This is a genomic window from Cupriavidus sp. 05T41, from assembly GCF_056396525.1.
Window position 1 is genome coordinate 113,594 of the sequence record NZ_JBFTLQ010000012.1, and the last position, 55,496, is coordinate 169,089.

Consider the following 55,496-nt stretch of genomic DNA (forward strand, 5'->3'; position numbering starts at 1 on the left):
GCACGCCGACGTACGCCTGGCGCCCGAAGATCCGGCCGCTCTGCTGGGAAGCGCCGGTGTCGAGGCCGAAGCCACTCTCGAGCACGAACACCGACTTGAGGCCGCCGCCGAGGTCCTCGGTGCCGCGCATGCCCCAGCGCGAGCCGGACAGGCCACCCGAGTTCAGGCGGTAGACGTCGTTGGCCGGGCCGCGGTTGAAGCCGTTGGTGGCAACGGGCACTGCGCCGGCGTGGTTCACATACTCCACGTTTGCGTCCACCACGCCATAGAGCGTGACGGACTGCGCAAAGGTCGTTCCTGAACAGGCAAGCAGTGAGAAGAGGGCGGTCGTCTTGATGTTCATGTCGTGGCTCTTTTGATTTTCCCTGGGGTCTTGTTTGTTACTTCTTGCTTGCCGTCATGCTGCATTCGCGTATTGCATCGCGTATTTCCAGCCAAGTTCGGCCAGCGGGATCGCTTTGCGACTTGTTTCCACGGCGTCGGCGCTGGTCGCATTGCCACTCCTCGCGCGCCGGGCGATGCCGTTCATGATCGCGGAGAGGCGGAACAGGTTGTAGGCGAGATAAAAGTCCCAGTGCTCGATCGACTGCGTGCCGTTGGTGCTCCCGTACCAACGGAGATAGCTTGCCTCGTCGGGGATGCCGAGCGCCTGCAGGTCGAGGCCGCCGATGCCACGCCACAGGTCGGCCGGGATATGCCAGCTCATGCAGTGGTAGGCGAGGTCGGCCAGCGGGTCGCCCAAGGTCGCCAGCTCCCAGTCGAGCACGCCGATCACGCGCGCTTCGGTGGGGTGGAACACGAGGTTGTCCATGCGGTAGTCGCCGTGGACAAGGCAGGTACGGTCGCTGTCCGGCAGGTGCTGCGGCAGCCAGTCCGCAAGCGCGGCGAGAGCGGGGTTGTCGTCCATGCCGGCCTCCCGGCACTGGCTCGCCCAGCGCCGGACCTGCCGGGCGATATAGCCGCCGTGCTTGCCAAAGTCGGTCAGGCCTGCGGCGTCGAGGTCCACGCGGTGCAACGCGGCGATGACGCGGCCCATCTCGCGATACATTGCCGAGCGCTGCTGCCGCGAGAGTCCCGGCAGCGACTGGTCGAACAGGATCCTGCCCTGCAGGAACTCCATGACGTAGAACGGGCTGCCAACAATGGCGGTGTCCTCGCTGTAGAGGAATGTGCGCGGCACGGGGACCTCGCTGTCCCGAAGCGCCTGCATTACCCGGTACTCGCGGTCGATTGCGTGGGCCGACGATAGCAACTGGCCCGGCGGCTTGGTGCGCAGGACGTACTGCCGCGGGCCGCAGGCGATCCTGTAGCTAGGGTTGGATTGTCCGCCCGTCAGACGCTCGACGGACAGCACGGGATAGTCGATCAGCCCGTGGGCGAGCAGGAGCCGGGCCAGGGCACGACTGTCGAACGGGGACGGGCCGGCTGCCTTCGCCGGCGGGGTGGCGGTGACTTCCATAGGCATTCTCCTGTGGCGCGGTGGCGGTCAGAGCGAACTGACGGCGTGGCCGCCGTCGACGGGCAGGACCGTGCCGGTCATGTAGTCCGAAGCGCTGGAGGCGAGCAGCAGCAGGGCGCCGTCCAGCTGGGTGGCGCGGCCGAGCCGGCGCTGCGGAATGCGCCGGATGAGCGCCTGGCCGTTCTCCGTCTCGAAGAAGTCCCGGTTGATATCCGTCTCGAAGTAGCCGGGGGCGAGTGCGTTGACCCGGATCCCGTGGCGTGCCCATTCCAGGGCCAGCGAGCGCGTCAGGTGGATCAGCCCCGCCTTGGCGGCGGTGTAGGCCGGCACCTGTTGCGCCACGCGCAGGCCGAGGATCGAGGCGATGTTGACGATGCTGCCGCCGTTGCCCGCGTCGCGCATCGTCCGGGCGGCGCACTGTGCCACGCGCCACGCGCCGTTCAGGTTGGTGTCGATCACGCTCTGCCAGGCGTCCTCCGTCACGTCCATGGCAGGGGAAGTCGTGGCGATGCCAGCGCTGTTGACCACGATCTGGGCCGGACCGAGCTCGCGCTTCACCGCATCGAATGCCGACTCGACGGAAGCGGGGTCCCGCACGTCGAGTGGCACCACGCATCCGGTGGCGCCTTGCTTGCGCAGCGCCGCCAGTATGGTCTCGCCTTCGCCGACGCGCCGGCCCGCCAGCGCGACGCGGCAGCCCGCGCGGGCGAGCGTCTCGGCGAAGTGCCGGCCGAGGCCGCCGAACGCGCCCGTGACGAGCGCGACCTTGCCGTGCAGGTCGCCAAACGGGTTCGGCGGTGGTTCCGGCTGCCATTGAGGTTGAGTCATCAGCTTGTCTCCGTTGTTTTGTAGTGGGCTCAGGCTCTTCAGACCGACTTGCCCATGTCCTCGACCACCTTCTTGGCGTCGCCGAACACCATCATGGTCTTGTCCATGTAGAACAACTCGTTGTCGAGACCGGCATAGCCGGCCGCCATCGAGCGCTTGTTCACGATGATGGTCTTGGCCTTGTAGGCTTCCAGGATCGGCATGCCGGCGATCGGCGAGTTGGGATCGGTCTTGGCCGCCGGATTGACCACGTCGTTGGCGCCCAGCACGAGCACCACGTCGGCCTGGCCGAACTCGCTGTTGATGTCTTCCATCTCGAAGACCTGGTCGTAGGGCACTTCGGCCTCGGCCAGCAGCACGTTCATGTGGCCCGGCATGCGGCCCGCCACCGGGTGGATGGCGTACTTCACCGTCACACCCTTCTCGACCAGCTTCTCGGTCAGTTCCTTGAGCGCGTGCTGCGCGCGCGCCACCGCCAGGCCGTAGCCCGGCACGATGATCACGGTCTCGGCGTTGCCCATCAGGAAGGCCGCGTCATCGGCCGAGCCGGACTTGACCGGGCGCTGCTGCTGCTCGCCGGCGGCCGCCCCCGCGGCCGTGCCGCCGAAGCCGCCCAGCAGCACGTTGAAGAACGAGCGGTTCATGGCGCGGCACATGATGTACGAGAGGATCGCACCGCTCGATCCCACCAGCGAGCCGGCGATGATCAGCATCGGGTTGTTGAGCGAGAAGCCGATGCCGGCCGCCGCCCAGCCCGAGTACGAGTTCAGCATCGACACCACCACCGGCATGTCGGCGCCGCCGATCGGGATGATGATCAGCACGCCCAGCACGAAGGCGATCGCCAGCATCACCACGAAGGGCAGCCAGCTCTGCGACAGGAAGAAGATCACCCCGAAGCCGATCATCGCCACCGCCAGCAGCAGGTTGAGCATGTGCTGGCCGGGGAAGGACACCGGCGCGCCCTGGAACAGGCGGAACTTGTAGCGCCCGGCCAGCTTGCCGAAGGCGATCACCGAGCCCGAGAAGGTGATGGCACCGACGAAGCAGCCGATGAACAGCTCGATGCGGTTGCCCAGCGGGATGTCGTGCGAGCCCGCCGGCGTGATGCCGAAGGCGGCCGGTTCGGCCACCGCGGCCACCGCGATGAACACCGCCGCCAGGCCGATCAGCGAGTGCATCGCCGCGACCAGCTCGGGCATCTTGGTCATCTCGACTTTCTTCGCCACGTAGGCGCCGATGCCGCCGCCCACCACCAGCGCGCCGAAGATCAGGTAGAGCAGGGTGACGAGATTCATGCTCATTTGCCGTGCTCCTTGGCCGAGCCGTCAGCCTTTGCCTTGGGTTCCTTCTTCTTGAACATCTCCAGCATGCGCTGGGTCACCAGGAAGCCGCCGAACACATTGACGGCGGCCAGCGCCACCGCCAGCGTGCCCATGGTGCGTCCTACCATGCCCTCGGTCAGGCCGGCCGCCAGCATGGCGCCGACGATGATGATGGCCGAGATCGCATTGGTCACGGCCATCAGCGGGGTGTGCAGGGCCGGCGTTACCGTCCAGACCACGTGGTACCCCACGTAGATCGCCAGCACGAAGATGATCAGGTTGATCACCGTGTGGTTCACCATTTCCATCGCCTACTCCTCCGTTGCTTGAATGCCTTCGCTGCGCGGTTGTCCCGTGTTCTTCTGCCTGGCCCGGCGCACCTGGCCGTGCTGCCCGATGCCGGTCTGCTTCTCGCGTGCGCGCCGCCGCAGGCGGCGGCGCGCGAAGTCCGTACGTATGGACGGCTGGACGGCTGGACCGGCTGGCTCGCCGGATCCGCCGCATGCCGCCTACACCTTCTTGATTTCCTTGATGCCGTTGTTGTCGTTCACCAGGATGACCTTCGGCTTGTAGGTGGCGATCTCTTCGTCGCTCATCGGCGCGTAGGTGCAGATGATGAGATGGTCGCCCAGGTGCGCGCGCCGCGCGGCCGCGCCGTTGAGCGAGATCTCGCCGGTGCCGCGCGCGCCCTTGATGATGTAGGTCGAAAAACGCTCGCCGTTGTTGACGTTGTACAACTCGATCTTCTCGAACTCCTTCATGTCGGCCGCGTCGAGCAGGTCCTCGTCGATGCCGCATGAGCCCTCGTAGTGGAGGTCCGCCTGTGTCACGGTGACACGATGGAGCTTGGCGCGGAGCATGATGCGTTGCATTGGTGATGCGTCCTTGGTTGTGGCTGTGTGAGCCCGTGGGCAAGCCCCGCGGGCCGCTGCAAAGCTCCCGGTGCCCGGACGTGCCGGCCGCGCCGGCGAACGCCCGCGCGCCATGCCGGGACCGCGTGGCGCCAATCTAAAGCGAGCGGGCCGCGGCGGGCCCGCCTGCGCGCTTCAGTTGGCGCCGCGGACGACTTGTCCGTCCTTGCACATCAGGCAGGCCGCCACGATGTCGTCTTCCAGGTTCAGTATGAACTGGCCGTCCTTGTCGATGACGAGCTTGAGGAAGTCGAGCACGTTGCGCGCGTAGAGTGCCGAGGCGTCGGCCGCCACCATGCTGGCAAGGTTGGTATGGCCGATCAGCGTGACGCCGTGGCGCTCCACCACTTCGTCGGCCACGGTGAGCGGGCAGTTGCCGCCCTGCGCCGCGGCCAGGTCGACCACCACCGAGCCCGGCTTCATGGCCTGGACGGTTTCTTCCTTGAGCAGCACCGGTGCCTGGCGGCCCGGGATCAGCGCGGTGGTGATGACGATGTCGGCGGCCTTGGCGCGCTCGTGCACCAGTTCGGCCTGGCGGCGCATCCAGTCCGGCGGCATCGGGCGCGCATAGCCTCCCACGCCCTGGGCGATCTCGCGCTCTTCATCGGTGACGAACGGCACGTCGACGAACTTGGCCCCCAGCGACTCGATCTGTTCCTTGACCGCGGGGCGCACGTCGGAGGCTTCGATCACCGCGCCCAGGCGCTTGGCCGTGGCGATGGCCTGCAGGCCGGCCACGCCGGCGCCGAGGATCAGCACGCGCGCCGCCTTCACGGTGCCGGCGGCGGTCATCAGCATCGGCATGAAGCGCTGGTAATGGTGAGCGGCGACCAGCACGGCCTTGTAGCCGGCGATATTGGCCTGCGAGGACAGCACGTCCATGCTCTGCGCGCGCGTGGTGCGCGGCGCGGCTTCGAGCGCGAAGGCGGTCAGCGTGGCGCGCGCCATGCGTGCGTTGTTGTCGGCATCGAAGGGGTTGAGCATGCCGACCAGCGCGGAGCCGGGCTTCATCAGCGCGAGCTCGGCGTCGTCCGGTGCGCGCACCTTCAGGACGAGCTGCGCGCCCAGCGCCTGGGCCGCGGTGCCGATGGTGGCGCCGACCGCCTCGTAGGCTGAGTCGGGCTGGCTGGCGCGCACGCCAGCTCCCGATTGCACGATAACCTGATGGCCCTGCGCGACGTATTTCTTGACCGTCTCGGGGGTTGCGGCGACACGAGTCTCACCTGCCCGCGTCTCCTGCGGGATGCCGATGTGCATCGTCAATTTCTCCTTTTGCTGGCGTCTTCGAGGCGCTGTCAAAATGATTCTGGCGATGGGGCGCGCGTGCCTTGCGTACGTACGACATGTACGGGATGTACGACATGTACATCCAGTCGGAGCGCCCGACCAGAACCGCTTCGTTTCATTCTGACAATGCCGCTGCTCTGCATTTACGGGCGGACGTCCTGAGCCCTTTGTGTTTTCCCGCGCGCACAGCCGAAGCTGGGCGCAGCGCACAATTTTTTCGCAGCTTACAGGAATCTGACGATCCGTGGTGACCGGCCGTTCGGCTTTTGCGCAACAAGTCCGCATGGCGCATGGCGGCTATCCGGGTGGTGCATGACTGGCCCCCGTCTTTATGTGATCGCTTGGCGTGCCCCCGTTTTCTTGACACCGATTTGAGATGCGCTCCCGTACTGTTCGGGTCGCTGCGCGGCCCGTGCCGCGCCACCGCGCCGATGGCGCTATTCCGATCGACCTCCCTGTTTCCTGCCAAGCAATCCATGACTGTCTTCCGCCTTGCTGCTCCGCGCGCCTGCGCCGTCTTCCTGTCCGGCGCCGCCCTTTTCTGCGGCGTGTCCGGTGCCCATGCCCAGAGCACACCCGACGCCGAAGCCTCGCCGCACACGTTCACGGCCAACGTGACCGTCGCCAGCGAATACCGCTACCGCGGCCTGATGCAGACCAACCGTCGCCCGGCCATCCAGGGCGGCTTCGACTACGCGCATTCGAGCGGCTTCTACCTCGGCAACTGGAACTCGAGCATCAGCTGGCTCAGCGACAGCAACCCGCAGGTCTCGGCACCGATCGAGATGGATTTCTACGGCGGCTTCAAGAACACCGTGACGCTGGCAGGGCTGGAGTGGAACTACGACCTGGGCGTGCTGCAGTACTACTATCCGGGCGACTACCCGAACGGCTTCACGCGCCCCTACACCACGGAGCTATATATCGGCGCTGGTTACGGCCCCGTGTTCCTGAAGTACTCGCAGGCGCTGACCAACCTGTTCGGCTTCGCCAACAGCAAGTACAGCTCCTATATCGACCTCAGCGCCAACGTGCCGCTCAATGTGTGGGACCTGACGCTGAACGCGCACGTGGGCTACCAGGACGTGCGCAATGTCACCGATGCCTCGTACACCGACTGGAGGCTCGGGCTGACCAAGGACCTGGGCAAGGGCTTCGCGCTGGCGCTCGCCTATATCGACACCAACGCCCACCACTCGGTCTACACCAACACGTCCGGGCGCTATATCGGGCGGGCCGCCGCGTTCGCTTCGCTCACCAAGACATTCTGAGCGCGGCCTTTTGATGACTTCTTGATGACGCCGGCGGCAATCATTGCATCAACTTGAGGCCCGCCTGCCTAGCATGGTTCCATCTACAACAGACGACCCGTTTCACACGGGTCCAGCCCATATGCGACAGTCGAGCCTTGCCGTGGCCTTCGTTTCCGTGCCGCGCCGTCCTTCCCGCACGCAGTCCGCCCGCGCCGCATCGGCGCGCACCGAAGCCACGCGCACCGGGCGCGGCGCCGCGCGTCCCGCGCAACCCGTATCCGGCATCGACAACGCCGCGGCGAACGCCGCCGACACCGCATGCGCATGGATCCGCCTGCGCCTGGCAGTGGCCTCGGGCCAGGTCTTCGCGCTGCGCCAGTCGCTGCACGCGGCGATCGGCAAGCTGGCGCGCATCTATGTGGTCGAGGTGGACCACCGCCACGGCGAGACCACCGTGCATGTGGAGGTCGAGCGCGGTGGCCGCGATGCCGCCATGCACGCCATCATGATGGCGCTGCCTGCCGCCGAGTTCGGCGTGACCACTGTGCTGGGGCAAGACCATGCCGCGCACTGAGCAGGAAGCGGGCCGCCTGCGCAAGCCGGGCGGCACCGGGCTGTGGCTGCCGATGGTGACGCCGCTGCAAGGCGGCGAGCTGGACCTGCCCTGCGCGCAGCGCCTGGCCGCGCACTATGTGGCCAGCGGGGTGGACGGTCTCGTCATCCTCGGCACCACGGGGGAGGGCGCACTGCTCTCGCCAGCGGAGCGGCTGATGTTCACCGCCGCGGTGCTCGAAGCAGTCAATGGCGCGCTGCCGGTGATGGCCGGCGTGGGCGGCGTGGATACCCGCGGCGTGTGCGAGCAGGTGCGCCAGCTCGACGCCTTCGACCTGGCCGGCTACCTGGTGCCGCCGCCGTACTACCTGCGCCCGGGCGACGATGGCATTGCCTGGCATTTCGAGCGCGTGGCCGACGCTACCTGGCGGCCGCTGATGCTCTACAACGTACCGCGCCGCACCGGCTGCAGCCTGTCGCCCGCGCTGGTGCGGCGCCTGGCCGCGCATCCGCGCATCGTGGCGGTCAAGGAGTGCGATGCGGCGGGGCTGCGCGCGCTTGCCGGCTGCGAAGCGCTCTCGGTGTTCTGCGGCGAGGACGAGGCCATCCTCGGCCATCTGCTGGGTGGCGGCGACGGCGTGGTGCCGGCCAGCGCGCATATCCGCACCGACCTGTTCGTGCGCCTGGTGCAACTGGCCGCGGACGGCCGGCACGAGGCGGCGCGCGCCCTGTTCGCGCGCCTGGCGCCGCTGATCGCGCTGTTGTTTTCCGAGCCCAATCCCGCGCCGGTCAAGGCCGCGCTCGCCTTGTGCGGACTGGCCGGCGCGGAGGTCAGGCGGCCGCTGATGCCGGCCAGCGCGGCGCTGCGCGAACGGCTCGAGCATGCGATCGACCTGCTGCCTTCCGCGCGAGAAGTGGAGTGCACTTTGCAGCCTGCGTGACGGGCCGGGCGCCGCGGCGAGGCGGACGGCCTGGATGCGCGAAAGTGCGGCAACCGGTAGAATGCCGGATTGCCTAAATTTTGTGCATCATGTCACACGACTGGAAAGCCAGCGTCACCGTCGCCGCGGTCATCGAACGCGGCGGCCGTTTCCTGCTGGTGGAAGAAGAAACCCCCGACGGCCTGCGGCTGAACCAGCCTGCCGGCCACCTCGATCCCGGCGAGAGCCTGGTGCATGCGGTCATCCGCGAGACGCTGGAGGAAACCGCGCACACCTTCGAGCCGCGCGCGCTGCTGGGCTGCTATATGGCGCATTCCGGGTCGGCGGGCAGCACGGCGCGGCCGGGCGGCGACATCACTTATGTGCGCTTTGCCTTCACCGGCGAGCTGGGCGCGCTCGATGCCGGGCGCCAGCTCGACGTCGGCATCGTGCGCACGGTGTGGATGAGCGCGGATGAGATCCGCGCCTGCCCCGAGCGCCATCGCACGCCCTTGGTGCTGGCCTGCATGGAAGACTACCTGGCCGGCAAGCGCTTCGCGCTCGACGCGCTTTTCACCCACCCCTCGGTGACCGCGGCGACGCACGCACCGGCCGGCGGAGCCGCGTCATGAGCGGCAAGCGCGTGGTGGTGGGCATGTCGGGTGGCGTCGACTCCTCGGTGACCGCGTGGCTGCTCAAGCAGCAGGGCTACGAGGTGATCGGCCTGTTCATGAAGAACTGGGAGGACGACGACGACAGCGAATATTGCTCGACCCGGCAGGACTGGCTCGATGTCGTCTCGGTGGCCGACCTGATCGGCGTGGACGTGGAAGCCGTCAACTTCGCCGCCGAGTACAAGGACCGCGTGTTCGCCGATTTCCTGCGCGAATACTCGGCCGGCCGCACGCCCAATCCCGACGTGCTGTGCAACGCTGAGATCAAGTTCAAGGCCTTCCTCGACCACGCCATGTCGCTGGGCGCGGACACCATCGCCACGGGCCACTATGCGCGCGTGCGCCAGGCCGCGAACGGCCGCTTCGAACTGCTCAAGGCCTTCGATCACACCAAGGACCAGAGCTATTTCCTGCACCGCCTGAACCAGGCGCAGCTCTCGCGCACGTTGTTCCCGCTGGGCGAGATGCCCAAGACGCGCGTGCGCGAGATTGCCGCCGAGATCGGCCTGCCCAACGCGAAGAAGAAGGATTCGACCGGCATCTGCTTTATCGGCGAGCGGCCTTTCCGCGATTTCCTCAACCGCTACCTGCCCACCAGCCCCGGCCCGATGAAGACGCCGGACGGCAAGGAAGTCGGCCAGCACATCGGCCTGGCCTTCTATACGCTGGGCCAGCGCAAGGGCATCGGCCTGGGCGGCAGCCGCGAAGGCAGCGGCGACGCCTGGTACGTGGCGCGCAAGGATATGGCGAGCAATACGCTGTATGTGGTGCAGGGCCACGATCATCCGTGGCTGCTGACGCCGGCGCTCGATGCCGCGGACCTGTCGTGGGTGGCCGGCGAGGGCCCGCAGGTGGGCACCGCGCTATCGGCCAAGACACGCTACCGGCAGAGCGATGCGCCGTGCTCGGTGTCGGCGCTGGAGGGAGACGCGCTGCGGCTGGGGTTTGCCGAGGCGCAGTGGGCGGTGACGCCGGGCCAGTCGGCAGTGCTGTACCAGGGCGATGTCTGCCTCGGTGGCGGCATCATCCGGTAGCTGGGCGCGCCGGTCGCCCGGCGCGCTGATGCGCCCGCGTGCCTACGCGCGCGGCGGCTCGGTATCGATGAACGACTGGCGCTTGCCCAGCTTGTCCTGATACACGGCCAGGCGCGGATGACGCTCGCGCCAGGCGATGTCCGGGAAGCGGAAGTCCAGGTACGAGAGCGCGCAGCCAACCGCCACGTCGGCCAGCGAGTAGTGGTTGTCGCAGCACCACGGGCGGTCGGCCAGGCCGTCGGCGATGGCCGCCACCGCCGAGTCGATCTTGCCGAGCTGGCGCTTGACCCAGCGCTCGCTGCGCTGCTCGGGTTCGCGCTGGGTATGCTCCAGGCGCGCCAGCAGGGCGGCGTCGAGCAGGCCGTCGGCCAGCGCTTCCCAGCAGCGTACTTCCACGCGTTCGCGGGCGCCTTGCGGGATCATCCGGCTGACCGGCGTCAGCGTATCGACGTATTCGACGATCACGCGCGAATCGAAGATCGCGCCGCCGTCTTCCATCACCAGGCAAGGCACCTTGCCGAGCGGGTTGAACTGGCCGATGGTGGTGTCGGGCGACCACACGTCCACCTCGACCATCTGGTAATCGATCTTCTTCTCTGCCATCACCACGCGCACCTTGCGCGCGTAGGGACTGGTTTGCGATGCGTACAGCTTCATGGACTCCCCTCGAGCTTGTTATGAAGTGCATCGGCGCCCTCTGGCACGACGGACCGCGCTGGAGGCGTCCGGCCGGCATGCCCGATGCACTTCATAACAGGCTAGCGGATCGGCGAGCGCGAGTATACCCGTGCCCGGTGCCATACATATGATGGCCGCGCACCATCTCCGTGCGGGTGTCGTGGTGCCGATACGCGCCACCGCGCCACCGCCATGCCGGCGGCCACAGAACGGCGGCCGCGATGGTAAAATGCCCGCTTTCCGCCGCGCCGCCGGTCGGCCGGCGCGCCTGATTGGTCTCTTTTGCGGCTTGTCGCGGGTCTTCGCGGCGCGTGCCGGCCATTTTTGCGCCGGTTTGCGCCAGACCACCGTCTTTTCCCTTCCTTCCGGTCTTCCAGCATGTCTTCCTCCTCGCTCTCCCCGCTCACCGCCCTGTCCCCCATCGACGGCCGCTATGCCTCCAAGGCCGATGCGCTGCGCGAGTGGCTTTCGGAAGCGGCCTTCATGCGCAACCGCGTCAAGGTGGAAGTGCACTGGCTGATCGCGCTGTCGCAGGCCGGCCTGCCCGACATGCCGAAGTTCTCGCCGGCATCCGAGGCCGCGCTGCTGGCCCTGGTGGACAACTTCTCCGAAGCGCACGCCGCGCGCATCAAGGAGATCGAGGCCGTCACCAACCACGACGTCAAGGCGGTCGAGTACTGGCTCAAGGAGCAGGTCAAGGGCAATGCCGAGCTGGAAGCCGCGAGCGAGTTCATCCATTTCGCCTGCACCTCGGAAGACATCAACAACACCTCGCACGGCATGATGCTCAAGGGCGCGCGCGATGGCGTGGTGGTGCCGGCGCTGCAGCGCGTGCACGCGCGCCTGGTCGAACTGGCACATGCCAACGCCCGCCAGCCGATGCTGTCGCGCACCCATGGCCAGCCGGCCAGCCCGACCACGCTGGGCAAGGAAATGGCCAATGTGGCCGCTCGCCTGGGCCGTGCCATCGAGCGCATCCAGCGCGTGGAGCTGCTGGGCAAGATGAACGGCGCGGTGGGCAACTACAACGCGCACCTGTCGGCCTATCCGTCGTTCGACTGGGAGGCGTTCTCGAAACAGGTGATCGAAGCGCGCCTGGGCCTGACCTTCAACCCGTACACCATCCAGATCGAGCCGCACGACTACATGGCCGAGCTGTTCGACGCCGTCGCCCGCGCCAACACCATCCTGATCGACCTGAACCGCGACGTCTGGGGCTATATCTCGCTGGGCTACTTCAAGCAGAGGACCAAGGCCGGCGAGATCGGCTCGTCGACCATGCCGCACAAGGTCAACCCGATCGATTTCGAGAACTCGGAAGGCAACCTGGGCCTGGGCAACGCGGTGCTGCGCCACCTGTCGGAAAAACTGCCGCTGTCGCGCTGGCAGCGCGACCTGACCGACTCCACCGTGCTGCGCAACATGGGCGTGGCCCTTGGCTACAGCCTGCTGGCCTACGAGGCCTGCCTGCGCGGCCTGGGCAAGCTGGAAACCAACCCGGAGCGCCTGAACGAAGACCTCGACAATTGCTGGGAAGTGCTGGCCGAGCCGGTGCAGACCGTGATGCGCCGCTTCGGCGTGCCCAATCCGTATGAGCAGCTCAAGGAGCTCACGCGCGGCAAGGGCATTTCGCGCGAGGCGCTGCAGACCTTCATCGGCGGCCTGGCGATTCCCGAGGACGCCAGGAAGCTGCTGCTGGAGATGACGCCGGCCAGCTACATCGGGCGCGCCGTGAGCCTTGCCGAAGGCATTTCGGCCGCCTGATCTCGCGCGCTGTCCGGCCCGCCGGCCGGCACCGGGACAACAAAAGAAGCCACCCTGCGGGGTGGTTTTTTCGTCTGGCGACCGCCGCGGCGAAATGTCACTTCAAATGGTTTGAATGATTCCATGAATTTCGGACCGCTCGGCCTCATGCGTACGGCACAATAATGCGAGAATCCAGAGGCTGATGGTCATCTGCATGCCGTCGCCTTTTTGCATGCGCCGATAAAACGCTCGACACAAACGCTCCACACAAACGCGCCATACGAACGCGCCATACGAACGCGCCATACGAACGCCCGTGACGGGCAGGGGTTTTACATGCATTCTCAAATCAAGACCGGCGCCCGCGCCGGGGCCTCACCACAGTTGTCCGCATCCGCCTACGGGGCAACCGCGATCGGTCTGCACTGGATCATCGCCTTGCTGATCTTCGCCGCCTTCGGGCTTGGCCTGTACATGACCAGCATTCCGGGGCTGTCGATGCTCAAGCTCAAGCTGTTCTCGTGGCACAAGTGGCTGGGCGTGACGGTGTTCGCCATCGCCGTGCTGCGCGTGCTGTGGCGCGCCACCCACCGGGCGCCGGCGCCCGCCGCGGGTACCCCCGCCTGGCAGGCCGCCGCGGCGCACGGCGCGCATATGCTGCTGTACGTGCTGATCGTGGTGGTGCCCATCACCGGCTACCTGTACAGCTGCGCGGCCGGCGTGCCGGTGGTCTACCTGGGTGTCCTGCCGCTGCCGTCGCTGATCGAGCCGAACGACGCACTCAAGGAAATCCTCAAGCAGGCCCATATCTGGCTGAACTACCTGATGGCAGCCATCGTCGTGATCCACGCGGCCGCGGCGATCAAGCACCAGTTCATCGAACGCGACGGCACGCTGGCGCGCATGCTGCCGTTCCTGAAGTAAAGCGGCGCGCAACGTAGCAACGCAGCAACCCGAAACACCATCTGAAAAACTGACCGAGGGCATTGCCCTCCTAGCGACAGGAGTCTTTGATGAAACGCATTCCCCGCCCGAGCGCGCTCCTGATGGCCGCCACCCTGGCTGTCGCCGGCATCGGCGCCAATCTCGCCTGGGCCCAGGTCGATGCCGCCAAGAGCACGGTGACCGCGACCGCCCGCCAGATCGGCGTGCCGATGGAAGGCAAGTTCAAGAAATTCGATGCGACGGTGACCTTCGATCCCGCGCAGCTGGCTGCCTCCTCGGCCAAGATCGAGATCGACGTGTCGAGCTTCGAGATCGGCGACGCCGAAACCACCAAGGAGGTCAAGGGCGCAGACTGGTTCAACGCGGCCAAATTCCCCAAGGCGGTGTTCCAGTCGACCAGCATCAAGACCGGCGCCGCCGGCAAGTACGAGGTGGCGGGCAAGCTCACCATCAAGGGCAAGACCCTGGACGTGGTGGTGCCGGCGAGCTATCGCCAGGACGGCGGCGGCCAGGTGTTCGACGGTGTGCTGCCGATCAAGCGTACCGTGTTCAATATCGGCGACGGCGAATGGAAGGATACTTCCGTTGTCGCCGACGATGTCCAGATCAAGTTCCATATCGTGACGGCGGCCAGGAAGTAAGCGCTTCGCGCTTGCCTTCGCTGCTATCGCTTTGCTGTTCATCCCCAACTTTTTGCCGGGAGCTCTCATGAAACTGCGTACCATCCTCGCCGCCGCCGCGGCCATTTCCGCCAGCGCCGCCTTCGGCGTGGCTTCGGCCAACACGGTGACCTACAACCTGGATCCCACCCACACCTACCCGAGCTTCGAAGCCGACCACCTGGGCGGCCTGTCCGTCTGGCGCGGCAAGTTCGAAAAGTCCAGCGGCACCGTGACGCTGGATCGCGCGGCCAAGACCGGCTCGCTCGACGTCAAGATCGATCCGGCTTCGGTCGACTTCGGCAACGCCAAGCTGAACCAGCACGTGAAGGGCCCGGACATGTTCAACGTCGAGGCCTTCCCGGAAGCCACCTACAAGGGCAAGTTCTCCAAGTTCAACGGCGACGTCCCGACCGAAGTCGACGGCGTGCTGACGCTGCACGGCGTGTCCAAGCCGGTCAAGCTGGAAATCCGTGAATTCAAGTGCATCCAGCACCCGATGCTCAAGCGCGAAGCCTGCGGCGCCGACGCCGTCGGCACCATCAACCGCGCCGACTTCGGCATCGACTATGGCGTGAAGATGGGCTTCAAGCCCGACGTCAAGCTGGCCATCCAGGTCGAAGGCGTGAAGGCGGAATAAGCGCGCGCTCACGCCCGGGACATGGTCCCGGCGCGCAGCACGAGAGAGGCCGGGGAGCGATCCCCGGCCTTTTTCGTTTGCCGGCCGGTGCGTGCCAGGTTATGTTGTCCGCACCTGATGCCCACAGTACAATGATTCGACAGGAATCAGTTACAGTCTCATCCAGTCAACAATCTCAGCCACTTCCTCGCTCACAGTTACCAGGGTGTAGTCGCGTGCGTGCCTGCCAGTCGAGGACGCCAATGCCCGCAACCGATTACCGACATGTATCCCAGCAGTACCCCTTGATGCCGGCCTAGCGTAGCGATCGTAGCGATCCCCTTGCCCTACGAGCTGTACCCGGCCAGTCGACAAGGACTGGACGGCCGGCAGCGTTTCTCGGATTTCTCTGGCGCAATACCGTGTACTCCCAAACGCAAATCGATCCGGTGGTCAGTTTCCGCAACTCGCAGGGCGAGCAGGTGCGGGGCACAATTATCAATCTCCAGAGAAAAGCTCTGGTGATGGAAATCTACAATCCATACTCGATCGTCCAGGTCAGCGAGGTGCTGAGCGAGCTGAGTGTGCGCATGGGAAGCAAGAACGCCTACCTGGGCAAGGCGGTGGTGATGAGCCTGGTGAATACCGGCCTCACCGCGGTGGTGTCGCTGACGCTCATCGACGAGTGGCGCGAGCTGAGCGACCTGCCCAACGAGCCCAAGTCGGTGGGGCGGGAAGCCGAACTGTTCATCAACGACTGGGACGCGCGCTTCAACATCCGGCGCGACTACCAGATCGTGGTCAACGAAATGCGCGCCTTCCTCTCCGAAGTCTCGCGCTGGGTCGAGCAGGTGGACCTGACCGAGAACCTGCCGAAGGTCGACGGGCGGCTGCGCGAGGACGTGTTCTACGAGCTGGCCACGCCGATCATGCTCAAGACCAAGACCTACCTGGACCGGCTCGAGGGCGAGGCCGAACAGGTCGACGCGGAGATCGCGCCGGTGCACCGCACTTACGCGCAGTCTGCGCTGCACCCGCTGCTGCTGCGCGCGCCGTTCGTCTACCGCACCTTCACCAAGCCGCTCGGCTATGCCGGCGACTACGAGATGGTGAACCAGATCCTGAGCGATCCGCAGCAGGGCCCGACCACCTACTTCCAGATCGTCAATACGGCCTTCCTCAAGGCCGCCGTGGCGACCGCCCACCGCAACCGCATCGACCTGCTGGTCGATTTCCTCTCGCGCCAGGCCGATGCCGCGCGCGCGGCCGGGCGGCCGTTCCGCGTGCTCAACGTGGGCTGCGGCCCGGCCTTCGAGATCCAGCGCTTCGCGCGCGAGTATGCGCAGCCCGAGATGCTGTCGTTCCAGCTGGTCGATTTCAGCGAAGAGACCCTGGCCTACACCAAGGCCTCGATCGAGCGCTCGGCCGGCGAGGCAGGGCACAAGGTGTCGGTGGAGATGGTGCACCAGTCGGTGCACGAACTGCTCAAGCGCAAGATTTCGCCGGACGACGCCAGCCTGCGCGAGTTCGATGCGGTGTACTGCGCGGGCCTGTTCGACTACCTGTCGGACAAGGTCTGCGCCCGCTTGCTCAGCTACTTCGCCGCGCGCACGCGCCCCGGCGGGCAGTTGCTGGTGACCAACGTCCACTCGGCCAATCCAGAGAAATTCGGCATGGAACACCTGCTTGAGTGGTACCTGATCTACCGCGACGAGGCGAGGATGAGTATGCTGCTGCCCGAGCAATCCCGTGCACACAAGCTCTACGTCGACCAGACCGGCGTCAACGTGTTCGCGGAAGCGAACATTCTCTGAAACACCGTTCTGAAAACCGAGCAGCCTGCCCAGACATGAGCACGAATCAACTTTATGCGGGTTACCAGACAGAGCTGGCGGACTTCCGCCTCGCCTTCAGCCGTGGCGGGGCCTATACCGCCATCGTGCTGGTGCTGCTCGGCGTGGGACTGGACTACGGCCAGTACCCGCAATTGCAGGCACCGTTCGCGGTGGCGCGGGTGCTGGTGTCGCTGCTGATCGCCGGCATCGTGATGATGCTGTACAGCTCGGCGGGCCGCCGCTTCGCGCCGTGGCTGACCTTGTCCTGGCTGCTGCTGCCGCAGATCATGATCTCGTGGATGATCTGGCACACCGACGGCGTGGAGTCGCCATACTACGTGGGCCTGAACCTGGCCATCTTCGCGTCCGGCATCGCGCTGCCGTTCGGCCTGTGGCAGAACCTGGTGTTCGGGCTGCTCTCCTACCTGTTCTACCTGCTGGCCTGCCTGTTCCATCCCGGCGGGGTCGAGCCGGCCGGCACCTTCATCGTCAATTCGCTGTTCCTGCTGTTCGCCGCCGCGGCCAGTGCGGTCTACACCTTCTTCAACGAGCGCGCGCGCTTCATGCTGTTCCGCCTCAAGGCCGAGGTTGCGGAAAAAAACGGCGAGCTCGAGGTGATCAACCGCAAGCTGGTCGACATCAAGGGCCAGATGCTGCAGCAGGAAAAGATGGCCGCCATCGGTACGCTGGCCGCAGGCCTGCTGCACGAGGTCAACAACCCGGTGAACTTCTGCCTGATGGCGATCGAGGTCGCGATGGAGGAGCCGGTGGCCAAGAACGAGCCGATGCTGCAGGAGTGCCTGGTCGACGCCAAGCAGGGCATGCAGCGTATCCAGCATATCGTGTCGGACCTGAAGACCTTCGCTTATCGCAAGCCGGGCGCCGAGGCCGAGGGCACGCCGTTCCTGTTCGAAAAGGCGCTCGATTCCTCGATCCGGCTCACCGCGCATGAACTGCGCGGCGTGGCCGTCACGCGCGAGCTGCCGGCCGACACGCTGGTGCTGGGCGACGAGGCCGCCGTGATCGGCGTGCTGATCAACCTGTTTTCAAACGCTGCGCTAGCGATGCGCAAGGCCGGCACGCAAAGCCCGGCGATCCACACCACGGTGAAGTGGGTCGAGCGCCGCCTGCACGTGACCGTGAAGGACAACGGACCGGGCATCGCCGCCGAACACCTGGCGCGCGTGTTCGAGCCGTTCTTCACCACGCGCGAAGTGGGTCAGGGCCTTGGCCTTGGCCTGTCCATCAGCTATGCGGTGGTCGAACGCCACGGCGGGGTCCTGTTCGCCGAGAGCGAACTGGGCAAGTGGGCCTCGTTCAGCTTCGACCTGCCGCGCGCCGACTGAGAATGCCATGAGCGACGCCAGGCAACCCCGGCTTACCGTGCTCTACGTCGATGACGAAGAGATGGCATGCAAGTATTTTGCCCGCGCGGTCGGTGCGGAGTACGAGGTGCTGGTCGCCAGCGGCGCGGACGAGGCGATCGGCATCCTGCGCCGCGAGGGCGCGCGCGTGGCGGTGCTGGTGACGGACTTCCGCATGCCCGGGCGCGACGGCGGCGACCTGCTGCGCCAGATCGCGCTCGAATATCCGCAGATCGTGCGCATGCTGGTGACGGCCTATGCCGACAAGGACATGCTGCTGCAGACGGTCAATACCGGCGAGGTCTTCCGAATCCTGGAGAAGCCGCTCGGGCTCAGCCAGGTGCGCGACGCGCTGCGCATGGCGGCGGAGCGCTATCGCGAACGCTCGATGCGCCACCAGCGCCTGATGGCCATCGACGAGACGCTGGCCTTCCTGGCGCACGAACTCAACACGCCGCTGGCGGCGATCGCAAATTTTGCGCGCGGTATCGAAAGCCGGATCGTGGCGGAATACAATCCGCAGCGCCAGACCGAGATCGGCCAGGCGGCCAGCGCGATGCACGACAACGCACAGTATTGCCTGGCGGTGATCTCGTCGTTCCTGCAGTCGGTGCGCAGCAGCGGCAGCCGGCCGAGCACGCAGGCCACCGCCAGCCGTGAAGTGACCGCCGGCGGGCTGATCGCCGCGTTGCTCGATACCTACCCGTTTGCGGGAGCGCAGCGGGAGTGGGTGCAGGTTGAACTGCAAGAAGATTTTGCCGTGCGCACGTTGCCCAACTGCGTGGCGCTGGTGCTGTCGTCGCTGCTGTCCAATGCGCTGCGTGCGCTCGACGGCATCGACGGGCCTTCGCTGCGTTTCGTGGTGACGGCCGAGCCCGAGGCCGCGATCCGTATTTGCGACAACGGCCCGGGCATCCCGCCGGAGGTGATGGGGCGCCTTCTGGTGGACCCGGTTACTACCCACGCGAGCACCGGTGGCAATGGCCTGGGCATGATTTTCTGCAACCGTGTGATGCAGTCTTTCGGTGGCGGTATCCGGATCGAATCGATGGCCGGGGCCGGTACCACCGTAACGCTGGATTTCCCCAATACAAAGAGTCGAATGCATAGGAGTGATCGATGAACGAACCGAATGCCACGCAGGCACCATCACCGGCGATTCTGTTCGTCGATGACGAAGCCACGGCGGTCAAGTATTTCCAGCGTGCCATCGGCGCCCTGGCGCCAGTCGTGACCGGCGGCTCGGTTGAAGAAGGCAAGGCGCTGCTGGATGCGCACGCCGACAGCCTGGCGGTGCTGGTTTCCGACCAGCGCATGCCGGGCGAATACGGCAACGAGCTGCTGCGCTACGCGCGCGAGCGCTACCCGCATATCGTGCGTATCCTGACCACTGCCTATTCGGAGATCGAGCATACCGTCGCGGCCGTCAACGAAGGCCAGATCCATCGCTACATCAAGAAGCCGTGGGACATCACCGCACTGCGCATGGAGCTCAAGCAGGCGCTCGAGATGGCGGGCCTGCGCAAGGAGCGCGACCAGCTCGTGCGCGAGAAGCTGAGCGTGCTGCAGAAGCAGACCGTCGCCACGCGCGTGGGGCTGGTGCGCGCACTGGTGGCCAGCCTGATCGGCACGGATCGCTTCCAGCCGGTCGAGACCTACCTGGCATCGGCCGCATTGGCCGGCGTGCAGAACCCCGAGCCGGACTGGCTGCTGATGGACTACGCTGATCTGGTGGCGGCGGAAAGCCGGCGCAGCGGTGGCTTCGGCTTCGCGGTGGCGGCGCAGCTCGCCGCGCTGCGCACGCGCTTTGCCGGGCGCGGCGCAGGCGACGCAGTCACGGTGCTGGCCGACGTGCTGGCTGAAGTACCGTCCACGGGCGAAGGCGCCGCGGCGGTGCGCCGCGATGGCGATGCGCTGGTCTGGACCCGGCCTGCTGCGCTGGCCGAATACCTCGGCGAGCCGGTCAAGAAGGAAGTCTCGGCGCAGCACGCCGTCTGGCTTGCCGGGCTGCTATGGCTGGAAGAGGCGGGCGGCGCGCTCAAGGCCGCGCGCGAGGGCGATGTCATCGTCTGCCGCGTTGCCGCGCGCACGACGGAATTCTCGACGGACCGCCTTGCGGTGTGGATCGAGCAGTTCTGATCCGGGCAGTGCCGCGCCGCGCAGGCGGCAGGGCAAGAAAATGGGCACCCGGAGGTGCCCATTTTTCATGGTCGCGAGCCAGGCCCGGGGCCGTCAGGCCTGCGCGCCGTAGTTCGGGTCGTCGCGGTCGATTTCGCCCGGCTTCTTCTCGCCCTTGACCAGGTCCTCGCGCTTGACGCCGAACCACATGGCCAGCGCCGCGGCGACGAACACCGAGGAGTAGATGCCGAACAGGATACCGACGGTCAGCGCCAGCGCGAAGTAGTGCAGGGTGGGACCGCCGAAGAAGAACATCGACAACACCATCATTTCGGTCGAGCCGTGGGTGATGATGGTCCGCGAGATGGTACTGGTGATCGCGTTGTCGATGATCTCGTGCGTGCTCATCTTGCGGTACTTGCGGAAGTTCTCGCGGATCCGGTCGAAGATCACCACCGACTCGTTGACCGAGTAGCCCAGCACCGCCAGGATCGCCGCCAGCACCGACAGCGAGAACTCCCACTGGAAGAAGGCGAAGAAGCCGAGGATGATCACCACGTCGTGCAGGTTGGCGATGATGCCCGCCACCGCGAACTTCCATTCGAAGCGGAACGACAGGTAGATCACGATGCCGGCCACCACGCACAGCAGCGCCAGCAGGCCGTCGGTGGCCAGTTCCTTGCCCACCTGCGGGCCGACGAATTCCACGCGCTGCAGCTTGACTTCAGGCGTGGCGGCCTGCAGCGCGCCCATGACCTGCTCGCTCTGCTGGGCCGAGGTGACGGGCTTGCCGTCCGGGCCCTTCTGCAGCGGCAGGCGGATCATCACGTCGCGCGAGGTGCCGAAGTTCTGCACCTGCACGTCGGTATAGCCGAGCTTGCCGACCTGGCCACGGATCTTCTCGAGATCGGCGGTCTGCTGGTAGTTGACCTCCATCACCGTGCCGCCGGTGAACTCGATCGACAGGTGCAGGCCCTTGTGCCAGAGGAAGAACACGGCCGCGGCAAACGTCAGGAAGGAAATCACGTTGAAGACCAACGCGTGCTTCATGAACGGAATGTCGCGCCGGATGCGGAAGAATTCCATGTTGAATCCTGTTCTGTACGGCAGCCCTTGCTGCCGTTCTTGTGCTGTTTGGCGGCCGCGCGCCTGGCGCGGCCGCCTTGATGCTGTCCCGATGCTTACTTGGTGACGGTGCCCTGGCTGTCCGAGCCCGGCTTCCAGATCTGGCCGATCGCCACGCTCTGCAGCTTCTTCTTGCGGCCGTACCAGAGGTTGACCAGGCCGCGGTTGAAGAACACCGCCGAGAACATCGAGGTCAGGATGCCCAGGCAGTGGACCACGGCAAAGCCGCGCACCGGGCCCGAACCGAAGGCCAGCAGCGCCAGGCCGGCGATCAGCGTGGTCACGTTCGAGTCAAGGATGGTGGCCCAGGCGCGGTCGAAGCCGGTGGCGATGGCGACCTGCGGCGAAGCGCCCGCGCGCAGCTCTTCGCGGATGCGCTCGTTGATCAGCACGTTGGCGTCGATGGCCATGCCCAGCACCAGCGCGATAGCGGCGATGCCCGGCAGGGTCAGCGTGGCCTGCAGCATCGACAGCACCGCCACCAGCAGCAGCAGGTTGATGGCCAGCGCGGCCACCGAGAACACGCCGAACAGCATGTAGTACAGCACCATGAAGATGGCGATGGCGCTGAAGCCGTAGGCCACCGAGTCAAAGCCCTTCTTGATGTTGTCCGCGCCCAGCGACGGGCCGATGGTGCGCTCTTCGATGATTTCCATCGGCGCGGCCAGCGAGCCGGCGCGCAGCAGCAGGGCCAGGTCGTTGGCGGCTTCGGTGGAGTACGAGCCGGTGATCTGGAAGCTCGAGCCCAGTTCGGACTGGATCGTCGCCACCGTCAGCACTTCGCCCTTGCCCTTCTCGAACAGCACGATGCCCATCGGCTTGCCGATGTTCTCGCGCGATACGTCGCGCAGCACGCGCCCGCCCTGGGCATCGAGCTTGATATTGACCGAGGGGCGCTGGTTGTGGTCGAAGCCCGCCGAGGCGCTCTCGATGCGGTCGCCGGTGAAGATGACCTGCTTCTTGAGCACCACCGGGGCGCCGTTGCCTTGCGTGAACAGCTCGCTGCCGAACGGGATCGGGTCGCCCGGGCGCGGCGCGCGCGGCGCGTCGGGATCGGCCAGGCGGGCTTCCAGCGTGGCGGTGCGGCCGATGATGTCCTTGGCCTTGGCGGTGTCCTGCACGCCAGGCAGCTGCACCACGATGCGGTCGGCGCCTTGCTGCTGGATCACCGGTTCGGCCACGCCGAGTTCGTTGACCCGGTTGTGCAGGGTGGTGATGTTCTGCTTGACCGCCGAGTCCTGCACGGCCTTGCGCGCGGCGTCGGTGAACACGCCGGAGATATTGTTGCCGTCCGGCGCGAAGGCCAGTTCGCGCAGGTTGTCGGCAAGGATGCCACGCGCCTTGGCAGCGTCGTCGGCATTGTTGAAGCGCACCGTCAGGCGCTCGCCGTCGCGGTCGATGCCGCCGTGGCGGATGCCCTTGTCGCGCAGCAGGGTGCGCGCGTCGCCGGCCAGGCTGTCGAGTTTCTTGTCGACCGCGCCCTTCATGTCCACCTGCAGCAGGAAGTGCACGCCGCCGCGCAGGTCCAGGCCCAGGTACATCGGCAGCGCGTGCATGGCGGTCAGCCAGCGCGGCGAGCCCGACAGCAGGTTCAGCGCCACCACATAGGTGGCGTCATTGGCATCCGGGTTGAGCGCGCGCGTCAGGACGTCCTTGGCCTTGAGCTGCTCGTCGGGCGTGCGAAAGCGTGCCTTGACCGAGCCGGACTGGCCGTTGACGTCGAAGAACATGCCGTCGGGCTGCAGGCTGTTCTGCGCCAGGATCTGCTCGATCTGCTTCTGCGTGGCCAGGTCGACCTTGACCGTGGCCTTGGCGGAGGAAACCTGCACGGCAGGCGCCTCGCCGAAGAAGTTCGGCAGCGTATAGGTGATGCCGATGGCCAGCGCCACCAGGATCACGAGGTATTTCCAAAGCGGATAACGATTCATCTTTGGCCAGTCGTTCTGCGGTTGGCGGGGCCGAGCGTACCGTTCGACGGTATCGTCAGCGGGAGATCGGCACCGCCGCACCGGTTGGCAAACAGCCGCCTGGCATCCACGGGCAACCCCGGGCTGGATCAGGCGGCTGCGGGGGCACGCGCGCTAAAGGCGTGCCGGGAAGGGCGAAATAAGCCGGCGAGAAGGCAGCGAAGCGGCAGCAGGGCGGCAGCGCAAAGGGCGCGCTGCCTGCGGCGCGATGCTCAGAGCGACTTCAGCGAGCCCTTGGGCAGCACGGTGGTCACGGCGCTCTTCTGCACGGTGATTTCGGTGCCGGCTGCGATCTCGACGGTCACGTACTGCTCGTTCACCTTGGTCACGCGGCCAAGGATGCCGCCGGCGGTGACGACTTCATCGTTCTTGGCCAGGGCTTCCAGCATTGCCTTCGATTCCTTCTGGCGCTTCATCTGCGGGCGGATCATGATGAACCACAGCACCGCGAACATCAGGATGATGGGCAGGAAACTCATCAGGCCACCCGCCGCGCCACCGGTTACACCGGCAGTCTGGGCAAATGCGTTAGAAATCAGCACGTCGCTTCTCCGTCACAAAGTCAATCAGTTAGTCGATCATTCTACCACCCGCTTGCAACCGCATTGCACGCCCGATCGGGGCATTTGCAGGGGTTTACGGGTTTGTTCGGGGCGCCTTGCGAGCCGCCTGGACACGCCGGACCCCGCTGTTCGACCGCCGCCCGGCGGAAAGTTCACGGGACCCGGGTGGCCTCTACTGCGCTCCGCGCGCGCGGTCCGCGGCAAAGCGCGCCCGGAAGGCTTCGAAGCGGTGCTGCTCGATGGCCTCGCGCATCTCTGCCATCAGCTGCAGGTAGTAGTGCAGGTTGTGGATGGTGTTCAGGCGCGCGCCCAGGATCTCGCCGACGCGGTGCAGGTGATGCAGGTAGGCGCGCGAGAAATTGCGGCAGGTATAGCAGCCGCAGCTTTCGTCCAGCGGGCGGGTGTCGCTGCGGTGGACCGCGTTCTTGATCTTGACGTCGCCGAAGCGCGTGAACAGCCAGCCGTTGCGGGCATTGCGGGTCGGCATCACGCAGTCGAACATGTCGACGCCGGCGGCCACGCCCGCCACCAGGTCCTCGGGCGTGCCCACGCCCATCAGGTAATGCGGCTTGTGCGCCGGCAGGCGCGGCGCCACGTGCTCCAGCACCCGCATCATGTCTTCCTTGGGCTCGCCCACCGACAGCCCGCCGATGGCGTAGCCGTGGAAGTCCAGCTCGGACAGGCCGGCGAGCGACTCGTCGCGCAGGTCCTCGAACATGCCGCCCTGGACGATGCCGAACAGCGCGTTGGGGTTGGCCAGGCGGTTGAATTCGTCGATCGAGCGCTTGGCCCAGCGCAGGCTCATGCGCATCGAGGTGGCCGCCTCGGCGTGCGTGGCCGGGCGGTTGTCGATCTCGTACGGCGTGCACTCGTCGAACTGCATGACGATGTCGGAATTCAGCGTGCGCTGGATCTGCATCGAGATCTCGGGCGAGAGGAACAGCTTGTCGCCGTTGACGGGCGAGGCGAAGGTCACGCCATCCTCGGTGATCTTGCGCAGCGCGCCCAGCGAGAACACTTGGAAGCCGCCCGAATCGGTCAGGATCGGCTTGTCCCAGCCCATGAAGCGGTGCAGGCCGCCGTGGCTCTCGACCACTTCCAGGCCGGGGCGCAGCCACAGGTGGAAGGTGTTGCCCAGGATGATCTGCGAGCCGATCTCGTTGAGCTCGAGCGGCGACATCGCCTTGACCGAGCCGTAGGTGCCGACCGGCATGAAGATCGGGGTCTCGACCACGCCGTGGTTGAGGGTGACGCGGCCGCGGCGGGCGTTGCCGTCGGTGGTGAGCAGTTCGAAGTCGAGCATGGCGGGTATCTTGGAAGCGGTTTCTGGCTGGCGCGGCGCGCTCAGGGCTGCGGCTGGCGCGTGAGCAGCATGGCGTCGCCGTAGCTGAAGAAGCGGTAGCGCTGTTCCACCGCATGGCGGTAGGCGGCGCGGATGGGCTCCACGCCGGCCAGCGCCGATACCAGCATCAGCAGGGTCGACTTGGGCAGGTGGAAGTTGGTGATGAGCGCGTCGACCACGCGGAAGCGGTAGCCGGGCGTGATGAAGATGTCGGTATCGCCGCGGCCGGCGGCCAGCGTGCCGTCGGCCGCGCCGGCCGATTCCAGCGCGCGCAGCGAGGTGGTGCCGACCGCGATCACCCGGCCGCCGGCGGCGCGCGTGTCGCGCACGGCCTGGGCCAGTTCCCCGGAGATCTCGTACCACTCGGCGTGCATCTTGTGCTCGGCCAGGTTCTCGGTGCGCACCGGCTGGAAGGTGCCGGCGCCCACGTGCAAGGTCAGGAAGCCGCGCCGCACGCCGAGCGCATCGAGCCGCGCGAACAGGGCGTCGTCGAAATGCAGGCCGGCGGTGGGCGCGGCCACGGCGCCGGGATTGCGCGCGTAGACGGTCTGGTAGCGGGTTTCGTCGTAGGCGTCGGGGTCGTGGGTGATATAGGGCGGCAGCGGCAGGCGGCCGTACTGCTCGATCAGGTCCAGCGCCGGCGCGGGGAAGCGCAGCGTGAAGAACTGGTCCACGCGCGGGCCCACGGTGACCTCGAAGGCATCCGCCAGGCGGATCCGGCTGCCCTCGGGCGGCGTCTTGGACGCGCGCACCTGGGCCAGCACGGTATCGGTGTCCAGCACGCGCTCGACCAGCACCTCGACCTTGCCGCCGCTGCCCTTCTGGCCGAAAAAGCGTGCCTTGATCACGCGCGTGTCGTTGAACACCAGCAGGTCGGACGGGCGCAGGTAGTCCGCCACATCGGCAAAGACGCGGTCCGCCATGCGCGTGACACCCGTCTGCGCCTCGGTCTCCACCACCAGCAGCCGGCTGGCGGCGCGCTCGGGCAGGGCGGTCTGCGCGATCAGTTCTGGCGGGAGCGGGAAATCGAAATCGGACAACGTCAGCATCATGGGGGGCAAAAACGGCAGCGGGCCGCGCAGTGGCGCGGCCGGCATAGGTACAATCGGCGAATCCGGTATTGTAAGGCTTGGGGCGGCAGCGCCGCCCGGGCGCGCATGATATCGCCTATTTGCCGGTCCTTCGCGGCCCCTCGCGGCCCCTGGCGACCGCTTGCGTCACCCTGCCGCGGCAGGTATCCGACACCACACGCTTACTCGCCACAACACTGCCGCCCGATGCCAGGAACCGCTCCCGACCCGATCCAGGAAACCGCCGACAGCCCGGCGCCGGCCGCGGGCAAGCCGGCGCGCCCCGGCAAGGCCGCGGCGGCCAAGGGCGGCGCGGCGGGCAAGCCATCCTCGGCCATGGCGCGCCTGCACAAGCTCGGCCTCAAGCGCGATGTCGACCTGGTGCTGCACCTGCCCATGCGCTACGAGGACGAGACCTCGCTGCAGCCGATCGCCGAGGCGATCCGGCGCGCCGGGCTGGGCCTGACGGCGCAGGTCGAGGGCGTGGTCGCCTCCAACGAGGTCACCTTCCGCCCGCGCCGCCAGATGGTGGTGAAGATCGCCGACGACAGCGGCGAGCTGACGCTGCGCTTCCTGAATTTCTACGGCAACCAGGCCCAGCAGATGGCCGAGGGCGCCAGCCTGCGCGTGCGCGGCGAGGTGCGCGGCGGCTTCTTCGGCGCGGAGATGGTGCACCCCACGGTGCGCACGGTAGCGCCCGGCGAGCCGCTGCCGGACCGCCTCACGCCGGTCTATCCGAGCACCGCCGGCATTCCGCAGACCTACCTGCGCAAAGCCATCGGCGGCGCGCTGGGGCGCACGCCGCTGCCCGAGACCCTGCCGCACCCGGTGCTGCAAGGACCCCTGGCCCAGCTCAAGCTGCGGCCGCTGCCGGAGTGCCTGCGCCTGCTGCACGCGCCGCCGCAGGAGGTGGACGAAGCCGCGCTGACCGAGCGTTCGCACCCCGCCTGGCAGCGCATCAAGTTCGACGAGCTGCTGGCCCAGCAGCTTTCGCTCAAGCGTTCGCAGGCCGCGCGGCGCGACAAGAGCGCGCCGCCCATGCCGCGCCGCGCCGGCGGGCTGCTGACGGGCTTCCTGGCCGCGCTGCCGTTCAAGCTCACCGGCGCGCAGCAGCGCGTGGTCGAGGAAATCGCCACCGACATGGGCGCGCCGCACCCGATGCACCGCCTGCTGCAGGGCGACGTCGGCAGCGGCAAGACCATCGTCGCCGCACTGGCGGCCTGCCAGGCCATCGATGCCGGCTACCAGGCCGCGCTGATGGCGCCTACCGAAATCCTGGCCGAGCAGCACTTCCGCAAGCTCTCCGCCTGGCTGGAGCCGCTCGGCGTGACGGTGGTATGGCTGGCCGGCAGCCTCAAGGCGCGCGCCAAGCGCGAGGCCGCGGCGCGGGTCGAATCGGGCGAGGCCAGGCTGGTCATCGGCACCCACGCCCTGATCCAGGACAGCGTGAAATTCGCGCGGCTGGGCTTGTCGGTGGTGGACGAGCAGCACCGCTTCGGCGTGGCGCAGCGGCTGGCGCTGCGCGGCAAGGCCGACGCCGATGGCGGCGAGGCCGTGCCGGCCGCACGCGGCGGCGCGCCCGCCGAAACCGTGCCGCACCAGCTGATGATGTCGGCCACGCCGATCCCGCGCACGCTGGCCATGACCTACTACGCCGATCTCGACGTTTCGGTGATCGATGAACTGCCGCCCGGGCGCAGCCCGGTGGTCACGCGGCTGGTCAACGATGCGCGCCGCGACGAGGTGATCGAGCGCGTGCATCATGCCGCCGCCGACGGCCGCCAGATCTACTGGGTCTGCCCGCTGATCGAGGAGAGCGAGGCGCTGCAGCTGCAGACTGCCGTGGAGACCTACGAAACCCTGGTCGCGGCGCTGCCCGAGCTCAAGGTGGGGCTGGTGCATGGCCGGCTGCCGCCGGCGGAGAAGGCCGCGGTGATGGGCGATTTCATCGCCAACCGGCTGCAAGTGCTGGTCGCCACCACGGTGATCGAGGTCGGGGTGGACGTGCCCAACGCCTCGCTGATGGTGATCGAGCATGCCGAGCGCTTCGGCCTGGCGCAGCTGCACCAGTTGCGCGGCCGGGTCGGGCGGGGGAGTGCGGAATCGGTCTGCCTGCTGATGTACCAGGCGCCGCTGTCGCCCACGGCGAAGGAGCGCCTGGCCACCATGCGCGAGACCACGGATGGCTTCGAGATCGCCCGGCGCGACCTGCAGATCCGCGGCCCCGGCGAGTTCCTCGGCGCGCGCCAGTCCGGCGAGGCGATGCTGCGCTTCGCCGACCTGGAAACCGATGCCTGGCTGGTCGACTACGCGCAGGAGGCTGCCGAACTGATGCTGGCGCGCTACCCCGAAGCCGTGGAGGCGCACCTGCTGCGCTGGCTCGGCGGGCGCGAGCATTTCCTCAAGGCTTGAGGCCTCCGGCGGCGACAAGTGCCGCAGCCTGCACGTCATGTTCCGGGCCGGGGTATCGTGCGCGCCGCATTGATCCTGGCTCTGACAGAACCGTGAATCGAAGGTAAAATCTATCGCCTAACGGGAATTGATAAGTCATGACGCTCACCGAACTCAAGTACATCGTCGCCGTGGCGCGTGAGCGCCATTTCGGCCGGGCCGCGGAAGCCTGCTTCGTATCGCAGCCGACCTTGTCGGTCGCCATCAAGAAGCTGGAAGACGAGCTCAATGTGCAGATTTTCGAGCGCGGGACCTCCGAGGTCTCGGTGACGCCCATCGGCGAGCAGATCGTGGCGCAGGCCCAGCGCGTGCTGGAGCAGACCATGGCCATCCGCGAGATCGCCAAGCAGGGCAAGGACCCGCTGGCCGGGCCGCTGCGCCTGGGGGTGATCTACACGATCGGGCCCTACCTGCTGCCTTCGCTGGTCAAGGAAATGATCCAGACCGTGCCGCAGATGCCGCTGATGCTGCAGGAGAACTACACGGTCAAGCTGATCGAGCTGCTCAAGCAGGGCGAGATCGACTGCGCCATCATGGCCGAGCCGTTCGCCGATTCCGGCCTGACCGTGCAGCCCCTGTACGACGAACCCTTCGTGGTGGCGGTGCCGCGCGGGCACCAGCTGGAATCGGCCGGCAAGGTCGATCCCGACGAGCTCAAGCAGCAGACCATGCTGCTGCTGGGTAGCGGCCATTGCTTCCGCGACCAGGTGCTGGGCGTATGCCCGGAGCTGTCGCGCTTCTCGCAGGCGGCCGACGGCATCCAGAAGACCTTCGAGGGCTCCTCGCTGGAAACCATCCGTCACATGGTGGCCAGCGGTGTCGGCATCACCGTGCTGCCGCGCACCTCGGTCGCCGACCTGAGGCCGGGCAAGAACGACCTGCTGGCCTATGTGCCGTTCACCGACCCCGTGCCCGACCGGCGCGTGGTGCTGGCCTGGCGCAAGAGCTTTACGCGCCTTCCCGCCATGGAGGCGCTGCGCCGCGCCGTGGCCGCGTGCGCGCTGCCTGGCGTCAGCATGCTGGCCGCCAAGGAGCTGGCCGAGGCCGCCTGAGCGGCCTGTCCTTCCGGGCGGGTGGTCCTGCCCGCCTGTCCTGCCCCTCCTGCCCCTCCTTTCCCTCCCTCCATCCCCCTTCTATTTCCCGCGCATTCCCTGCGTGCGCTGGCCGAACCTGCCGGCCGACATAGGTGACGTCTATTTCATAGTTAGAAATTATTAAATTCCAAACTTGATAGATCGACCTTAGACTTCCTGCATCGACACATTACGTGCCGGTCACTCAGAGGAGTCCTGGATGGAAGGCATCCGATCCACCACAACGGGCAGCATCCTGCGCGCGCTGGCAGGCTGCGTGGCCGATTGCCTTGCCTGTTGCGCCGCGGTGTACTGAAATTAGCCAGCGGCCATGCAGAGCCCGCCCCAGCCAGGATTCCAGATCACCCAATCACCCGATCACCCACAAGAAGAGGGCATGATGAGCAAGGACAAGGATGTTCTCACCACTGGCGCGGGCGCGCCGGTTGCCGACAACCAGAACTCGTTGACCGCGGGCCCGCGCGGTCCCATGTTGCTGCAGGATGTGTGGTTCCTCGAGAAACTCGCGCACTTCGACCGCGAGGTCATTCCCGAGCGGCGCGTGCACGCCAAGGGCTCCGGTGCCCACGGTACCTTCACCGTCACGCACGACATCAGCAAGTACAGCAAGGCCTCGGTATTCGCCCAGACAGGCAAGCAGACGCCGATCTTCATCCGCTTTTCCACCGTGGCCGGCGAGCGCGGCGCGGCCGACGCCGAGCGCGACGTGCGCGGCTTCTCGATCAAGTTCTACACGGACGAAGGCAACTGGGACGTGGTGGGCAACAACACGCCGGTGTTCTTCGTGCGCGACCCGCTCAAGTTCCCCGACTTCATCCATACGCAGAAACGCAACCCGCGCACCAACCTGCGCGACCCGATCGCCGTGTGGGACTTCTGGTCGCGCCATCCGGAGTCGCTGCACCAGGTCACCATCCTGATGAGCGACCGCGGCCTGCCGCAGAACTATCGCCAGATCCACGGCTTCGGCTCGCACACGTATTCGTTCATCAACGCCGCGAACGAGCGCTTCTGGGTCAAGTTCCACTTCAAGTCGGCGCAGGGCATCGCCAACTGGACCAATGAAGAGGCGGCCAAGGTAGTCGCGGGCGATCGCGAGAGCGCGCAGCGCGACCTGTTCGAGAACATCGAGCGCGGCAACTTCCCGCGCTGGAACGTGCGCGTGCAGGTCATGCCGGAGGCCGACGCCGCCAAGTACCACCTCAACCCGTTCGATCTCACCAAGGTGTGGCCGCACAAGGACTACCCGCTGATCGACGTCGGCGTGCTGGAGCTCAACCGCAACCCGGACAACTACTTCGCCGAAGTGGAGCAGGTGGCGATGAATCCCGCCAACGTGGTGCCCGGCATCAGCTTCTCGCCCGACAAGATGCTGCAGGGCCGGCTGTTCTCGTACGGTGACACGCAGCGCTATCGCCTGGGCGTGAACCACAACCAGATCCCGGTCAACGCGCCGCGCAACCCGTCGGTCAACAGCTTCCACCGCGACGGCGCGATGCGGGTGGACGGCAACCAGGGCGCCAAGATCAACTACGAGCCGAACCGCCAGGGCGCCTATGCCGCCAGCGAGCGCGCGGCCGAGCCGCCGCTGGCCGTGGGCGGGGACGCGGACCGCTTCGACCACCGCGAGGACAGCGACTACTACAGCCAGCCAGGTGCCCTGTTCCGCCTGTTCGACGAGGCGCAGCGCCAGCGCCTGTATTCGAATATCGCGGCCGCGATGCGGGGCGTGCCCGAAGAGATCGTGCGCGTGCAGCTGGAGCACTTCGCCAAGGCCGATCCGGCCTACGCGGAAGGCGTCAGGCGCGCACTCGACCTGAAGTAAACCGCGTCCGCGCCGGCGCCCCGGATGGCGCCGGCGCAGCGCGGCAACCCAAGGCAAGGAGGACCATCATGGCCATGATCGATATGTTCGTCAGCGAGCTGCAGCAACTGCGGCATGATGCGCACGACCGCGCCGGCCACGCCGATGCCGCGCGCCTGCAACGCAAGCTGTGGCGCAAGGAAATCGGCATGGCGGTGATCGCGCTGGGCGCGGCCGCGGTGCTCTTCAATGCCGCGCGGGGTTTGCTGGCCGGTTTGTCGGCCTTCGGCGGGTGATGCGATAATGTGCGGGTTGTGCCGCGTTGCATGGCGCGGCAGTTATCGTGGCCACCCCAGATTGGAGCGTACCTATCATGGCAAAGAAGAATGAGATGAGCGTGAACATCGGCATTTCCGACAAAGAGCGCAAGAAAATCGCGGAAGGCCTCTCGAAGCTGCTGGCGGATACCTACACGCTCTATCTCAAGACCCATAACTTTCACTGGAACGTGACGGGTCCGATGTTCAACACGCTGCACCTGATGTTCGAGGCGCAGTACACCGAGCTGGCGCTGGCCGTGGACTCCATCGCGGAGCGCATCCGCGCGCTGGGCTACCCGGCACCGGGCACCTACAAGGAGTACGCCCGCCTGTCGTCGATCGCCGAGGAAGAGGGCGTGCCCGAAGCCACCGACATGATCCGCAAGCTGGTCGAAGGCCAGGAAGCCGTGGTGCGCACCGCGCGCTCGCTGTTCCCGGTGATCGACGCGGCCGGCGACGAACCCTCGGCCGACCTGCTGACCCAGCGCATGCAGACGCACGAAAAGACCGCATGGATGCTGCGCTCGATGCTGGCCTGAGCGCCGTCCCGGTGTCGTGCGCGCGCCCCTCCGGCGCCAGCTGACGGCACCGTGCCCCGCGCGCCGCGCCCTGACCGGGTCGCGGCGCGTTTCCGTTTCATGTCCCGCTGTCCGGGACCCCGCATTCCCCTGTCCGCAGTCCGCATCGCGGGCCTCTGCCATGTTCGAACGCCTCGCCCTGTACGCGCGCCTCGTGCGCATCGACAAGCCCATCGGCACGCTGCTGCTGCTCTGGCCCACGCTATGGGCGCTCTGGATGGCCGCGGGCGGCCCGCCGGCGTGGAGCCTGTTCTGGATCTTTTTCGCCGGCACCTTCCTGATGCGCTCCGCCGGCTGCGCCATGAACGACTGGGCCGACCGCGACTTCGACAAGCACGTCAAGCGCACCAGGGAGCGTCCGCTCACGGCCGGCAAGATCAAGGCGTGGGAAGCCATCGCGGTGGCGGTGGTGCTGGCCTTGCTGGCTTTCATGCTGATCCTGCCGCTCAATGCGCTGACCAAGTGGCTGGCGGTGGCGGCCGCCTTTATCGCGGCCACCTATCCCTTCTTCAAGCGCTTCTTCGCCATCCCGCAGGCCTATCTCGGCATTGCCTTCGGCTTCGGCATCCCGATGGCGTTCGCCGCCGTGCAGGGCGAGGTGCCCGCGGCGGCGTGGATCATGCTGCTGGCCAATGTGTTCTGGGCCGTCGCCTACGACACCGCGTATGCGATGGTGGACCGCGACGATGACCTGCTGCTCGGCATGAAGACCTCGGCGATCACCTTCGGCCGCTACGACGTGGCTGCCATCATGCTGTGCTACGCGGCCTTTCTCGGCCTGATGGGATGGGCGGGCGCGCGGTTCGGGCTCGGCTGGCCCTACTGGGCGGGCCTGGCGGCCGCGGCCGGCTGCGCGGTCTATCACTACACGCTGATCCGCGGCCGGGACCGCATGCAGTGCTTTGCCGCGTTCCGGCACAACAACTGGCTGGGCGCGTGCGTGTTCGCCGGGACGGCGGTGGCCTACGCGATTCGTTGAAGGCGTGGCCTGGCCGGGCCTTCGAGCGGCGCATATCCCGATGGTTTGCTCCCCTCTCCCGCCTGCGGGAGAGGGCGCCAGGGCAGCGGGTGCCAGGACGGCGGGCACCAGGACAGCGGGCAGCGCCGCCGGTGCGGGCGCATCTCGCCGGCTTCGTTTCGGCTCCGGGGGCTATGCTCCCGTTCAGTCCTTGCCGAACTCCGCGCCCATTTCGGTGGCGCGTGCCGCCGCCGCATGCATGGCCTTCACGAAGGACTCGCCGATGCCGGCGTCCTGCATTGCGGTGAGCGCCGCGTAGGTCGTGCCGCCCTTCGATGTCACGCGCTCGCGCAGCAGGCTGACCGGCTCGTCCGACTGCGCCGCCAGCGCGGCGGCGCCGCGGAAGGTCTCCACCGCCAGCGCACGCCCCTGCTCGGGCGTCAGGCCGAGTTCGGCGGCCGCCTTTTCCATCGCCTCGATGAAATAGAAGACATAGGCCGGGCCGCTGCCGGAAATCGCCGTGACGGCGTCGATCCGGGCGTCGTCCGCCACCCATTCGCATTTGCCCACCGCACTGGCCAGCGCGCCGGCGATCTCGCGGTCGCGTTCGCCCAGCCCGGGTGCCGCGGCCAGGCCGGTCATGCCCATGCCGGCCAGCGCCGGGGTGTTCGGCATGGCGCGCACCAGGCGCTGGTGGCCGCCGAACCAGCGCTGCATGTCGGACAGGCGGATGCCGGCGGCCACGCTGACGATCAGGTTGTCGGCGAGATGCGGCGCCAGCGATGCCGCCGCTGCGTGGAACTGCTGCGGCTTGACCGCGAGCACCAGTACGTCGCTGGCGCCGAAGGCGGCGTCGGGCGTGCCGGACGCATGCACGCCGTGGTCGCGCCGCAGGCGCGCCTGGGCATCCTCGAAGGGATCGACCACGCGGATCGAGCTGGCGGGTACGCCGCGGGCGATCAGGCCGCCGATCAGGGCAGTCGCCATATTGCCGCCGCCGAGGAAGCCGAAGGTGAGGGTGTCGAGCATGGGTTTTCTTTGTCTCTTGCTGGAGTTCGTTTTGGGGAGCGCGCGGTCAGCCGTGCGCGACGGGGGCCGCATGGCCGGTTCCGGCCGCCGCGCCATAGTCGCGCGCGCCGAAGATGGCGGTACCGATGCGCACGATGGTGGCCCCTTCGGCGATGGCGGCGTCCATGTCGGCGGACATGCCCATCGACAGGGTGTCCAGGTCCAGGCCCTGCGCGCGCAACTCGCCCAGCAGCGCGCGCATGGCGGCGAACGGACGGCGCTGCGCGGCCATGTCGCCGGCCGGTTCGGGAATTGCCATCAGCCCGCGCAGCCGCAGCCCGGGCAGTGCGGCCACGGCGTGCGCCAGCGCGGGCGCTTCTGCCGGCGTCACGCCGCTTTTGCTGGCTTCGCCGCTGATATTGACCTGCAGGCAGACCTGCAGCGGCGGCAGCGCGGCCGGACGCTGCGCCGACAGGCGCTCGGCGATGCGCAGGCGGTCGATGGCATGGACCCAGTCGAAATGCTCGGCCACGATGCGTGTCTTGTTGCTTTGCAGGGGGCCGATGAAGTGCCAGCAGATGGCGTCGCGCAGGGCGGCCAGCCGGGCGATCTTGTCCACGCCTTCCTGCACGTAGTTCTCGCCGAAGGCGCGCTGGCCGGCGTCGAAGGCGTCCTGCACGGCGGCGGCGGGGAAGGTCTTGGAAACCGCCAGGAGGCTGACGTCACCGTCCGCCCGTCCGGCCTGTTGTGCGGCTGCCGCGACGCGCCGGTGCACGGCTTGCAAGTTGGCGGCGATTACAGACATAATCCGGCGAACATATCAAGAAGTACAACAAAGTACGACAAAAATAGGGTGGGGTCATTATAGATGGACATCGCGCAGCTATTGGCTTTCGCCGTCAAGAACAAGGCGTCCGATCTCCATCTCTCGGCAGACATGCCGCCGATGGTACGTATCCACGGCGACATGCGCCGCATCAACGTGGCCGCAATGGCGCACAAGGATGTCCACGCCATGGTGTACGACATCATGGGCGACACCCAGCGCAAGCAATATGAAGAACGCCTGGAGATCGACTTCTCGTTCGAGATTTCCGGCCTTTCCCGCTTCCGGGTCAACGCGTACAACACGCAGCGCGGCGCGGCCGCGGTGTTCCGGACCATTCCTTCCAAGGTACTGACGCTCGAGGACCTCAAGACGCCGGCGGTGTTCGCCGACCTGTGCATGAAGCCGCGCGGCCTGGTGCTGGTGACCGGGCCCACCGGCTCGGGCAAGTCCACCACGCTGGCGGCGATGGTGGACCACCGCAACGATCACGACATGGGCCACATCCTCACGGTGGAAGACCCGATCGAATTCGTGCACACCTCGAAGAAGAGCCTGATCAACCAGCGCGAACTGGGGCCGCACACGCACTCGTTCGCCAACGCGCTGCGCTCGGCCCTGCGCGAAGACCCGGACGTGGTGCTGGTGGGTGAGTTGCGCGACCTGGAAACCATTCGCCTGGCGCTGACCGCCGCGGAAACCGGTCACCTGGTGTTCGCCACGCTGCACACCAGCTCCGCGGCCAAGACCATCGACCGTGTGGTCGACGTGTTCCCGCCGGAGGAAAAGGACATGGTGCGCACCATGTTGTCCGAATCGCTCGAGGCGGTGATTTCGCAGACGCTGCTCAAGACGCGCGACGGCAACGGCCGTACCGCCGCGCATGAGATCATGATCGCCACGCCGGCCATCCGCCACCTGATCCGCGAGAACAAGATCGCGCAGATGTACTCGATGATGCAGACCAGCAGCGGGCTGGGCATGCAGACGCTGGACCAGTGCCTGTCGGACCTGATCAAGCGCGGCGTGATCGGCTACAACGACGCGCGCGCCATCGCCAAGAATCCCGACTCCTTCGCGGGCTGAGGCCCACCGCGGAACCAACACCGCACCCGAACCAGGTGACCGCCATGCTCGACCGCGAATCCGCTGCCAAGTACATCAATGACCTGCTCGAGCTGATGGTGAACAACCGCGGCTCGGACCTCTTCATCACCGCCGATTTCCCGCCGGCCATCAAGGTCGACGGCAAGATCACGCCGGTTTCGCAGCAGCCGCTGATCCCGGCCCAGGCCCTGGGCCTGGTGCGCTCGATCATGAACGAGCGCCAGACCACCGAGTTCGACGGCAGCCGCGAATGCAATTTCGCCATCTCGGTGCCCAACGCCGGGCGCTTCCGCGTCTCCGCCTTCATCCAGCAGGGCAAGGCCGGCATGGTGGTACGGACCATCAACACGCGCATCCCGTCGGTGGGCGATCTCGACCTGCCGCAGACACTGCACGAAATCGTGATGGCCAAGCGCGGCCTGGTGATCGTCACCGGCGCCACCGGCTCGGGCAAGTCGACCTCGCTGGCGGCCATGCTCGATCACCGCAACGCGCATTCGTACGGGCATATCATTACCATCGAGGACCCGATCGAATACGTGCACGCGCACCAGAACTGCATCGTCACGCAGCGCGAGGTGGGCATCGATACGGATTCCTGGCACATTGCGCTGAAGAACACGCTGCGCCAGGCGCCCGACGTGATCCTGATCGGCGAGATCCGCGACCGCGAGACCATGGAGTACGCCATGCAGTACGCCGAGACCGGCCACCTGTGCCTGGCCACGCTGCACGCCAACAACGCCAACCAGGCCATCGACCGTATCGTCAACTTCTTCCCCGAGGAAAAGCGCCAGCAGTTGCTGATCGACCTGTCGCTCAACCTGAAGGCGATGATCTCGCAGCGCCTGCTGCCGCGCCAGGGCCAGAAGGGCCGGGTGCCGGCGGTGGAAATCATGATCGGCACGCCGCTGGTGGCCGACCTGATCTTCAAGGGCGAGATCCATGCGCTCAAGGAGGTCATCAAGAAATCGCGCGAGCAAGGCATGGTTTCGTTCGACCAGGCGCTGTTCGATCTCTACGAGTCCGGCAAGATCAGCTACGAAGATGCGCTGAAGAATGCCGACTCGCTCAACGACCTGCGGCTGATGATCAAGCTGCACGGCAGCCGGGCCCGCGAGAGCGACCTTGGCGCCGGCACCGAACATCTCAACGTGATCTGACCTGCCGCGCCAGGCCAAGCAAGTCAACCAAGGAAGCCGCCATGAGCAACGTCTATCAGTTCGAAGCCAGCTCGCTTGCCGGACAGCCGGTGCCGCTGTCCCGGTTCAGCGGCAAGGTGCTGCTGATCGTCAATACCGCCAGCGAGTGCGGTTTCACGCCGCAGTACGCCGGCCTGCAGGCGCTGCAGGAGCAGTACGCGCAGGGCGGCCTGGAAGTGCTGGGCTTTCCGTGCAACCAGTTCGGCAAGCAGGAGCCGGGCGACGCCACGCAGATCGGCCAGTTCTGCGAAGCGCGTTTCCACGTCACCTTCCCGATGTTCGCCAAGATCGACGTCAACGGCGCCAACGCGCATCCGCTGTATCGCTGGCTGACCTCCGAGAAGCCCGGCGTGCTGGGCCTGGAAGCCATCAAGTGGAACTTCACCAAGTTCCTGCTGCGCCGCGACGGCACGGTGTTCAAGCGCTACGCGCCCACCACCAAGCCGGAGGACATCAAGGGCGACATCGATAAGCTGCTGGCCGAGGCGGCCTGAGGCAGGCACCGGGCCAGCGCTGGCCCGGCCGGACATGACAAGGGCGCAGCCGCGGCTGCGCCCTTGTCGCTTGCGGCATCGGCCGACCCGCGCGCCGGCTCAGCCGCCGGCCTGCACGGCCCGCAGGAAGCCGTTGAGCGAGCGGTCGGGAGTTTCATGGAAGCGCTCGTCGAGCATGACGATGCTGCGGCAACGGTCCAGGCGGAAGCTGCGGTAATCCGTGCGCGTGGTGCACCATGCCGCCAGCAGCCAGCTATTGCCCCAGAAGAACAATCCCAGCGGCTGCACCACGCGGTCGGTGGCGCGCTGCTGCGCGTCGGTGTAGTCCAGGTGCAGCAGGCGCTGCGCGTTCATGGCGCCGTGCACCACGTCGAAGGCACTGCGCACCTGCGGGTGGTTGACGAATTCGGGCGCGAACACGCGGCTTTGCTGCGCCGCGAGGCGCCGCGCCGGCGGCAGCGCCGCCACCAGTTTCTCGAGCGCCGGATCGGCCGCGGCGGCGAGCGCGCCACCGCCCCAGGCCTTGAGCAGACGCAGTCCGGCCACCAGCGCCTCGACTTCCATGGCGGTGAACATCAGCGGGGGAACGTCGTAGTCCGCGCGCAGCCGGTAGCCGATGCCCGCCTCGCCCTCGACCGGCACGCCCGACAGCGACAGCGCCTGGATGTCCCGGTACACCGTGCGCTCGGACACGCCGAGCCGCTGCGCCAGCAGCGCCGCCGTGGTGAGGCGGCGCCCCCGCAGGACCTGGACGATCTGGAAAAGGCGGTCGGCGCGGCGGCTCATCGGGCTTGGTTCATGTCTCGGGCGGCGGGTGGGTTGGCTACGGTCAGGCTGCCTGCGGATCTTCCGGCAAGCCTGCTCAGGCCGCCAGCGGCTGGTGCAGGCCGATCCGGTTGCCTTCGCTGTCGATGATATGCGCGATATGGCCGATATCGCCAGGCAGCTGCAGCGGGCCGAACACGGTCTTGCCGCCCGCGGCCTGCACGCGCGCCAGCAGCCCGGCGAGCCCCGGGGCGTGCAGGTAAGGCACGCAGCCGTCGGCCGAGGGGCGGTATGACTCGCCCGCCACCAGCGCGCCGCCGGGTTCCATCTCGCCGAACACCGCCATGTCGACCTGCTGCATGGCCTCGCGCTTCAGGCTGGTCTGGAACACCTGCTCGTAGAAGCGGATGGCACGGTTCATGTCGGCGACGGGGATTTCAAGCCAGTTGATCAGTCCACTCATGATGACCTCTGCGGTTGGGGTTGGAGAGGCCGATCATGCGCGGGGGCTCCTGACAACGTCCTGTCAGCAGCGATGCGCGGGAATTCAGCGCGGCATCCAGGTCGCCAGCACCGGCACCATCACCGCCGTCAGCACGCCGTTCAGGCCCATGCCCAGCGCGGCGAAGGCGCCGGCCTCCTGGTTGACCTGGAACGCGCGCGCGGTGCCGATGCCGTGCGCCGCCAGCCCGGTGGCGAAGCCGCGCACGGTGTAGTCGGTGATGCGCAGCAGGTTGAGCAGCTTGGTGGCGCTGACCGCGCCGATGATGCCGGTCACCATCACCAGCACGGCGGTGAGCGAAGGCAGGCCGCCGATCTTTTCCGCCACGCCCATGGCGATGGGGATGGTGACCGACTTCGGCGCGAGCGAGCGCACGGTTTCCGGCGAAGCGCCCAGCAGCCAGGCGATGCCCACCGCCGAGACCACCGCCACCAGCGAGCCCGCCAGCAGCCCGCCCAGCAACGGCAGCACGTGCCGGCGCAGCTTGGGCAGTTGCAGGTAGAGCGGCACCGCCAGCGCCACCGTGGCCGGGCCGAGCAGGAAGTGGACGAACTGCGCGCCGTCGAAATACGTCTTGTAGGGCGTGCCGGTCACCGTCAGCAGCGTGACCAGGATGGCCACCGCGATCATCACCGGGTTGGCCAGCGGCGAGAAGCGCGCGCGCTCGTAGATGCGAAAAGCGAACACGTACGCCAGCAGCGTGGCGGTCAGGCCCAGCAGCGGGCTGGCGGCCAGGTAGACCCAGATCTCGTTCAGGCGCGGCGTCATCATGCGCGCTCTCCCTTGCCGGCCGGTGCATCGGCCGCGGGCGGCCGCGCGCGGCCCATCAGCGCGCGTGCCACCAGCGCCGTGGTGGCGATGGCCAGCCAGGTCGACAGCACCAGCGCGACCACGATCGGCAGCCACTCGCCGCCGATGCGGTGCGCATGGACCATGATGCCCACGCCGGCCGGCACGAACAGCAGCGACAGGTGCTTGAGCAACTCGGAGGTGGTGCCCTGGATCACCGGCAGGATCCGGTCGTCGATGGCGAGCCAGCAGAACAGCAGGATCATGCCGATCACCGGGCCGGGCACCGGCAGGCGCAGGGAGTAGCTGAGCGCCTCCCCGACGGATTGGAAAACCAGCAGGATGGCGAAGGTCTGGAGCATTGCGGAGGGCGCGGGAGAAAGCGGTTCTGGAGCCACCGCATGGTAACCCGCAGCGGACCGGTTTGGCAGCGGGATGCGCCAGCGCCGCCCGCGGTGCCCGATATTTTTTCACTCCCTCTCCCCTCATGGCCCGAGGGGAGCAAACCTGCGCGTCGCCGCCCGACGGCCGCTTCAGCCGACCAGCCGGTCCACCAGCTCGACCCAGTGCAGCACCGGCGTCTGCGTGCCGCTCTGCAGGTGTGTGATGCAGCCGATATTGGCCGAGACGATCGCGTCCGGCTTCGAGGCATGGAGGTTGGCGAGCTTGTCGTCGCGCAGGCGGTAGGACAGTTCAGGCTGCAGCACCGAGTAGGTGCCCGCCGAGCCGCAGCACAGGTGGCTGTCGGCGCAGAGTTTCACGTCCACGCCGAGCGAGGTCAGCAGCGCTTCCACCTTGCCGCGGATCTGCTGGCCGTGCTGCAGCGTGCAGGGCGGATGGTAGGCCACGCGCTTGGCGTCGCCGCCGGTACGCTGCCCGGCCATGTCCTTCAGGTTGTCGGCAAAGTCCGGCAGCAGCTCGGACAGGTCGCGCGTCAGCGCCGAGATCCGGCGCGCGCGCTCCGCATAGCGCGCATCGTTGCGCAGCAGGTGGCCGTATTCCTTGACCATCACGCCGCAGCCCGAGGCCGTCATCACGATGGCTTCCGCGCCGGCTTCCACCAGCGGCCACCAGGCGTCGATATTGCGGCGCGCATTGTCGAGGCCGCCGTCGTGGTCGCCGGTGTGGTACCGCACCGCGCCGCAGCAGCCGGCCTCGCGCGCCACCAGCAACTGCACGCCGAGGCGGTCGAACACGCGCGCGGTGGCGGCATTGATGTTGGGCGACATCGACGGCTGCACGCAACCGTCGAGCAACACCATCTTGCGCGCGTGCGTGTTGCGCGGCCACGCGCCGGCGGCGGCCGGCTTCGGCACCTTGTTGCGCAGCGCCTGCGGCAGCAGCGGGCGCACGCGCTGGCCCAGGCGCATGGCGGTGCCGAACAGCGCCGGGCGCGTCATGCTTTCGCGCAGGGCCCAGCGTGCGAGACGTTCTCCAGCCGGGCGGTGCACCCCCTGGGCTGCAAGGCGGTCATCCACCACCTTGCGGCCGATATCCACCAGCCGGCCGTAGCGCACGCCGGAAGGGCAGGTCGATTCGCAGTTGCGGCAGGTCAGGCAGCGGTCCAGGTGCAGGCGCGTGCTTTCCGTGACGGGGTGGCCTTCGAGCACCTGCTTCATCAGGTAGATGCGCCCGCGCGGGCCGTCCAGCTCGTCGCCGAGCAGCTGGTAGGTGGGGCAGGTGGCGGTGCAGAAGCCGCAGTGCACGCATTTGCCGACGATCGACTTGGCTTCTTCGCCTTCGGGTGTGTCGCGCAGGAATTCGGCCAGGGTGGTTTGCATGGTCGGGGACTCTCCGGTGCCTTTGCTGGATGTGGGTGGGGCCTGGCTCGCGGCTCAGAGGCCAGCGTACATGCGATGCGGATTGAAGATGCCGGCGGGATCGAAGCTGGCCTTGAGGCGCTGGTGGATCGCGGCCAGCGGCGCCGCCAGCGGCGTGAACACGCCCGCTGCCTTGTCGCCGTTGCGGAACAGCGTGGCGTGGCCGCCGGCCGCGCTGGCCACGGCACGCACGACGGCGGCATCGGCCGCGCTGTCGGCGCCGCCCAGCCACCAGCGCTGGCCCCCGCCCCATTCGATCAGCTGGCTGCCCGGCAGCGCCAGCGGCGCGGCGGTGGTGGGCACGGCGATGCGCCACAGCGCGCGCCCGGCCTGTACCGGCGCAAAGAAGGGATGTTGCTGGTCGCGCAGCGCGCGCCACAGCGCATCGGCTTGGTCCGGCGCCACGGCCTCGCCGCCCAGGCGCTCGCGCGCGGCGCGCAAGGCCGCCGCCGCGCCCGACAGGCGCAGGTGCAGCACGCCGTCGTGCCAGGCCGAGGCCGCGATGGGCAGCGGCTGGCCGCCCCACTCGTTGAGGTGGTCGAGCGCATCCGGCTCGCTCAGTGCAAAGCGCAGCGTTGCGTCGTCGAAGGGCACGGGCAGCACCTTGAGCGAGACCTCGAGAATCAGCCCGAGCGTGCCCAGCGATCCGGCCATCAGGCGCGACACGTCATAGCCGGCCACGTTCTTCATCACCTGGCCGCCGAAGTTCAGGATGTCGCCGCGGCCGTCCATCACTTGCGTGCCCAGCACGAAGTCGCGCAGCGCGCCCACCGCCTGCCGGCGCGGGCCGGACAGGCCGGCCGCTACCGCGCCGCCGATGGTGGTGGCGCCGTCGCCGAAATACGGCGGCTCGAAGGCCAGCATCTGGCGGCGCTCCGCCAGCGCTGCCTCGATCTGCGCCAGCGGCGTGCCGCAGCGCGCGGTGATCACCAGCTCGGGCGGGTCGTAGTCGACGATGCCGCTGTAGGCGCGCGTATCGAGCACCTCGCCCTGCAGTTGCTGGCCATAGAAATCCTTGCTGCCGCCGCCGCGCAGGCGCAGTGGCGCGCGCGTGTCGGTGGCGCGCCGGATGGTGTCGCGAAAGGCGTCGAGGGTGGCTTGCTGGTCGGCTGGCATGGGTGCTGGCTCGTTCTGGTTTGTGTGGGCCCGGGTCGCCCCGGGTCGGCTTGAGCCGGCCCGGGCGCGGTAGGGGTCAGGCCGGCGCGGGCTTGCCCAGGCGCCGGCGCGTCCGTGCGTTCTGCCGGGCGCGCGGCGCGGCGTCGTGGCCTGCCATGCTCAGAAGCGCGGCAGGTCGGGGTGCGGCAGCACGCCGCGCTTGACATGCATGCGGCCGTATTCCGCGCAGCGTGCCAGCGTGGGAATGGCCTTGTCGGGATTGAGCAGGCGCGCCGGGTCGAAGGCCGCCTTGACGCCGAAGAACATCTCGCGCTCCTCCGGCGCGAACTGCACGCACATGGAATTGAGCTTCTCCACGCCCACGCCGTGCTCGCCGGTGACGGTGCCGCCCAGCTCCACGCAGCTCTCCAGGATGTCGGAGCCGAACAGCTCGGCACGGTGCCATTCGTCCTGATCGGCACCGTCGAACAGGATCAGCGGATGCATATTGCCGTCGCCGGCGTGGAACACGTTCATGCAGCGCAGGCCGTACTTGCGCTCCATCTCCTCGATGCGCTTGAGCAGCGTGCCGATATGCTTGCGCGGGATGGTGCCGTCCATGCAGTAGTAGTCCGGCGAGATGCGGCCAGCGGCGGGGAAGGCATTCTTGCGCCCGCTCCAGAAGCGCAGCCGCTCGGCCTCGCTCTGCGACACGGCGATGCGCGTGGCGCCCGAGGCGCGCAGCACCTCGCTCATGCGCTCGATCTCCTCGGCCACTTCTTCGGTCGTGCCGTCGGATTCGCACAGCAGGATGGCGGCGGCGTCGAGGTCGTAGCCGGCGCGCACGAATTCCTCCACGGCGACGGTGGCGGGCTTGTCCATCATCTCCAGCCCGGCCGGGATGATGCCGGCGCCGATCACGTCGGCCACGGCGTCGCCGCCCTTGGCCACGTCGTCGAAGCTGGCCATGATCACCTGCGCCAGCTGCGGCTTCGGGATCAGCTTGACCGTCACCTCGGTCACCACCGCCAGCATGCCTTCGGAGCCGATCAGCACGGCCAGCAGGTCCAGCCCCGGCGCGTCGGGCGCCTCCGAGCCGAACTCCACCACCTCGCCTTCCATGGTGACGGCGCGCACGCGCAGCACGTTGTGCACCGTGAGGCCGTATTTCAGGCAATGCACGCCGCCCGAGTTCTCGCTGACGTTGCCGCCGATGGTGCAGGCGATCTGCGAGGACGGGTCGGGCGCGTAATAGAGATTGAACGGCGCGGCGGCCTCGGAGATGGCCAGGTTGCGCACGCCCGGCTGGACGATCGCGGTGCGCGAGCGCGCATCCACGCTGACGATGCGCTTGAACTTGGCCAGCGACAGCACCAGCCCGGTGGCGATCGGCATGGCGCCGCCCGACAGGCTGGTGCCCGCGCCGCGCGGCACCACCGGCACCTGCAGCGCGTGGCACAGGCGCAGGATGGCGCAGACCTGTTCTTCCTTGTCGGGCAGCGCCACCGCCATGGGCAGCTGGCGGTAGGCGGCCAGGCCGTCGCATTCGTACGGCGCGGTGTCTTCGGGTTTCCACAACAGGGCCGCATCGGGCAGGATTTTCGCCAGGCCTTCGAGCAGCGCCGCGCGGCGGCTGTCGTCGGTGACCTGGGAGACTTCGTGCGGGGCGTTCATGGCAACTCCTGTAGTGGCCGCAAGCAGGCGCCATGGCGGCGCGCAAGCGGGTGGGGAGCAAGGACTATAGCGCAGCGCGGTCGCCGCGCAGCCATGCGGCGACGTGAATTCCGCATGGCAGGCCGATCAAAATCGCTCATGTCGGCGGCGGGCCGGAACATGGCAGGCGCGGGGCAGGTGCGCGATTCCAGCTTAGCACCGGCGGCCGGCGCCGGACGTCACCGCCGCGGTACGCCGGCGCCACATGCCTGCCGCGCCGCTACCACTCCAGGCCCAGCAGCCAGTCGACGAAATAGCGCGCCTCGGGCTTGAGCGGCGCCTGCTCGCGCTCGACGATGTAGTAGCCGTGCGGCGAAACCGACTCGATATCGAGCAGGCGCACCATCTGGCCCAGCGCCAGCCACTGGCGGGCCATGCGCTGGCGCACCAGCGCCACGCCCTGGTTGGAGGCGATGGCCTCCAGCATCAGGCCGATGTCGTTGAACTGCGGGCCGGTCTGCGGCTCGGGCCAGTCCAGCCCGGCGGTCTCGAACCACGGCTTCCACGGCTCCAGCGGGCTGCGCAGCAGCACCAGGTTGTGCAGGTGTTCGGGCCTGGTAATGGAGCGGCCATCGATGCGCTCGTAGTATTCGCGCCCGCAGGCCGGGAACACCGGCTCGACCAGCAGTTTCGTCGTCTTCAGGTCCGGGTAGCGCCCGGTGCCGTAGCGGATCTCGACGTCGGTGTCCTCCGCCTTCACGTCGAGGAAGGGGATGGCCAGGTGCAGCTCGGTGTCGATATGCGGGTACAGCGCGGTGAACTCGGGCAGGCGCGGCACCAGGTGCTGGCGGCCGAAGGTGGGCGGGATCGCCACGCGCAGGCGCGTGCGCTGCTTGTTGTACTCGGGCCGCGCCAGCTCGTTGAGGGACTTGAGCGCGTCCTGCACGTTACGCAGGTAGCGCGTGCCGGCGGAGGTCAGGCGCAGCGCGGCATTGGAGCGCACGAACAGGTCCTCGCCCCACAGTTCCTCGAGGTTCTTGATGCGGTGCGATACGGCGCTGGGCGTGACCGACAACTCCTCCGCCGCGCGCGCGAAGCTGCCCAGGCGGGCGGCGGCCTCGAACGCGATCAGCAGGTGCAGCGGCGGTACGCGGTTGAACACGGCGGCCATGGACGGCCTTTAGCGCGAGGCGCGGAAGATCTTGCCCGGGTTGAGGATGTGGTTGGGATCGAGCGCGTTCTTGATGGCGCGCATCAGGTCCAGCGCGTCCTCGCCGTGCTCGCTGACCAGGAAGTCCATCTTGTGCAGGCCCACGCCGTGCTCGCCGGTGCAGGTGCCGCCCATGGCCAGCGCGCGCTCCACGATGCGCCGGTTGATGGTCTCGGCCTCGGCCAGTTCCTCGGGCCGGGCCGGATCGGTCAGGATCGCGACGTGGAAATTGCCGTCGCCCACGTGGCCCACGATGGGGCAGGGCAGGCTGGAGGCGTTGAGGTCGTGCTCGGTCTCGGTCACGCAGTCAGCCAGGCGCGAGATCGGCACGCACACGTCGGTGGTGACGGCGCGGCAGCCCGGCTTGAGCTGCAGCATGGCGAAGTAGGCGGTATGGCGGGCGTTCCACAGGCGGCTGCGGTCTTCCGGCCGGGTGGCCCATTCGAAGCCCTGGCCGCCATGCTCGGCGGCGATCTGCTGGACGGTCTCGGCTTGCTCCTTGACGCCGGCCTCGGTGCCGTGGAACTCGAAGAACAGGTGCGGCATCTCCGGCATGGCGAGGCTGTCGTGCCGGTTGATGGCGCGGATGGCCAGCGCGTCGACGAACTCCGCGCGCGCGACCGGCACGCCGAGCTGGATGGTGTCGATCACCGCCTGCACCGCGCTGCCCATGCTGGGGAAGGCGCAGATGGCGGCGGAGACGGCCTCCGGCTGCGGGTAGAGCCGCACCGTGACCTCGGTGATGATGCCGAGCGTGCCTTCGCTGCCGATCATCAGGCGGGTCAGGTCGTAGCCGGCGGAAGACTTGCGCGCGTGGGTGCCGGTCTTGACGACGCGGCCGTCGGCCATGACCACGGTCAGCGCCAGCACGTTCTCGCGCATGGTGCCGTAGCGCACCGCGTTGGTCCCGGAGGCGCGCGTGGCGCACATGCCGCCCAGCGACGCATCGGCGCCCGGGTCGATCGGGAAGAACAGGCCGGTGTCCTTGATTTCCAGGTTGAGCTGCTTGCGGGTGACGCCCGGCTGCACCGTCACGTTCAGGTCCTCGGCCTGCACCGACAGCACGCGGTTCATCTGTGACAGGTCCAGGCTGATGCCGCCGGCCACCGCCAGCAGGTGGCCTTCGAGCGAGGAGCCGGCGCCGTAGGGAATCAGCGGCACGCGGTATTCATTGCACAGCCGGGCCACCTCGGCCACTTCCTCGGTGGTGTGGGCGAAGACCACGCCGTCCGGCGCGGCAGGCGGGAATGGCGATTCGTCGCGCCCGTGGTGCTCGCACACGCCCGAAGAGGTGGAAAAACGTTCGCCGAAACGGGCCTGCAAGGCATCGCGCACGGCTGCCGGCAGCGGCTGGCGCACCAGCGCCGTAAGGGGGGTGGGATGGTTCATGGTGTCTCCGGCGGGACTGCGGCGGCGGGCTGCCGTGCGGCGCCCGCCATCGGGGGAGGCGCGCGCGACGGTGCCGGCACTGGCGCCCGACAGCGTATTGGGCGAATCCCGTATTCTACGCCGCGCCTGTGCCGTCCAGCGCATCAGGCGCCGCAACGCGCACCCCGGGCCGGATGGCGGGCAGGCCGGCGCCGGCCGCCGCCGCGGCCCCCGATGGGCGCCATAATGCTGGATTGCCAACGAGGAGACCCCCATGGGCAACCGCCTGACCAAGATCGCCACCCGCACCGGGGACGGCGGCACCACCGGCCTCGGTGACGGCAGCCGCACCGGCAAGGACAGCCTGCGCATCGCCGCCATCGGCGATGTCGACGAACTCAATTCGAATATCGGCGTGCTGCTGACCGAGACGCTGCCCGACGAGGTACGCGCGGCGCTGCTGCATATCCAGCACGACCTGTTCGACCTCGGCGGCGAGCTGTCCATCCCCGGCTACGTGCTCGTCAAGCCGGAACAGGTGCTGCAGCTCGACGAATGGCTGGCGCACTACAACGCCGCCTTGCCGCGGCTGGCCGAGTTCATCCTGCCCGGCGGCAGCCGCGCGGCGGCCGTGGCCCATGTCTGCCGCACGGTCTGCCGGCGTGCCGAGCGGGCCCTGGTGGCGCTGGGCGCGCAGGAAGCGCTCAACGAAGCGCCGCGCCAGTACCTGAACCGGCTCTCGGACCTGCTGTTCGTGCTGGCGCGGGTGCTCAACCGCGCCGCTGGCGGCAGCGATGTCCTGTGGCAGCGCGGGCGCTGAGGCAGCCCCGGTCTTGCGTCTCAAATAAAGTATGGCAAGGCGCACAAAATGCGGCTTGCCGGCGGGTTTGGCGTGGCGGTGCTCAAGTCATCGCGCCGGCTTGCCGTTGAACACCCGGAAAAACCGAGAAATTTACTCGGAATTGCGCCTGCGGCACTTGAAATGGCCCCGGACGGCCACATTTCGGCTTCAGGACGAATTGCAGCGCCCACGGATAGTGGGGCTCAAGAGGAGAGAATAAATGGGTAAGATCATCGGTATCGACCTCGGTACCACCAATAGCTGTGTCGCGATCATGGAAGGCAATACGCCGAAGGTGATCGAAAACGCCGAAGGTACGCGTACCACCCCGTCGATCATCGCCTACATGGAAGACGGCGAGATCCTGGTGGGTGCGCCGGCCAAGCGCCAGGCGGTGACCAATCCGCGCAACACCCTGTATGCGGTGAAGCGCCTGATCGGCCGCAAGTTCGAAGAAAAGGAAGTACAGAAGGACATCGGCCTGATGCCGTATTCCATCGTCAAGGCCGACAACGGCGACGCATGGGTGTCGGTGCGCGACCAGAAGCTGGCGCCGCCGCAGGTGTCGGCCGAAGTGCTGCGCAAGATGAAGAAGACCGCGGAGGACTACCTCGGCGAGCCGGTGACCGAAGCCGTGATCACGGTGCCGGCCTACTTCAACGACTCGCAGCGCCAGGCCACCAAGGACGCCGGGCGCATCGCCGGCCTCGACGTCAAGCGCATCATCAACGAGCCGACCGCGGCCGCGCTGGCGTTCGGCCTGGACAAGAACGAGAAGGGCGACCGCAAGATCGCCGTGTATGACCTCGGCGGCGGCACCTTCGACATCTCGATCATCGAGATCGCGGACGTGGACGGCGAGAAGCAGTTCGAAGTGCTGTCGACCAACGGCGACACCTTCCTGGGCGGCGAAGACTTCGACCAGCGCATCATCGACTACATCATCGGCGAGTTCAAGAAGGACCAGGGCGTCGACCTGTCCAAGGACGTGCTCGCGCTGCAGCGCCTGAAGGAAGCGGCCGAAAAGGCCAAGATCGAACTGTCGAGCTCGCAGCAGACCGAAATCAACCTGCCGTACATCACGGCGGATGCCTCGGGTCCGAAGCACTTGAACCTGAAGATGACGCGCGCCAAGCTCGAAGCGCTGGTGGAAGAACTGATCACCCGCACCATCGAGCCGTGCCGCATCGCGATCAAGGACGCCGGCGTCAAGGTCAGCGAGATCGACGACGTGATCCTGGTCGGCGGCATGACCCGCATGCCCAAGGTGCAGGAACAGGTCAAGGAATTCTTCGGCAAGGAAGCGCGCAAGGACGTGAACCCTGATGAAGCCGTGGCCGTGGGTGCCGCGATCCAGGGCTCGGTGCTGTCGGGCGACCGCAAGGACGTGCTGCTGCTGGACGTGACGCCGCTGTCGCTGGGTATCGAAACCCTGGGTGGCGTGATGACCAAGATGATCACCAAGAACACCACCATCCCGACCAAGCATGCGCAGGTGTTCTCGACCGCCGACGACAACCAGCCGGCCGTGACCATCAAGGTGTTCCAGGGCGAGCGTGAAATGGCCACCGGCAACAAGCTGCTGGGCGAGTTCAACCTCGAAGGCATCGCACCGGCGCCGCGCGGCCTGCCGCAGATCGAAGTCTCGTTCGACATCGACGCCAACGGCATCCTGCACGTGGGCGCCAAGGACAAGGCGACCGGCAAGGAAAACCGCATCACCATCAAGGCGAACTCGGGCCTGTCGGAAGACGAGATCCAGCGCATGGTGAAGGACGCCGAGGCCAACGCCGAGGAAGACAAGAAAGCCCGCGAGCTGGCTGACGCCCGCAACCAGGCCGACGCGCTGATCCACTCGACCAAGAAGGCGGTCACCGAATACGGCGACAAGCTCGAAGCGGGCGAGAAGGAAAAGATCGAAGCCGCGATCAAGGAACTGGAAGACGCCGCGCGCGGCGGTGACAAGGCCGAGATCGACGCCAAGGTCAGCGCGCTGTCCGACGCCAGCCAGAAGCTGGGCGAGCGTGTCTATGCCGACATGCAGGCCAAGGCCGGCGAGGCAGGCGGCGCGGGCGCGGCCGGTGCCGCCGGTGCTGCAGGCGCGGGCCAGCAGCAGGCCCATCCGCAGGACGACAATGTCGTGGACGCCGAGTTCAAGGAAGTCAACGACAAGAAGTAATGGATGAGCGGGGGAGGGGCGCGCAGCACAGGACCGCCGCCAACCCCTGTCCCGACGCCGGGCGACGGACATCTGACAAAGCGGGGAACCGCCGTCGGATGCCGCGCTCGGCTTTTTTGCTATCTTCTTTGCTATTTATTTGCCCCGGGCGGGTCTCGCACGCGCCACAGGGCCAATCAGGTAACCAGCCACCATGGCAAAACGTGACTACTACGAAGTGCTCGGGGTGGGCAAGAACGCCAGCGACGACGATATCAAGAAGGCGTATCGCAAGCTGGCGATGAAGCACCACCCGGACCGCAATCCGGACAGCAAGGATTCGGAAGAGAAGTTCAAGGAGGTCAAAGAGGCCTACGAGATGCTCTCCGACTCCGAGAAGAAGGCGGCCTACGACCAGTACGGCCACGCCGGCGTCGACCCCAACATGGCGGGCGGCTTCGGCGGCGGCGGCCAGGGCTACGGCGGCTTCGCCGAAGCCTTCGGCGACATCTTCGGCGATATCTTCGGCCAGCAGGGCCAGGCCGGCGGACGCCGCGCCGGCGGCGGCCCGCAGGTGTACCGCGGGGCCGACCTGCGCTACAGCATGGAGATCTCGCTCGAGCAGGCCGCGCACGGCCACGAGGCGCAGATCCGCGTGCCGCACTGGGACGAGTGCGAACACTGCCACGGCAACGGCGCCGAGCCCGGCAGCAATGTCGAGACCTGCCCGACCTGCCACGGCGCGGGCCAGGTGCGCGTCTCGCAGGGCTTCTTCTCGATGCAGCAGACTTGCCCGAAGTGCCACGGCACCGGCAAGCATATTCCCAAGCCATGCACCAAGTGCCACGGCCAGGGCAAGATCAAGTCGCAGAAGACGCTGGAGGTGAAGATTCCCGCCGGCATCGACGAGGGCATGCGCATCCGTTCGTCGGGCAACGGCGAGCCGGGCATCAACGGCGGCCCCCCGGGCGACCTGTACGTCGAAGTCCACATCAAGCAGCACGCGGTGTTCGAGCGCGACGGCGACGACCTGCACTGCCAGATGCCGATCTCCTTCGCCACGGCGGCGCTGGGCGGCGACCTGGAAGTGCCCACGCTGGGCGGCAAGGCCAGCTTCCCGGTGCCCGAAGGCACCCAGCCCGGCAAGACCTTCCGCCTGCGCGGCAAGGGCATCAAGGGCGTGCGCTCGGGCTATCCCGGCGACCTCTACGTGCATGTGAACGTGGAAACGCCGGTCAAGCTGACCGAGTCGCAGAAGGACATCCTGCGCCAGTTCGACCGCTCGGTGCATGAAGGCGGCTCGCGCCACAGCCCGCAGGAGCAATCCTGGCTGGACAAGGTGAAGAGCTTCTTCAGCTGATCCGGCTCGCGGCATGCGGCCGGCCACGCGTGAATGCGTGGCCGGCCTTTTTGTTTTGTGGCGCGCGATAATGACAAGTCGCCCGCCTGCAGGCGGCGCCAACCGACGCTGGTGATTTTCCCGTGGCAGTTTCCCCATTTCCCATGCCTTCCCTTTCCGGCCAGGCACCCGGCACGCTTCGCAGGCCCGCCGCCGGCAACGATCCCTTCGTCCTGCTCGACGATGCCACCGCCGCCCCCGGCGAGGCGGTATCGCGCCTGTACACCGGATTCGTCCGCGAGGATGTGCTGCCCGATGCCACCGCGCTCGACGCGCTCGATGCCATGCTGGCCGAAGGCTGGCGTCAGGGCTGGCACGCCACGCTGTTCGCGCCCTATGAATTCGGCGGGCCGCTGGTCGGCGTCGCCGTGCATCCAGGCCAGGCCCTGCCGTTCCACGACGGCGCGCTGCGGCTGCTGTGGTTCCGGGCGCTGCAGAAGCTGGACAGCGAGGCCGTCGCGCAATGGCTGGCGGGCCGGCAAGCCGGGCAAACCGAACAAGGCGGGCAACCGGCCGGCGTGCTGGACGTCGCGGCCGATACGCCGGAGCCAGCCTTCCATGCGGCGATCGCCCGCATCCACGCTTGGATCGAGGCCGGCGACACTTACCAGGTCAACTTCACCCAGCGCCTGCGCTTCGGTGCCTTCGGCGAGCCGCCCGCGCTCTATGCGGCGCTGCGCGCGGCGCAACCCGTGCCCTACGCCGTGCTGGCGCGGCTGCCCGGCGATGGCTGGGTGCTGTCGCTGTCGCCCGAACTGTTCGTGCGCCATGACGGGCAGGGCCATCTGCTGACGCGGCCGATGAAAGGCACCGCGCCGCGCAGCGGCGACCGGGCACGGGATGCCGAGGCTGCCGCCGGGCTGGCCGCCGACGCCAAGAACCGCGCCGAGAACGTGATGATCGTGGACCTGCTGCGCAACGACCTCGGGCGGGTGGCGGTGCCGGGCACGGTGGCCGTGCCGGAGCGCTTCGTGGTGGAGCCGTTCGGCCAGGTGCTGCAGATGACGTCGACCGTGACCGCCACCGCGCGTGCGGGCACGAACGTGGCCGGGCTGCTGCGCGCGCTGTTTCCGTGCGGCTCGATCACCGGCGCGCCCAAGCGCCGCACCATGGAGATCATCGCCGAACTGGAGTCCTCGCCGCGCGGCCTCTACACCGGCTCGATCGGCTGGATCGACGCGCCGGCGGCACCGGCACAAGCCTTTCCCGGCGCATTCGCGCTATCCGTGGCGATCCGCACGCTGGTGCTGGGCGCGCCGGGTGCCGACGGCCTGCGGGCAGGCGAGATGGGCGTGGGCGGCGGCATCGTCCACGACAGCGACGCCGCCGGCGAGTACGCGGAATGCGGCTGGAAGGCCCGCTTCCTGACCGCGCACGACCCGGGCTTCACACTGTTCGAGACGATGCGCGTGGAGGATGGCGCATGCCAGCGGCTGGACCAGCATCTGGCACGGCTCGGCGCATCGGCGGCCTGTCTTGGCTTTCGTTTCGAATCCGCCAGCGCGCGGGCGGCGGTGCGCGAAGCGGTGGCCGGGCTCGCTGCCGGCTGCTGGCGCCTGCGCCTGGCGCTGGACAAGACCGGCGGCCTGGCCGTGACCCATGGCGCGCTGGCGCCCCTGGCCGCGCAGCCCGCCTCGTTGCTGCTGGCCGCGCAGGCACTTCCCGATGCGGATGTGCTGCGTTGCCACAAGACCAGCGCGCGCGCAATCTACGACGCGGGCTGGCAGGCGGCCGAACGTGCCGGCGCCTTCGACAGCCTGTTCTTCAACACGCGCGGCGAACTGCTCGAAGGCGGGCGCAGCTCGGTGTTCGTCAAGGTGGATGGCGAGTGGCTGACGCCGCCGCTGGCGGCGCATATCCTGCCCGGCGTGATGCGCGCCGCCGTGCTGGCCGATGGCAGGCGCTACCTGGGCGGGCCGGTGCGCGAGGCGGTGGTCACGCGCGCCATGCTGCGGCGCTGCGAGGCGCTGGCGGTTGCCAACTCGCTGCGCGGCGTGCTGCCCGCGGCGCTCTCTGCCGGCGGGTAAGGTCAGGAAAGCACAGGCAGGGACCCGCAGCCGGCCGGCGCCGCGGGTCCGCGGCGGCGGATCAGGCGGAGAAGGTGTGCTCGGCAGCCGGGAAGCTGCCGTCCTTGACGGCCGCCACATAGGCCCGCACGGCGGCCTCGATCGAGCCCGCGCCGTCCATGAAATTGCGCACGAACTTGGCCTTGCGGCCCGGGTAGACGTTGATCATGTCCTGCAGCACGAGCACTTGCCCGGAGCAATCCGCGCCCGCGCCGATGCCGATGGTCGGAATGGCCAGCAGGCCGGTCACCACGCCCGCCACCGCCGCCGGCACGGCTTCCATCACGATCAGCTGGGCGCCGGCGGCCTGCAGCGCGAGCGCGTCGCGCTTGAGTTGCGCGGCGCTTTCGTCAGTCTTGCCCTGCACCTTGAAACCGCCCAGCGCGTGCACCGACTGCGGGGTCAGGCCGATATGCGCGCACACCGGGATGCTGCGCTCGACCAGGAACTTGACGGTGGGCGCGAGCCAGTCGCCGCCTTCGAGCTTGACCATGTGCGCGCCCGCGCGCATGAGCGCGGCGGCGCTGGCGAAGGCCGTCTCGGGCGTGGGGTAGGTGCCGAACGGCAGGTCCGCCACCAGCAGTGCGCTCTGGTTGCCGCGCGCCACGCATTCGGTGTGGTAGATCACCTGCTCCAGCGTCACGGGCAGCGTGGTCTGCTGGCCCTGCATGACGTTGCCTAGGGAATCGCCGACCAGCAGCACCTCGACGCCGCAGTAGTCGAGCAGCGCGGCGAAGCTGGAGTCGTAGGCGGTCAGCATGGCGATTTTCTCGCCGGTGGCGCGCATCGCCTGCAGCTTGGGGATGGTGACGGTCTTGCGGGAGGGGTCGAGGAGGTAGCTCATGACGTTGGGCCGGTAGAGAGACGGGAGGCGGGCCGGCCGCCATCGGGCGTGCGGCGTTGCGCGGTCCCCTGCAATCCGCTTTGCCGCGGTGCGCGGCAGCGGCTGCTGTCGTTATGGTCAGGCTGGCAGGCGGGTACCTGTCAGGGCGCAGCGAGATTGAGAAAGGCCTTGCGGCCGCGCATGTTTTCGATGCGCGACATTAGTGTACGGAAATCACCGTCATTGTCCACCGGACTGAAGTGGGCGGTGTCGACGATCATCACCGGCGCTTCGTCATAGCGGTGGAACAGCTCGCCGTAGGCGTCGCACAGACGATCGAGATAGGCCTCGTCGATGCTGGACTCGCCGGGCGCGTTGCGGCGCGCGATGCGCTCGCGCAACAGCGCGGGCGAGGCCTGCAGCACGATCACCAGGTCCACGCGCTGGCTTTGCGCAGGCAGGCGCGCGGCGAGGGCATCGTACAGCGCCAGTTCGTCCTCGGGCAGCGTGAGCCCGGCGTAGAGGCGGTCCCTCGCGTAGAGGAAGTTGCCCACCATGCGCTGGCCGGCCAGCAGGGCCGCCTGCCATGCCGCCAGCTGCTGCGCGCGCCGGTTCATCAGCGACAGTTGCAGGGGCAGGGCGTAGCGCGCCGGCTCGCGGTAGTAGCGTTCGAGGAAGGGGTTGTCGCGCGCGGTGTCGAGCAGTTCGCCGGTGCGCAGGGTTTGCGCCAGGCGCTGCGCCAGCGCCGTCTTGCCGGCGCCGATGGGGCCTTCCACCACGATTCTGCGCAAGTGTTCGAGCATGGGCGGATCCGGTGGCTAGAGAAGCGGGTCAGGGGAGTGGTGCAGGGGGGCGCGGGGCAGACAGCGGCGTGCCCGTTCGCTGCGCTGG

General features: G+C 67.6%; 52 protein-coding genes (1 of these 52 cut by a window edge). 26 read left to right on the forward strand and 26 right to left on the reverse strand.

Annotation, left to right across the window (positions count from 1 at the left end; genetic code table 11):
* The 7 genes from AC1DKV_RS10270 to AC1DKV_RS10300 all read right to left on the reverse strand — a co-directional run.
* Positions 1-343 carry the beginning of a porin gene (locus tag AC1DKV_RS10270; RefSeq protein WP_441614062.1) on the reverse strand. It extends 815 nt beyond the left edge of the window, so 343 of the gene's 1,158 nt are visible here — the first part of the coding sequence; it begins with the start codon at positions 341-343; its stop codon lies off the left edge, out of view.
* Between the two features lie 54 nt (positions 344-397).
* The gene (locus AC1DKV_RS10275; RefSeq protein WP_441643213.1) at positions 398-1,459 is read right to left on the reverse strand and encodes a phosphotransferase family protein; all 1,062 of its coding nucleotides are present in this window, start codon (positions 1,457-1,459) and stop codon (positions 398-400) included.
* 27 nt (positions 1,460-1,486) lie between these two features.
* The gene (locus AC1DKV_RS10280) at positions 1,487-2,287 is read right to left on the reverse strand and encodes an SDR family NAD(P)-dependent oxidoreductase (RefSeq protein ID WP_441614064.1); all 801 of its coding nucleotides are present in this window, start codon (positions 2,285-2,287) and stop codon (positions 1,487-1,489) included.
* A 38-nt stretch (positions 2,288-2,325) separates the two neighbouring features.
* The gene (locus AC1DKV_RS10285; protein WP_477137600.1) at positions 2,326-3,591 is read right to left on the reverse strand and encodes an NAD(P)(+) transhydrogenase (Re/Si-specific) subunit beta; all 1,266 of its coding nucleotides are present in this window, start codon (positions 3,589-3,591) and stop codon (positions 2,326-2,328) included.
* Positions 3,588-3,920, reverse strand: a complete 333-nt coding sequence (locus tag AC1DKV_RS10290) for an NAD(P) transhydrogenase subunit alpha part 2 (protein WP_441618397.1) — start codon at positions 3,918-3,920, stop codon at positions 3,588-3,590. The genes AC1DKV_RS10285 and AC1DKV_RS10290 overlap by 4 nt, the downstream gene beginning before the upstream one ends.
* Before the next feature lie 201 nt (positions 3,921-4,121).
* A complete protein-coding gene (panD, locus tag AC1DKV_RS10295) occupies positions 4,122-4,484 on the reverse strand; it encodes an aspartate 1-decarboxylase (RefSeq protein ID WP_441618399.1) in 363 nt (120 codons plus the stop codon).
* A 174-nt stretch (positions 4,485-4,658) separates the two neighbouring features.
* Entirely contained in the window at positions 4,659-5,780 is a 1,122-nt protein-coding gene (locus tag AC1DKV_RS10300) for a Re/Si-specific NAD(P)(+) transhydrogenase subunit alpha (protein WP_441618401.1), read from the reverse strand.
* A 506-nt stretch (positions 5,781-6,286) separates the two neighbouring features.
* Here AC1DKV_RS10300 and AC1DKV_RS10305 point away from each other — a divergent pair.
* The 5 genes from AC1DKV_RS10305 (at position 6,287) to mnmA (ending at position 10,243) form a co-directional block, all read left to right on the forward strand.
* Positions 6,287-7,081: a TorF family putative porin gene (locus AC1DKV_RS10305; protein WP_441618403.1), complete on the forward strand. Its 795-nt coding sequence runs from the start codon at positions 6,287-6,289 to the stop codon at positions 7,079-7,081.
* Positions 7,082-7,223: 142 nt separating this feature from the next.
* Positions 7,224-7,637 (forward strand): hypothetical protein, encoded by a 414-nt coding sequence (locus tag AC1DKV_RS10310; protein ID WP_441618405.1) that lies wholly within the window; start codon positions 7,224-7,226, stop codon positions 7,635-7,637.
* Positions 7,624-8,556 (forward strand): 4-hydroxy-tetrahydrodipicolinate synthase, encoded by a 933-nt coding sequence (dapA, locus tag AC1DKV_RS10315; RefSeq protein ID WP_441618407.1) that lies wholly within the window; start codon positions 7,624-7,626, stop codon positions 8,554-8,556. The genes AC1DKV_RS10310 and dapA overlap by 14 nt, the downstream gene beginning before the upstream one ends.
* Positions 8,557-8,645: 89 nt before the next feature.
* Complete coding sequence (locus AC1DKV_RS10320; protein ID WP_441618409.1) at positions 8,646-9,167, forward strand: NUDIX hydrolase; 522 nt, start codon at positions 8,646-8,648, stop codon at positions 9,165-9,167.
* Positions 9,164-10,243: a tRNA 2-thiouridine(34) synthase MnmA gene (gene mnmA, locus AC1DKV_RS10325; RefSeq protein WP_441618411.1), complete on the forward strand. Its 1,080-nt coding sequence runs from the start codon at positions 9,164-9,166 to the stop codon at positions 10,241-10,243. The genes AC1DKV_RS10320 and mnmA overlap by 4 nt, the downstream gene beginning before the upstream one ends.
* A 42-nt stretch (positions 10,244-10,285) precedes the next feature.
* Here mnmA and AC1DKV_RS10330 read toward each other — a convergent pair whose 3' ends face one another.
* Entirely contained in the window at positions 10,286-10,900 is a 615-nt protein-coding gene (locus AC1DKV_RS10330) for a glutathione S-transferase family protein (protein ID WP_441618413.1), read from the reverse strand.
* Positions 10,901-11,299: 399 nt separating this feature from the next.
* Between AC1DKV_RS10330 and purB the strand changes: the two genes are divergently transcribed.
* The 8 genes from purB (at position 11,300) to AC1DKV_RS10370 (ending at position 20,228) form a co-directional block, all read left to right on the forward strand.
* Complete coding sequence (gene purB, locus AC1DKV_RS10335) at positions 11,300-12,685, forward strand: adenylosuccinate lyase (protein ID WP_441618415.1); 1,386 nt, start codon at positions 11,300-11,302, stop codon at positions 12,683-12,685.
* 318 nt (positions 12,686-13,003) lie between these two features.
* Positions 13,004-13,591, forward strand: coding sequence for a cytochrome b (locus AC1DKV_RS10340; RefSeq protein WP_441618417.1), 588 nt, complete (start codon positions 13,004-13,006; stop codon positions 13,589-13,591).
* An 89-nt stretch (positions 13,592-13,680) separates the two neighbouring features.
* Entirely contained in the window at positions 13,681-14,253 is a 573-nt protein-coding gene (locus AC1DKV_RS10345) for a YceI family protein (protein ID WP_441618419.1), read from the forward strand.
* A 67-nt stretch (positions 14,254-14,320) separates the two neighbouring features.
* Positions 14,321-14,911, forward strand: a complete 591-nt coding sequence (locus AC1DKV_RS10350) for a YceI family protein (protein WP_441618421.1) — start codon at positions 14,321-14,323, stop codon at positions 14,909-14,911.
* A gap of 401 nt (positions 14,912-15,312) precedes the next feature.
* On the forward strand, positions 15,313-16,704 hold the full coding sequence (locus AC1DKV_RS10355; RefSeq protein ID WP_441618423.1) for a class I SAM-dependent methyltransferase: 1,392 nt from the start codon (positions 15,313-15,315) through the stop codon (positions 16,702-16,704).
* 35 nt (positions 16,705-16,739) lie between these two features.
* Positions 16,740-18,071, forward strand: coding sequence for a sensor histidine kinase (locus tag AC1DKV_RS10360; protein WP_441618426.1), 1,332 nt, complete (start codon positions 16,740-16,742; stop codon positions 18,069-18,071).
* Between the two features lie 7 nt (positions 18,072-18,078).
* Positions 18,079-19,212, forward strand: a complete 1,134-nt coding sequence (locus AC1DKV_RS10365) for a hybrid sensor histidine kinase/response regulator (RefSeq protein ID WP_441618428.1) — start codon at positions 18,079-18,081, stop codon at positions 19,210-19,212.
* A complete protein-coding gene (locus tag AC1DKV_RS10370; RefSeq protein WP_441618430.1) occupies positions 19,209-20,228 on the forward strand; it encodes a response regulator in 1,020 nt (339 codons plus the stop codon). Before AC1DKV_RS10365 ends, AC1DKV_RS10370 begins: the two co-directional genes overlap by 4 nt.
* A 93-nt stretch (positions 20,229-20,321) precedes the next feature.
* On the opposite strand, the gene secF is transcribed toward AC1DKV_RS10370, so the two are convergent.
* The 5 genes from secF to queA all read right to left on the reverse strand — a co-directional run bounded on the left by secF (position 20,322) and on the right by queA (position 26,253).
* Positions 20,322-21,293 (reverse strand): protein translocase subunit SecF, encoded by a 972-nt coding sequence (gene secF / locus AC1DKV_RS10375; protein WP_441618432.1) that lies wholly within the window; start codon positions 21,291-21,293, stop codon positions 20,322-20,324.
* A 95-nt stretch (positions 21,294-21,388) separates the two neighbouring features.
* Positions 21,389-23,260, reverse strand: coding sequence for a protein translocase subunit SecD (secD, locus tag AC1DKV_RS10380; protein WP_441618434.1), 1,872 nt, complete (start codon positions 23,258-23,260; stop codon positions 21,389-21,391).
* Between the two features lie 251 nt (positions 23,261-23,511).
* Positions 23,512-23,841: a preprotein translocase subunit YajC gene (gene yajC / locus AC1DKV_RS10385; protein ID WP_006157582.1), complete on the reverse strand. Its 330-nt coding sequence runs from the start codon at positions 23,839-23,841 to the stop codon at positions 23,512-23,514.
* Between the two features lie 193 nt (positions 23,842-24,034).
* Positions 24,035-25,165 carry a tRNA guanosine(34) transglycosylase Tgt gene (gene tgt, locus AC1DKV_RS10390; protein ID WP_441618437.1) on the reverse strand — a complete coding sequence of 377 codons (1,131 nt, stop codon included), beginning with the start codon at positions 25,163-25,165 and terminating at the stop codon, positions 24,035-24,037.
* 41 nt (positions 25,166-25,206) lie between these two features.
* Complete coding sequence (gene queA / locus AC1DKV_RS10395; protein ID WP_441618718.1) at positions 25,207-26,253, reverse strand: tRNA preQ1(34) S-adenosylmethionine ribosyltransferase-isomerase QueA; 1,047 nt, start codon at positions 26,251-26,253, stop codon at positions 25,207-25,209.
* 228 nt (positions 26,254-26,481) lie between these two features.
* On the opposite strand from queA, the gene recG reads away from it, so the two are divergent.
* The 6 genes from recG to ubiA all read left to right on the forward strand — a co-directional run bounded on the left by recG (position 26,482) and on the right by ubiA (position 33,500).
* Positions 26,482-28,686 carry an ATP-dependent DNA helicase RecG gene (gene recG, locus AC1DKV_RS10400; protein ID WP_441618439.1) on the forward strand — a complete coding sequence of 735 codons (2,205 nt, stop codon included), beginning with the start codon at positions 26,482-26,484 and terminating at the stop codon, positions 28,684-28,686.
* Between the two features lie 137 nt (positions 28,687-28,823).
* Positions 28,824-29,777, forward strand: coding sequence for a LysR substrate-binding domain-containing protein (locus tag AC1DKV_RS10405; protein WP_441618441.1), 954 nt, complete (start codon positions 28,824-28,826; stop codon positions 29,775-29,777).
* Between the two features lie 421 nt (positions 29,778-30,198).
* Complete coding sequence (locus tag AC1DKV_RS10410; protein WP_441618720.1) at positions 30,199-31,644, forward strand: catalase; 1,446 nt, start codon at positions 30,199-30,201, stop codon at positions 31,642-31,644.
* A 68-nt stretch (positions 31,645-31,712) separates the two neighbouring features.
* Positions 31,713-31,919 carry a hypothetical protein gene (locus tag AC1DKV_RS10415; RefSeq protein ID WP_441618443.1) on the forward strand — a complete coding sequence of 69 codons (207 nt, stop codon included), beginning with the start codon at positions 31,713-31,715 and terminating at the stop codon, positions 31,917-31,919.
* A gap of 77 nt (positions 31,920-31,996) precedes the next feature.
* Positions 31,997-32,482: a Dps family protein gene (locus AC1DKV_RS10420; protein ID WP_441618445.1), complete on the forward strand. Its 486-nt coding sequence runs from the start codon at positions 31,997-31,999 to the stop codon at positions 32,480-32,482.
* 160 nt (positions 32,483-32,642) lie between these two features.
* Positions 32,643-33,500 carry a 4-hydroxybenzoate octaprenyltransferase gene (gene ubiA / locus AC1DKV_RS10425; protein WP_441618447.1) on the forward strand — a complete coding sequence of 286 codons (858 nt, stop codon included), beginning with the start codon at positions 32,643-32,645 and terminating at the stop codon, positions 33,498-33,500.
* 183 nt (positions 33,501-33,683) lie between these two features.
* On the opposite strand, the gene proC is transcribed toward ubiA, so the two are convergent.
* Positions 33,684-34,508 carry a pyrroline-5-carboxylate reductase gene (proC, locus tag AC1DKV_RS10430; RefSeq protein WP_441618449.1) on the reverse strand — a complete coding sequence of 275 codons (825 nt, stop codon included), beginning with the start codon at positions 34,506-34,508 and terminating at the stop codon, positions 33,684-33,686.
* Positions 34,509-34,554: 46 nt separating this feature from the next.
* Positions 34,555-35,292, reverse strand: a complete 738-nt coding sequence (locus AC1DKV_RS10435; protein WP_441618451.1) for a YggS family pyridoxal phosphate-dependent enzyme — start codon at positions 35,290-35,292, stop codon at positions 34,555-34,557.
* Between the two features lie 63 nt (positions 35,293-35,355).
* On the opposite strand from AC1DKV_RS10435, the gene AC1DKV_RS10440 reads away from it, so the two are divergent.
* Genes AC1DKV_RS10440 through AC1DKV_RS10450 form a run of 3 tightly spaced genes read left to right on the forward strand, consistent with a single transcriptional unit; the run spans position 35,356 to position 38,116 of the window.
* Entirely contained in the window at positions 35,356-36,399 is a 1,044-nt protein-coding gene (locus AC1DKV_RS10440) for a type IV pilus twitching motility protein PilT (RefSeq protein WP_441618453.1), read from the forward strand.
* 44 nt (positions 36,400-36,443) lie between these two features.
* Entirely contained in the window at positions 36,444-37,583 is a 1,140-nt protein-coding gene (locus tag AC1DKV_RS10445; protein ID WP_441618455.1) for a PilT/PilU family type 4a pilus ATPase, read from the forward strand.
* Between the two features lie 41 nt (positions 37,584-37,624).
* A complete protein-coding gene (locus tag AC1DKV_RS10450) occupies positions 37,625-38,116 on the forward strand; it encodes a glutathione peroxidase (protein ID WP_441618457.1) in 492 nt (163 codons plus the stop codon).
* Positions 38,117-38,215: 99 nt separating this feature from the next.
* Here the strand turns inward: AC1DKV_RS10450 and AC1DKV_RS10455 are convergent, their stop codons facing one another.
* The 9 genes from AC1DKV_RS10455 to AC1DKV_RS10495 all read right to left on the reverse strand — a co-directional run bounded on the left by AC1DKV_RS10455 (position 38,216) and on the right by AC1DKV_RS10495 (position 47,339).
* Positions 38,216-38,902 (reverse strand): helix-turn-helix transcriptional regulator, encoded by a 687-nt coding sequence (locus AC1DKV_RS10455; RefSeq protein ID WP_441618459.1) that lies wholly within the window; start codon positions 38,900-38,902, stop codon positions 38,216-38,218.
* A gap of 76 nt (positions 38,903-38,978) precedes the next feature.
* Complete coding sequence (locus AC1DKV_RS10460) at positions 38,979-39,344, reverse strand: VOC family protein (RefSeq protein WP_441618461.1); 366 nt, start codon at positions 39,342-39,344, stop codon at positions 38,979-38,981.
* A gap of 84 nt (positions 39,345-39,428) precedes the next feature.
* Entirely contained in the window at positions 39,429-40,154 is a 726-nt protein-coding gene (locus tag AC1DKV_RS10465; protein WP_441618463.1) for an LrgB family protein, read from the reverse strand.
* Positions 40,151-40,534 (reverse strand): CidA/LrgA family protein, encoded by a 384-nt coding sequence (locus AC1DKV_RS10470; protein WP_441618465.1) that lies wholly within the window; start codon positions 40,532-40,534, stop codon positions 40,151-40,153. The genes AC1DKV_RS10465 and AC1DKV_RS10470 overlap by 4 nt, the downstream gene beginning before the upstream one ends.
* A 171-nt stretch (positions 40,535-40,705) precedes the next feature.
* The gene (gene glcF, locus AC1DKV_RS10475; RefSeq protein WP_441618467.1) at positions 40,706-41,953 is read right to left on the reverse strand and encodes a glycolate oxidase subunit GlcF; all 1,248 of its coding nucleotides are present in this window, start codon (positions 41,951-41,953) and stop codon (positions 40,706-40,708) included.
* Positions 41,954-42,007: 54 nt separating this feature from the next.
* Positions 42,008-43,108: a glycolate oxidase subunit GlcE gene (gene glcE / locus AC1DKV_RS10480; RefSeq protein WP_441618469.1), complete on the reverse strand. Its 1,101-nt coding sequence runs from the start codon at positions 43,106-43,108 to the stop codon at positions 42,008-42,010.
* A gap of 159 nt (positions 43,109-43,267) precedes the next feature.
* Positions 43,268-44,761, reverse strand: coding sequence for an FAD-linked oxidase C-terminal domain-containing protein (locus AC1DKV_RS10485; protein ID WP_441618471.1), 1,494 nt, complete (start codon positions 44,759-44,761; stop codon positions 43,268-43,270).
* A gap of 259 nt (positions 44,762-45,020) precedes the next feature.
* Complete coding sequence (locus AC1DKV_RS10490) at positions 45,021-45,911, reverse strand: LysR substrate-binding domain-containing protein (RefSeq protein WP_441618473.1); 891 nt, start codon at positions 45,909-45,911, stop codon at positions 45,021-45,023.
* Positions 45,912-45,920: 9 nt separating this feature from the next.
* Positions 45,921-47,339: an FAD-binding oxidoreductase gene (locus AC1DKV_RS10495; RefSeq protein WP_441618475.1), complete on the reverse strand. Its 1,419-nt coding sequence runs from the start codon at positions 47,337-47,339 to the stop codon at positions 45,921-45,923.
* A gap of 253 nt (positions 47,340-47,592) precedes the next feature.
* Here AC1DKV_RS10495 and AC1DKV_RS10500 point away from each other — a divergent pair, with 253 nt between their 5' ends.
* The 4 genes from AC1DKV_RS10500 (at position 47,593) to AC1DKV_RS10515 (ending at position 53,743) form a co-directional block, all read left to right on the forward strand.
* Positions 47,593-48,138: a cob(I)yrinic acid a,c-diamide adenosyltransferase gene (locus AC1DKV_RS10500; protein WP_441618477.1), complete on the forward strand. Its 546-nt coding sequence runs from the start codon at positions 47,593-47,595 to the stop codon at positions 48,136-48,138.
* 241 nt (positions 48,139-48,379) lie between these two features.
* On the forward strand, positions 48,380-50,338 hold the full coding sequence (gene dnaK, locus AC1DKV_RS10505) for a molecular chaperone DnaK (RefSeq protein ID WP_441618479.1): 1,959 nt from the start codon (positions 48,380-48,382) through the stop codon (positions 50,336-50,338).
* Between the two features lie 193 nt (positions 50,339-50,531).
* Positions 50,532-51,677: a molecular chaperone DnaJ gene (gene dnaJ / locus AC1DKV_RS10510; protein ID WP_441618481.1), complete on the forward strand. Its 1,146-nt coding sequence runs from the start codon at positions 50,532-50,534 to the stop codon at positions 51,675-51,677.
* 143 nt (positions 51,678-51,820) lie between these two features.
* On the forward strand, positions 51,821-53,743 hold the full coding sequence (locus AC1DKV_RS10515; RefSeq protein WP_441618483.1) for a chorismate-binding protein: 1,923 nt from the start codon (positions 51,821-51,823) through the stop codon (positions 53,741-53,743).
* A 61-nt stretch (positions 53,744-53,804) separates the two neighbouring features.
* Here AC1DKV_RS10515 and panB read toward each other — a convergent pair whose 3' ends face one another.
* Positions 53,805-54,626 (reverse strand): 3-methyl-2-oxobutanoate hydroxymethyltransferase, encoded by an 822-nt coding sequence (gene panB, locus AC1DKV_RS10520; RefSeq protein WP_441618485.1) that lies wholly within the window; start codon positions 54,624-54,626, stop codon positions 53,805-53,807.
* Between the two features lie 140 nt (positions 54,627-54,766).
* Positions 54,767-55,408: a deoxynucleoside kinase gene (locus AC1DKV_RS10525; RefSeq protein WP_441618487.1), complete on the reverse strand. Its 642-nt coding sequence runs from the start codon at positions 55,406-55,408 to the stop codon at positions 54,767-54,769.
* Positions 55,409-55,496: the final 88 nt, after the last annotated feature.

What these genes read in the sequence shown, in the direction of transcription:
- AC1DKV_RS10275 (WP_441643213.1), bottom strand. Translation starts at nt 1,459, where the DNA reads ATGGAAGTCACCGCCACCCCGCCGGCGAAGGCAGCCGGCCCGTCCCCG.
- AC1DKV_RS10280 (WP_441614064.1), bottom strand. Translation starts at nt 2,287, where the DNA reads ATGACTCAACCTCAATGGCAGCCGGAACCACCGCCGAACCCGTTTGGC.
- AC1DKV_RS10285 (WP_477137600.1), bottom strand. Translation starts at nt 3,591, where the DNA reads ATGAGCATGAATCTCGTCACCCTGCTCTACCTGATCTTCGGCGCGCTG.
- AC1DKV_RS10290 (WP_441618397.1), bottom strand. Translation starts at nt 3,920, where the DNA reads ATGGAAATGGTGAACCACACGGTGATCAACCTGATCATCTTCGTGCTG.
- panD (WP_441618399.1), bottom strand. Translation starts at nt 4,484, where the DNA reads ATGCAACGCATCATGCTCCGCGCCAAGCTCCATCGTGTCACCGTGACA.
- AC1DKV_RS10300 (WP_441618401.1), bottom strand. Translation starts at nt 5,780, where the DNA reads ATGCACATCGGCATCCCGCAGGAGACGCGGGCAGGTGAGACTCGTGTC.
- AC1DKV_RS10305 (WP_441618403.1), top strand. Translation starts at nt 6,287, where the DNA reads ATGACTGTCTTCCGCCTTGCTGCTCCGCGCGCCTGCGCCGTCTTCCTG.
- dapA (WP_441618407.1), top strand. Translation starts at nt 7,624, where the DNA reads ATGCCGCGCACTGAGCAGGAAGCGGGCCGCCTGCGCAAGCCGGGCGGC.
- AC1DKV_RS10320 (WP_441618409.1), top strand. Translation starts at nt 8,646, where the DNA reads ATGTCACACGACTGGAAAGCCAGCGTCACCGTCGCCGCGGTCATCGAA.
- mnmA (WP_441618411.1), top strand. Translation starts at nt 9,164, where the DNA reads ATGAGCGGCAAGCGCGTGGTGGTGGGCATGTCGGGTGGCGTCGACTCC.
- AC1DKV_RS10330 (WP_441618413.1), bottom strand. Translation starts at nt 10,900, where the DNA reads ATGAAGCTGTACGCATCGCAAACCAGTCCCTACGCGCGCAAGGTGCGC.
- purB (WP_441618415.1), top strand. Translation starts at nt 11,300, where the DNA reads ATGTCTTCCTCCTCGCTCTCCCCGCTCACCGCCCTGTCCCCCATCGAC.
- AC1DKV_RS10340 (WP_441618417.1), top strand. Translation starts at nt 13,004, where the DNA reads ATGCATTCTCAAATCAAGACCGGCGCCCGCGCCGGGGCCTCACCACAG.
- AC1DKV_RS10345 (WP_441618419.1), top strand. Translation starts at nt 13,681, where the DNA reads ATGAAACGCATTCCCCGCCCGAGCGCGCTCCTGATGGCCGCCACCCTG.
- AC1DKV_RS10350 (WP_441618421.1), top strand. Translation starts at nt 14,321, where the DNA reads ATGAAACTGCGTACCATCCTCGCCGCCGCCGCGGCCATTTCCGCCAGC.
- AC1DKV_RS10360 (WP_441618426.1), top strand. Translation starts at nt 16,740, where the DNA reads ATGAGCACGAATCAACTTTATGCGGGTTACCAGACAGAGCTGGCGGAC.
- AC1DKV_RS10365 (WP_441618428.1), top strand. Translation starts at nt 18,079, where the DNA reads ATGAGCGACGCCAGGCAACCCCGGCTTACCGTGCTCTACGTCGATGAC.
- AC1DKV_RS10370 (WP_441618430.1), top strand. Translation starts at nt 19,209, where the DNA reads ATGAACGAACCGAATGCCACGCAGGCACCATCACCGGCGATTCTGTTC.
- secF (WP_441618432.1), bottom strand. Translation starts at nt 21,293, where the DNA reads ATGGAATTCTTCCGCATCCGGCGCGACATTCCGTTCATGAAGCACGCG.
- secD (WP_441618434.1), bottom strand. Translation starts at nt 23,260, where the DNA reads ATGAATCGTTATCCGCTTTGGAAATACCTCGTGATCCTGGTGGCGCTG.
- tgt (WP_441618437.1), bottom strand. Translation starts at nt 25,165, where the DNA reads ATGCTCGACTTCGAACTGCTCACCACCGACGGCAACGCCCGCCGCGGC.
- queA (WP_441618718.1), bottom strand. Translation starts at nt 26,253, where the DNA reads ATGCTGACGTTGTCCGATTTCGATTTCCCGCTCCCGCCAGAACTGATC.
- recG (WP_441618439.1), top strand. Translation starts at nt 26,482, where the DNA reads ATGCCAGGAACCGCTCCCGACCCGATCCAGGAAACCGCCGACAGCCCG.
- AC1DKV_RS10405 (WP_441618441.1), top strand. Translation starts at nt 28,824, where the DNA reads ATGACGCTCACCGAACTCAAGTACATCGTCGCCGTGGCGCGTGAGCGC.
- AC1DKV_RS10410 (WP_441618720.1), top strand. Translation starts at nt 30,199, where the DNA reads ATGAGCAAGGACAAGGATGTTCTCACCACTGGCGCGGGCGCGCCGGTT.
- AC1DKV_RS10415 (WP_441618443.1), top strand. Translation starts at nt 31,713, where the DNA reads ATGGCCATGATCGATATGTTCGTCAGCGAGCTGCAGCAACTGCGGCAT.
- AC1DKV_RS10420 (WP_441618445.1), top strand. Translation starts at nt 31,997, where the DNA reads ATGGCAAAGAAGAATGAGATGAGCGTGAACATCGGCATTTCCGACAAA.
- ubiA (WP_441618447.1), top strand. Translation starts at nt 32,643, where the DNA reads ATGTTCGAACGCCTCGCCCTGTACGCGCGCCTCGTGCGCATCGACAAG.
- proC (WP_441618449.1), bottom strand. Translation starts at nt 34,508, where the DNA reads ATGCTCGACACCCTCACCTTCGGCTTCCTCGGCGGCGGCAATATGGCG.
- AC1DKV_RS10435 (WP_441618451.1), bottom strand. Translation starts at nt 35,292, where the DNA reads ATGTCTGTAATCGCCGCCAACTTGCAAGCCGTGCACCGGCGCGTCGCG.
- AC1DKV_RS10440 (WP_441618453.1), top strand. Translation starts at nt 35,356, where the DNA reads ATGGACATCGCGCAGCTATTGGCTTTCGCCGTCAAGAACAAGGCGTCC.
- AC1DKV_RS10445 (WP_441618455.1), top strand. Translation starts at nt 36,444, where the DNA reads ATGCTCGACCGCGAATCCGCTGCCAAGTACATCAATGACCTGCTCGAG.
- AC1DKV_RS10450 (WP_441618457.1), top strand. Translation starts at nt 37,625, where the DNA reads ATGAGCAACGTCTATCAGTTCGAAGCCAGCTCGCTTGCCGGACAGCCG.
- AC1DKV_RS10455 (WP_441618459.1), bottom strand. Translation starts at nt 38,902, where the DNA reads ATGAGCCGCCGCGCCGACCGCCTTTTCCAGATCGTCCAGGTCCTGCGG.
- AC1DKV_RS10460 (WP_441618461.1), bottom strand. Translation starts at nt 39,344, where the DNA reads ATGAGTGGACTGATCAACTGGCTTGAAATCCCCGTCGCCGACATGAAC.
- AC1DKV_RS10465 (WP_441618463.1), bottom strand. Translation starts at nt 40,154, where the DNA reads ATGATGACGCCGCGCCTGAACGAGATCTGGGTCTACCTGGCCGCCAGC.
- AC1DKV_RS10470 (WP_441618465.1), bottom strand. Translation starts at nt 40,534, where the DNA reads ATGCTCCAGACCTTCGCCATCCTGCTGGTTTTCCAATCCGTCGGGGAG.
- glcF (WP_441618467.1), bottom strand. Translation starts at nt 41,953, where the DNA reads ATGCAAACCACCCTGGCCGAATTCCTGCGCGACACACCCGAAGGCGAA.
- glcE (WP_441618469.1), bottom strand. Translation starts at nt 43,108, where the DNA reads ATGCCAGCCGACCAGCAAGCCACCCTCGACGCCTTTCGCGACACCATC.
- AC1DKV_RS10485 (WP_441618471.1), bottom strand. Translation starts at nt 44,761, where the DNA reads ATGAACGCCCCGCACGAAGTCTCCCAGGTCACCGACGACAGCCGCCGC.
- AC1DKV_RS10490 (WP_441618473.1), bottom strand. Translation starts at nt 45,911, where the DNA reads ATGGCCGCCGTGTTCAACCGCGTACCGCCGCTGCACCTGCTGATCGCG.
- AC1DKV_RS10495 (WP_441618475.1), bottom strand. Translation starts at nt 47,339, where the DNA reads ATGAACCATCCCACCCCCCTTACGGCGCTGGTGCGCCAGCCGCTGCCG.
- AC1DKV_RS10500 (WP_441618477.1), top strand. Translation starts at nt 47,593, where the DNA reads ATGGGCAACCGCCTGACCAAGATCGCCACCCGCACCGGGGACGGCGGC.
- dnaK (WP_441618479.1), top strand. Translation starts at nt 48,380, where the DNA reads ATGGGTAAGATCATCGGTATCGACCTCGGTACCACCAATAGCTGTGTC.
- dnaJ (WP_441618481.1), top strand. Translation starts at nt 50,532, where the DNA reads ATGGCAAAACGTGACTACTACGAAGTGCTCGGGGTGGGCAAGAACGCC.
- AC1DKV_RS10515 (WP_441618483.1), top strand. Translation starts at nt 51,821, where the DNA reads ATGCCTTCCCTTTCCGGCCAGGCACCCGGCACGCTTCGCAGGCCCGCC.
- panB (WP_441618485.1), bottom strand. Translation starts at nt 54,626, where the DNA reads ATGAGCTACCTCCTCGACCCCTCCCGCAAGACCGTCACCATCCCCAAG.
- AC1DKV_RS10525 (WP_441618487.1), bottom strand. Translation starts at nt 55,408, where the DNA reads ATGCTCGAACACTTGCGCAGAATCGTGGTGGAAGGCCCCATCGGCGCC.